Origin of the sequence: Streptomyces sp. NPDC005574 (assembly GCF_040605435.1) — a bacterium.
Taxonomy (GTDB): domain Bacteria; phylum Actinomycetota; class Actinomycetes; order Streptomycetales; family Streptomycetaceae; genus Streptomyces.
This window is the reverse complement of sequence record NZ_JBEXCW010000020.1, coordinates 54,672-112,342: the sequence shown is the minus strand read 5'-3', so window position 1 is coordinate 112,342 and position 57,671 is coordinate 54,672. Positions and strand designations below refer to the sequence as shown.

General features: G+C 73.4%; 49 protein-coding genes (2 of these 49 cut by a window edge). 28 read left to right on the top strand and 21 right to left on the bottom strand.

All coding sequences use genetic code 11. The features are described from left to right. The 4 genes from ABZT03_RS16375 to ABZT03_RS16360 all read right to left on the bottom strand — a co-directional run. Nucleotides 1-950: the 5' portion of an acetylxylan esterase gene (locus tag ABZT03_RS16375; protein WP_356039404.1), read on the bottom strand. 19 nt of this gene lie to the left of the window's left edge; 950 of the gene's 969 nt are visible here — the first part of the coding sequence; the start codon lies at nt 948-950; its stop codon lies off the left edge, out of view. 169 nt (nt 951-1,119) lie between these two features. Beyond that, nucleotides 1,120-1,701, bottom strand: a complete 582-nt coding sequence (locus tag ABZT03_RS16370) for a hypothetical protein (protein WP_356039401.1) — start codon at nt 1,699-1,701, stop codon at nt 1,120-1,122. A gap of 324 nt (nt 1,702-2,025) precedes the next feature. Continuing rightward, entirely contained in the window at nt 2,026-2,796 is a 771-nt protein-coding gene (locus tag ABZT03_RS16365) for a ferredoxin reductase (RefSeq protein WP_356039398.1), read from the bottom strand. Further along, a complete protein-coding gene (locus tag ABZT03_RS16360; RefSeq protein WP_356039395.1) occupies nt 2,789-3,394 on the bottom strand; it encodes a sulfite oxidase-like oxidoreductase in 606 nt (201 codons plus the stop codon). The genes ABZT03_RS16365 and ABZT03_RS16360 overlap by 8 nt, the downstream gene beginning before the upstream one ends. Nucleotides 3,395-3,603: 209 nt before the next feature. Between ABZT03_RS16360 and ABZT03_RS16355 the strand changes: the two genes are divergently transcribed. After that, a complete protein-coding gene (locus tag ABZT03_RS16355; RefSeq protein ID WP_356039391.1) occupies nt 3,604-4,530 on the top strand; it encodes an NADP-dependent oxidoreductase in 927 nt (308 codons plus the stop codon). Beyond that, on the top strand, nt 4,527-5,258 hold the full coding sequence (locus ABZT03_RS16350; RefSeq protein WP_356039388.1) for a GNAT family N-acetyltransferase: 732 nt from the start codon (nt 4,527-4,529) through the stop codon (nt 5,256-5,258). The genes ABZT03_RS16355 and ABZT03_RS16350 overlap by 4 nt, the downstream gene beginning before the upstream one ends. A 15-nt stretch (nt 5,259-5,273) precedes the next feature. Here the strand turns inward: ABZT03_RS16350 and ABZT03_RS16345 are convergent, their stop codons facing one another. Then, nucleotides 5,274-5,678, bottom strand: coding sequence for a MarR family winged helix-turn-helix transcriptional regulator (locus ABZT03_RS16345; RefSeq protein WP_356039437.1), 405 nt, complete (start codon nt 5,676-5,678; stop codon nt 5,274-5,276). 388 nt (nt 5,679-6,066) lie between these two features. Between ABZT03_RS16345 and ABZT03_RS16340 the strand changes: the two genes are divergently transcribed. Continuing rightward, on the top strand, nt 6,067-6,897 hold the full coding sequence (locus ABZT03_RS16340) for a putative protein N(5)-glutamine methyltransferase (RefSeq protein ID WP_356039385.1): 831 nt from the start codon (nt 6,067-6,069) through the stop codon (nt 6,895-6,897). Nucleotides 6,898-6,934: 37 nt separating this feature from the next. Here the strand turns inward: ABZT03_RS16340 and ABZT03_RS16335 are convergent, their stop codons facing one another. Next, nucleotides 6,935-7,738, bottom strand: a complete 804-nt coding sequence (locus ABZT03_RS16335) for a hypothetical protein (RefSeq protein ID WP_356039382.1) — start codon at nt 7,736-7,738, stop codon at nt 6,935-6,937. 126 nt (nt 7,739-7,864) lie between these two features. Beyond that, nucleotides 7,865-9,946 (bottom strand): SpoIIE family protein phosphatase, encoded by a 2,082-nt coding sequence (locus ABZT03_RS16330; protein WP_356039379.1) that lies wholly within the window; start codon nt 9,944-9,946, stop codon nt 7,865-7,867. A gap of 406 nt (nt 9,947-10,352) precedes the next feature. Between ABZT03_RS16330 and ABZT03_RS16325 the strand changes: the two genes are divergently transcribed. The 4 genes from ABZT03_RS16325 (at nt 10,353) to ABZT03_RS16310 (ending at nt 14,843) form a co-directional block, all read left to right on the top strand. After that, nucleotides 10,353-11,231, top strand: a complete 879-nt coding sequence (locus tag ABZT03_RS16325; RefSeq protein ID WP_356039376.1) for a hypothetical protein — start codon at nt 10,353-10,355, stop codon at nt 11,229-11,231. 276 nt (nt 11,232-11,507) lie between these two features. Then, nucleotides 11,508-11,876, top strand: a complete 369-nt coding sequence (locus ABZT03_RS16320) for a hypothetical protein (RefSeq protein ID WP_356039373.1) — start codon at nt 11,508-11,510, stop codon at nt 11,874-11,876. Between the two features lie 98 nt (nt 11,877-11,974). After that, a complete protein-coding gene (locus ABZT03_RS16315; protein WP_356039371.1) occupies nt 11,975-13,990 on the top strand; it encodes an NADPH-dependent 2,4-dienoyl-CoA reductase in 2,016 nt (671 codons plus the stop codon). A gap of 301 nt (nt 13,991-14,291) precedes the next feature. Beyond that, nucleotides 14,292-14,843 carry a PadR family transcriptional regulator gene (locus ABZT03_RS16310; RefSeq protein WP_356039368.1) on the top strand — a complete coding sequence of 184 codons (552 nt, stop codon included), beginning with the start codon at nt 14,292-14,294 and terminating at the stop codon, nt 14,841-14,843. A gap of 12 nt (nt 14,844-14,855) precedes the next feature. Here ABZT03_RS16310 and ABZT03_RS16305 read toward each other — a convergent pair whose 3' ends face one another. Next, nucleotides 14,856-15,401 (bottom strand): hypothetical protein, encoded by a 546-nt coding sequence (locus ABZT03_RS16305; protein WP_356039365.1) that lies wholly within the window; start codon nt 15,399-15,401, stop codon nt 14,856-14,858. A gap of 320 nt (nt 15,402-15,721) precedes the next feature. After that, on the bottom strand, nt 15,722-16,654 hold the full coding sequence (locus tag ABZT03_RS16300) for a fibronectin type III domain-containing protein (protein ID WP_356039434.1): 933 nt from the start codon (nt 16,652-16,654) through the stop codon (nt 15,722-15,724). A gap of 469 nt (nt 16,655-17,123) precedes the next feature. Here ABZT03_RS16300 and ABZT03_RS16295 point away from each other — a divergent pair, with 469 nt between their 5' ends. Then, the gene (locus ABZT03_RS16295; RefSeq protein WP_356039363.1) at nt 17,124-17,819 is read left to right on the top strand and encodes a glycoside hydrolase family 75 protein; all 696 of its coding nucleotides are present in this window, start codon (nt 17,124-17,126) and stop codon (nt 17,817-17,819) included. Nucleotides 17,820-17,857: 38 nt separating this feature from the next. Here the strand turns inward: ABZT03_RS16295 and ABZT03_RS16290 are convergent, their stop codons facing one another. The 5 genes from ABZT03_RS16290 to ABZT03_RS16270 all read right to left on the bottom strand — a co-directional run bounded on the left by ABZT03_RS16290 (nt 17,858) and on the right by ABZT03_RS16270 (nt 21,946). Then, nucleotides 17,858-18,268 carry a PTS fructose transporter subunit IIA gene (locus ABZT03_RS16290; protein WP_356039360.1) on the bottom strand — a complete coding sequence of 137 codons (411 nt, stop codon included), beginning with the start codon at nt 18,266-18,268 and terminating at the stop codon, nt 17,858-17,860. After that, complete coding sequence (gene dhaL, locus ABZT03_RS16285) at nt 18,261-18,869, bottom strand: dihydroxyacetone kinase subunit DhaL (RefSeq protein WP_356039357.1); 609 nt, start codon at nt 18,867-18,869, stop codon at nt 18,261-18,263. The genes ABZT03_RS16290 and dhaL overlap by 8 nt, the downstream gene beginning before the upstream one ends. A gap of 43 nt (nt 18,870-18,912) precedes the next feature. Then, a complete protein-coding gene (gene dhaK, locus ABZT03_RS16280) occupies nt 18,913-19,905 on the bottom strand; it encodes a dihydroxyacetone kinase subunit DhaK (RefSeq protein ID WP_356039354.1) in 993 nt (330 codons plus the stop codon). A gap of 514 nt (nt 19,906-20,419) precedes the next feature. Next, nucleotides 20,420-21,319: an NAD(P)-dependent oxidoreductase gene (locus ABZT03_RS16275; protein ID WP_356039351.1), complete on the bottom strand. Its 900-nt coding sequence runs from the start codon at nt 21,317-21,319 to the stop codon at nt 20,420-20,422. 267 nt (nt 21,320-21,586) lie between these two features. Then, the gene (locus ABZT03_RS16270) at nt 21,587-21,946 is read right to left on the bottom strand and encodes a DUF6479 family protein (protein WP_356039348.1); all 360 of its coding nucleotides are present in this window, start codon (nt 21,944-21,946) and stop codon (nt 21,587-21,589) included. Nucleotides 21,947-22,054: 108 nt separating this feature from the next. Here ABZT03_RS16270 and ABZT03_RS16265 point away from each other — a divergent pair, with 108 nt between their 5' ends. The 10 genes from ABZT03_RS16265 (at nt 22,055) to ABZT03_RS16220 (ending at nt 34,680) form a co-directional block, all read left to right on the top strand. Then, entirely contained in the window at nt 22,055-22,429 is a 375-nt protein-coding gene (locus tag ABZT03_RS16265; RefSeq protein WP_356039345.1) for a four-helix bundle copper-binding protein, read from the top strand. 170 nt (nt 22,430-22,599) lie between these two features. Continuing rightward, the gene (locus ABZT03_RS16260) at nt 22,600-23,790 is read left to right on the top strand and encodes an acyl-CoA dehydrogenase family protein (RefSeq protein ID WP_356039343.1); all 1,191 of its coding nucleotides are present in this window, start codon (nt 22,600-22,602) and stop codon (nt 23,788-23,790) included. Nucleotides 23,791-23,799: 9 nt separating this feature from the next. Continuing rightward, nucleotides 23,800-24,660, top strand: a complete 861-nt coding sequence (locus tag ABZT03_RS16255; RefSeq protein ID WP_356039340.1) for an oxygenase MpaB family protein — start codon at nt 23,800-23,802, stop codon at nt 24,658-24,660. 58 nt (nt 24,661-24,718) lie between these two features. Continuing rightward, entirely contained in the window at nt 24,719-26,986 is a 2,268-nt protein-coding gene (locus ABZT03_RS16250) for a tetratricopeptide repeat protein (RefSeq protein ID WP_356039337.1), read from the top strand. Nucleotides 26,987-27,073: 87 nt separating this feature from the next. Continuing rightward, nucleotides 27,074-28,645, top strand: coding sequence for an NAD(P)/FAD-dependent oxidoreductase (locus ABZT03_RS16245; protein WP_356039334.1), 1,572 nt, complete (start codon nt 27,074-27,076; stop codon nt 28,643-28,645). Between the two features lie 54 nt (nt 28,646-28,699). Next, nucleotides 28,700-29,812: a nitronate monooxygenase family protein gene (locus ABZT03_RS16240; protein ID WP_356039332.1), complete on the top strand. Its 1,113-nt coding sequence runs from the start codon at nt 28,700-28,702 to the stop codon at nt 29,810-29,812. After that, on the top strand, nt 29,809-31,383 hold the full coding sequence (locus ABZT03_RS16235) for an acyl-CoA synthetase (protein WP_356039329.1): 1,575 nt from the start codon (nt 29,809-29,811) through the stop codon (nt 31,381-31,383). The genes ABZT03_RS16240 and ABZT03_RS16235 overlap by 4 nt, the downstream gene beginning before the upstream one ends. A gap of 190 nt (nt 31,384-31,573) precedes the next feature. Next, nucleotides 31,574-32,419, top strand: coding sequence for a sigma factor (locus tag ABZT03_RS16230; protein WP_356039326.1), 846 nt, complete (start codon nt 31,574-31,576; stop codon nt 32,417-32,419). Between the two features lie 398 nt (nt 32,420-32,817). Beyond that, nucleotides 32,818-34,320: an acyl-CoA synthetase gene (locus ABZT03_RS16225; RefSeq protein ID WP_356039323.1), complete on the top strand. Its 1,503-nt coding sequence runs from the start codon at nt 32,818-32,820 to the stop codon at nt 34,318-34,320. 48 nt (nt 34,321-34,368) lie between these two features. After that, complete coding sequence (locus ABZT03_RS16220; RefSeq protein WP_356039320.1) at nt 34,369-34,680, top strand: trypco2 family protein; 312 nt, start codon at nt 34,369-34,371, stop codon at nt 34,678-34,680. 88 nt (nt 34,681-34,768) lie between these two features. On the opposite strand, the gene paaK is transcribed toward ABZT03_RS16220, so the two are convergent. Next, a complete protein-coding gene (gene paaK, locus ABZT03_RS16215) occupies nt 34,769-36,070 on the bottom strand; it encodes a phenylacetate--CoA ligase PaaK (RefSeq protein WP_356039317.1) in 1,302 nt (433 codons plus the stop codon). A 205-nt stretch (nt 36,071-36,275) separates the two neighbouring features. Between paaK and ABZT03_RS16210 the strand changes: the two genes are divergently transcribed. Beyond that, nucleotides 36,276-37,124, top strand: a complete 849-nt coding sequence (locus tag ABZT03_RS16210) for an alpha/beta hydrolase (RefSeq protein WP_356039314.1) — start codon at nt 36,276-36,278, stop codon at nt 37,122-37,124. Nucleotides 37,125-37,172: 48 nt separating this feature from the next. Here the strand turns inward: ABZT03_RS16210 and ABZT03_RS16205 are convergent, their stop codons facing one another. Both ABZT03_RS16205 and ABZT03_RS16200 read right to left on the bottom strand, forming a co-directional pair. Beyond that, nucleotides 37,173-39,275: a sulfatase gene (locus ABZT03_RS16205; RefSeq protein WP_356039311.1), complete on the bottom strand. Its 2,103-nt coding sequence runs from the start codon at nt 39,273-39,275 to the stop codon at nt 37,173-37,175. Between the two features lie 176 nt (nt 39,276-39,451). Next, nucleotides 39,452-41,071, bottom strand: a complete 1,620-nt coding sequence (locus ABZT03_RS16200; protein ID WP_356039308.1) for an acyl-CoA synthetase — start codon at nt 41,069-41,071, stop codon at nt 39,452-39,454. A gap of 165 nt (nt 41,072-41,236) precedes the next feature. Between ABZT03_RS16200 and ABZT03_RS16195 the strand changes: the two genes are divergently transcribed. The 7 genes from ABZT03_RS16195 (at nt 41,237) to ABZT03_RS16165 (ending at nt 49,519) form a co-directional block, all read left to right on the top strand. Continuing rightward, the gene (locus ABZT03_RS16195; protein WP_356039305.1) at nt 41,237-42,037 is read left to right on the top strand and encodes a crotonase/enoyl-CoA hydratase family protein; all 801 of its coding nucleotides are present in this window, start codon (nt 41,237-41,239) and stop codon (nt 42,035-42,037) included. A gap of 52 nt (nt 42,038-42,089) precedes the next feature. Further along, a complete protein-coding gene (locus tag ABZT03_RS16190; protein ID WP_356039302.1) occupies nt 42,090-43,061 on the top strand; it encodes an OB-fold domain-containing protein in 972 nt (323 codons plus the stop codon). Beyond that, the gene (locus tag ABZT03_RS16185) at nt 43,058-44,107 is read left to right on the top strand and encodes a thiolase domain-containing protein (protein ID WP_356039300.1); all 1,050 of its coding nucleotides are present in this window, start codon (nt 43,058-43,060) and stop codon (nt 44,105-44,107) included. Before ABZT03_RS16190 ends, ABZT03_RS16185 begins: the two co-directional genes overlap by 4 nt. Continuing rightward, the gene (locus tag ABZT03_RS16180; RefSeq protein ID WP_356039297.1) at nt 44,104-45,270 is read left to right on the top strand and encodes a thiolase domain-containing protein; all 1,167 of its coding nucleotides are present in this window, start codon (nt 44,104-44,106) and stop codon (nt 45,268-45,270) included. The genes ABZT03_RS16185 and ABZT03_RS16180 overlap by 4 nt, the downstream gene beginning before the upstream one ends. Before the next feature lie 82 nt (nt 45,271-45,352). Then, complete coding sequence (locus ABZT03_RS16175) at nt 45,353-45,595, top strand: DUF397 domain-containing protein (protein WP_356039294.1); 243 nt, start codon at nt 45,353-45,355, stop codon at nt 45,593-45,595. Nucleotides 45,596-46,015: 420 nt separating this feature from the next. Continuing rightward, complete coding sequence (locus ABZT03_RS16170) at nt 46,016-48,934, top strand: AAA family ATPase (protein ID WP_356039291.1); 2,919 nt, start codon at nt 46,016-46,018, stop codon at nt 48,932-48,934. A gap of 87 nt (nt 48,935-49,021) precedes the next feature. Further along, on the top strand, nt 49,022-49,519 hold the full coding sequence (locus tag ABZT03_RS16165) for a hypothetical protein (protein ID WP_356039288.1): 498 nt from the start codon (nt 49,022-49,024) through the stop codon (nt 49,517-49,519). Between the two features lie 5 nt (nt 49,520-49,524). Here ABZT03_RS16165 and ABZT03_RS16160 read toward each other — a convergent pair whose 3' ends face one another. After that, on the bottom strand, nt 49,525-51,504 hold the full coding sequence (locus ABZT03_RS16160; RefSeq protein WP_356039286.1) for an N-acetylmuramoyl-L-alanine amidase: 1,980 nt from the start codon (nt 51,502-51,504) through the stop codon (nt 49,525-49,527). A 267-nt stretch (nt 51,505-51,771) separates the two neighbouring features. Beyond that, a complete protein-coding gene (locus ABZT03_RS16155; RefSeq protein WP_356039283.1) occupies nt 51,772-52,914 on the bottom strand; it encodes an aminoglycoside phosphotransferase family protein in 1,143 nt (380 codons plus the stop codon). A 232-nt stretch (nt 52,915-53,146) separates the two neighbouring features. Between ABZT03_RS16155 and ABZT03_RS16150 the strand changes: the two genes are divergently transcribed. Continuing rightward, complete coding sequence (locus ABZT03_RS16150; protein ID WP_356039281.1) at nt 53,147-54,634, top strand: hypothetical protein; 1,488 nt, start codon at nt 53,147-53,149, stop codon at nt 54,632-54,634. Between the two features lie 66 nt (nt 54,635-54,700). On the opposite strand, the gene ABZT03_RS16145 is transcribed toward ABZT03_RS16150, so the two are convergent. After that, nucleotides 54,701-56,167 (bottom strand): SpoIIE family protein phosphatase, encoded by a 1,467-nt coding sequence (locus ABZT03_RS16145; protein ID WP_356039278.1) that lies wholly within the window; start codon nt 56,165-56,167, stop codon nt 54,701-54,703. Nucleotides 56,168-56,700: 533 nt separating this feature from the next. Between ABZT03_RS16145 and ABZT03_RS16140 the strand changes: the two genes are divergently transcribed. Beyond that, a complete protein-coding gene (locus tag ABZT03_RS16140; RefSeq protein WP_356039275.1) occupies nt 56,701-57,114 on the top strand; it encodes an SsgA family sporulation/cell division regulator in 414 nt (137 codons plus the stop codon). Between the two features lie 93 nt (nt 57,115-57,207). Here the strand turns inward: ABZT03_RS16140 and ABZT03_RS16135 are convergent, their stop codons facing one another. Further along, a protein-coding gene (locus tag ABZT03_RS16135) for a Gfo/Idh/MocA family oxidoreductase (protein ID WP_356039272.1) crosses the window boundary here: on the bottom strand, nt 57,208-57,671 show its end. It continues 565 nt past the right edge of the window; the window shows 464 of its 1,029 coding nt (coding positions 566-1,029); the start codon falls outside the window, past its right edge — the gene reads right to left on this strand; it ends in the stop codon at nt 57,208-57,210.

The window sequence follows — 57,671 nt, the reverse complement described above, 5'->3', positions numbered from 1 at the left end:
CAGCGCACCTTGGCGGCCTCCTGGTAGGGGCCGCCGCCCTCGTGGTCGTTGAAGTCGTACACCTCGATCGCCTTGTCCTCGTGCGCCCAGGCGTTGAAGGCCGCGAAGACGGTGGACGGCGGGCAGGTCTGGTCCTCCAGGGCCGTGGAGAACAGTGCCGGAGCCCGGCCGCGGGCCGCGAAGTGCACGCCGTCGAAGTAGGAGAGGGTGCGCAGGGCGTCCTCGGCGCGGCCCCGGTGCGTCTTGAGGAAGAGGCCGATCTCCCGGTACGGATGGCGGTCGGTGAGCGTCGCCGCGCGCGGGTAGTCGCACAGGAACGGCACGTCCGGCGCGACCGCCACCAGGTCAGGGACCAAGCCGCCCACCGCCAGCGTGATGCCGCCGCCCTGGCTGGCGCCGACGGCCACCGTGCGCCCCGGATCGGCCAGCGGATGCGAACGGGCCGCCTCCACCGCCCGCACACCGTCGGTGAACACCCGGCGGTAGTAGTAGTTCTCGGGAGCGTCGATGCCCCGGGTCATGAAGCCGGGGTAGGCGGGCGCGCCGCCCACCGGGTCCCCGGTCCCGCCACCGCCGCCCCAGGCGCTGCCCTGGCCACGGGTGTCCATGACGAAGTGCGCACGGCCCGTCGACGCCCACAGCAGATGCTCGTGTGGCAGCCCGCGGCCACCGCCGTAGCCGACGAACTCGACGACCACCGGGAGCGGTGAGGACACCTCGGCGGGCAGCGTGAACCAGCCCTTCACCGGGTGACCGCCGAACCCGGCGAACGTCACGTCGTACACCTTCACCGTGCTCAGACCGGTGTCGACGAGCTCGAAACGGGGGTCCAGGTCGTGTTCGCGGGCCTCCTCCAGGGTCTTGGCCCAGAACGTGTCGAAGTCCGCGGGCTCGGCGGAGTCGCTGCGGTACTCGCGGAGCTCGTCGATCGGAAGGTCGAACAGGGCCATGTAGGACCGCCTTTGAGAAGAGTGAGTGCGGATGATCACACCGTACGTGCGAGGCCGGACCACCCGCCAGGGGCGATCGGGGCCGGGCGTCGCGCCTGTTCGGATCGGGCCGGTGGCGTGTCCGCTCGGGGCCGGCGGACACGCCGGGGCGGAGCGCGGGCGCTCGCGGTCAGGCGCGGCGGCGGGTCCACTGGGGCTCGGTCAGGGCCCAGTCACGCTCCCATTCGGCGAGCCGGCGCCGGATGGCCGTACGACGGACCAGGGACTGCCCGAGCAGGACGACGGCGACCGCGCCGCCGGTGGCGCACGCGCCCATCGTGAGGGTGTGCTGCCAGACCGCGCTCTCACCGGGCGGCGGGCTCACGCTGCGGCCACGGGAGTCGAACCACACGTCGACCACGTCGCCGTGGCGGCTGCCCGCCGGGACGAGAGCCGTCGCCGTCCGCACGCCCGGACCGGCCTCGGTCCAGCGCACCTTCACCCGGTACGACTGCTCGCGGCCGCCCACCGAGGGGAGGGTCTCGGGGGTCTTGCCGGCCACTTCCGCCCGCACCCGGTGACGTTCGGCCCGCTGGGCCGCCACGACCGCGCGCGCCTCGTCGTGCGCCCACCATCCCGCGGCCGCTCCGGCCAGGGGTGCGGCCACCAACAGGAGCAGGGCGACGACCAGCATCGTCCACGCCTCCACGGCGTCCGACCGGCGCCGCAACGGATTGCGCCGCCAGCGCCAACCGCGTATCCGGGTTCGCATGTCGACCTCCGCACCACGCACAGTCGCGAGTGCTGATACGGATCCAGTATCCGTCCGCCGCCGAACTTCACCAACCGCTCCCGTGGGGGAGTGCCGGACGACCGGTCACGGCCGCGGCACACCAATGCCCTGTCGGACACCCGCGAAACGCCGGGGGAGGTGGCATGGCCGGATATGTGTGTGGGGGGACGGGGGAGCGGGAGGGGCGGGTCGGGCGGGATCCAGCGGACCGGGGGTGGCGCGGTACGGTCGCGGCCCGCGGCCCGCGGCCCACTGCCCGCCGCCCGCCGCGCGGCGTCAGCCGTCAGCCGAAGCGTGCCACCGTCAGCCGAAGCGTTCGATGCGAATGCGGTCCACTGGCTGTCCTGCCTGCGTCAGCAGCCGTGAGGCATGTTCAGCGAAGGCGTTGGAGCCGCACACATAGGCTTCCCACCCACCGGCAGGCTGTTCGGCCAGGAGTGCCGCCACATGTGCGGCGGCCACACGTCCCACGGGCACACCCTCGGGCGCGCTCCGGGTGAACACCGGGGTCGTCTCCTCGCCCAACTCCCTTGCGTAGATGAGGTCCTGGGGACCACGCGCCGACACCAGCATGCGCAGCGGCACCCGCAGGCCGCGCGCCCGGTGGTGGCGGACCATCGACATCAGCGGTACGACGCCGGAGCCCGCGCCGACCAGCAGCGCGGGCCGGTCGCCGGGCCAGGCGAAGAAGCCGCTCAGCGGGCCGCGCACCTCGACCTCGTCACCGGGCTTGGCCACGTCGTGGAACCAGCCGGAGACCTCGCCGCCCTCGACACGGTCCAGGGTCAGCTCGATGTGGCCCGGCTCGTCCGGCGCGGACGCGATCGAGTAGTGGCGCTGGGCCACATAGCCGTCGTCCGCGGTGAGCCGCAGCATCAGGTGCTGGCCGGGCAGGTGTCCCGCCCAGTCGGGCACCGCGAACCGGAACGTGGACACGGTCGGCGTCTCACGGCGGACCTCGGTGAGTGTGGCGGTCTGCCACAGTGCGGCGGCCCGTTCGTTCACGGCGATGCGTCCGGGCACGGCGAACCGCGTCGCGGGGGTGAAGACGGGGGAGGGGGAGGCCTCAGTCACCGGAGTACCGCTGTTCCTGCCAGGGGTTGCCCCGCGCGTGGTAGCCGTTCTGCTCCCAGAAGCCCGGCTCGTCGTGGTCCAGCAGGCGCAGTCCCGCGATCCACTTGGCGCTCTTCCAGAAGTACAGGTGCGGCACCAGCAGCCGCGCCGGCCCGCCGTGCTCGGGTGCCAGCGGCTTCCCGTCGTACTCCCAGGCGATCCAGGCGCGTCCGCCGGTGACGTCGGCCAGCGGCAGGTTCGCGGTGTAGCCGGTGTGCGAGTAGGCGACGACATGGGTGGCGGACCCATGGGGCCGCACCACATCGAGGAACGCGTCCAGTGACACGCCCCCGAACCGCACCCCGAACTTCGACCAGCTCGTCACGCAGTGGATGTCACCCTCGTACGCCGAGGCCGGCAGCTCGTGCGCCTGCGCCCAGTCCCAGGTCCGGGGCGCCCGCACCAGACCGTCGACCCGGAAGCTCCAGTCGGCGGGCGTCAGGTCAGGGGTGACCTCCGCCGACAGGACGGGCCAGTCCTCGCCCGCGTCGTACTGGCCGGGTGGCAGGCCGGGGTTGTGGACGCGCGGGCGTCCGGTGAAACCTCGGGTGACGTGCATGCGGGCGGTGCCTCCAGATCGCGTACCCGCTCAACGGTACGTGCCGCGCGGCGGGCCCCGGCCCTCGGGGCGGCGGCCGATCATTGCGGCGGCATGAACTCTCCCGCGTTGCGGGAATAGCGGCCGCGCCGTCCGCCTTGCCGACAGGTGCCGCATCCGGTGGCACCTGCGACGGGTGCCCCGGCGACCGCGAAGGAGAGTGGACACACATGCCCAAGGCGTACGTCTTCACGCGCTACGGGGGCCCGGAGACCGAGGCGCTCGTCGACGTGGACCGGCCCGTCCCCGGACCGGGTCAGGTGCTGGTCGCGGTCCGGGCCGCCGGAGTCAACCCCGTCGACTGGAAGCAGCGCACCGGCTACCGCCGCCCGGGCGAGAGCGGCTCGCGCGACTTCCCCGCCGTCTTCGGCAACGAGGTCTCCGGCGTGGTGGAGGAACTCGGCGCCGACGTCCACGGCCTCGCCGTGGGCGACGAGGTGTTCGGCCGGCCGGTCGAGGGCGGCTACTCCGAGTACGCCCTGCTCTCGGTCGACCTGATCGCCCGCAAGCCGGCGGCCGTGTCCTTCGCCGACGCGGCCACACTGCCCGTCGCCGCGGCGACCGCGCGCGACGGCGTCGTCCAGCTCGGCCTGCCCCCCGGCGCGACCCTGCTGGTCACCGGCGCGGGCGGCGGAGTCGGTGCGGCGGCCGTGCAGGTCGCCCGCGCCTGGGGCCTGCGGGTCGTGGGACTCGCGAGCGCGGCCAAGAAGGACTTCGTGGAGTCGCTCGGCGCCGTGCACGTGCCCTCCGGCCCGGGCTGGACGGAGCGCGTGCGGGCGGTCGCCCCGCAGGGGGTCGACGGCGTGTACGACCTCGTGGGCGCCGATGTCCTCACCGAGGCGGCCACGCTGCCCGCCGACCCGGCCAACCTGATCACCGCGGGTGCCCCGCCCGAGGTCGTGGAGAGACTGGGCGGCGCGCGCGTGACCCGGTTCCGCACCTCCGACCGTCTGGAGGCGGTGGCGGACCTCGTCGCGAAGGGCGAACTGGACCCGCACGTCACACGGACCTTCCCGCTCGACCGCGCCGGAGAGGCGCTGCGCGCCGTGGAGGCGGGCCACTCCCTCGGCAAGACCGTGATCGAGGTCTCCCGATGACCTCGACGAACGCCGCCGCGCACGTCCTCGACAACCCCGCCCTCGCCTCCCTGACCGGCCCGCACGCCCACTTCGCCGAGCGGCGCGGCCGTGTCCTGCGCTACCCCCTCGACGTCTCGCCCTGGCTGGCGCTGCCGGACGATCCCGGGCCCGACGACTGGGCCGACCTCGCGGCCCTCACGGGCCCCGGCGGCGAGGTGCCGCTGGCCGGGTTCCGGGGACAGGTCCCGGACGGCTGGGAGATCACCTTCCGGCTCGAAGGCGTGCAGCTGGTGGACGACGGACTGACCGCCGCGCCGGACGCCGAGGCGGTCGTGCTGGGCCCCGCCGACGTGCCCGAGATGCTGGACCTCGTCGCCCTGACCCGGCCGGGCCCCTTCCTGCCCCGCACCGTCGAGCTCGGCACCTACCTGGGCATACGGCGCGCGGGCCGGCTCGTCGCCATGGCGGGGGAGCGGCTGCACCCGCCGGGCTGGACCGAGATCAGCGCCGTCTGCACCGACCCCGCCTTCCGCGGCGAGGGCCTGGCGAGCAGGCTGGTGCTGGCCGTGGCCCACGGCATCCGCGAGCGCGGCGAGACCCCGTTCCTGCACACCGGGGCCGGCAACACCAACGCCGTCCGGCTGTACGAGTCACTCGGTTTCCGTCTGCGCCGCAACACCGTCTTCCTCGCGGCGCGGGTACCGGAGAACCTGCCGGACCCGCGGGAGGCGGTGCCGGTGGCGTAGGCGGGGCGGGCGCGTTCAGCCGGTGCCGGTGCCGGACGCGGGCCAGGTGTTGTACCGCTCCAGATAGCCGGCGAACCGCCGCAGATCCTCCTCGGGCCAGTCCGCGAGCCGCTCCCTGAAGGCCGCCCGGCGGCTCTCGGTGACCTGGGCGAGGATGTGGCGACCGGCGCCGGTCAGGTGCAGCACCTGGACACGGTGGTCGTCGGGGTCCAGCCGCCGTTCGACGAGCCCGGCGCGCTCCAGGGCCGTCACCTGGCGGCTGACCGTCGACTTGTCCAGGGCGTAGTGCGCGGCCAGGTCGGTGGCCCGCCGGCCGCCGCCGCTCTCCTCCAGGTGCCCGAGCAGGGTGTACGACACCAGCGACAGCTCGGGATGCATGCGCCCCGCCGAGGCGCGGGCGCGGCGGGCGAACGCCGTCATCTCGCGCTGGATGGTCTCCACGGCCGCGTCCGCGGCGGGCCGGCCCGCACCGCCGCCCGCGTCGTGGGACGGGGACGTCTGAGGCGCTTCGCCCGCGTCCTGGGACCGGGACGTGTGAGCCGCTTCGGCGGCTTCGGATGCTCGCACGGGACCCTCCTCACATCTGGTTGCAGAATACAACCGCGGCGGAGCGGGGAACGGGGGCCACCGTCCGGTGATCACCGTGTAGGGTTGCCGTCCGGCTGCGGAGAAACCCAGCCCCGGACCGAGGAGGTGAGACCCATTACCGCTGTGTCAGCTCGGGTGCTCGTCCCTCGGATCGGCGCGGAACACCGGCAGTAGGTGACCGCGAGAGCGCCCTTCGGCTCCCGAAAGGCTCTCGGCTCCCATGCCTCCACGCTCCCCCCTGTCCCCCTCCTCGCCACCGTCGCCCTCGTCCCGTGACGTCGTCGTGGCCGCGCTGCGCGCGGCCGGCTGCGTGTTCGCGGAGGACGAGGCCCGGCTGCTTCTGGGGGCCGCCCGCACCCCGGACGAACTGGCCGCCCTCGTCGACCGCCGTGTCACCGGCGAACCACTCGAACTCGTCCTCGGGTGGGCCGAGTTCGCCGGCCGGCGGATCACCGTGTCGCCCGGCGTGTTCGTACCCCGCCGCCGCACCGAGTTCCTCGTCGAACAGGCCCTGGCCCAGGCCCCGGACGCGTCCGTCGTCGTGGACCTGTGCTGCGGTTCGGGGGCCGTCGGTGTCGCCCTGGCCGCCGCCCTCGGCGGGATCGAACTGCACGCCGCCGACGTCGACCCGGCCGCCGTGCGCTGCGCCCGGCGCAACATCGCGGGCGCCGGCGGTCACGTCCACCGCGGTGACCTCTTCGAGGCGCTCCCCGGCCACCTGCGCGGCCGCGTCGACATCCTCGCCGCCAACGTGCCGTACGTCCCCACCGCCGAGGTCGGCCTCCTGCCCGCCGAGGCACGCGAACACGAACCCCTGGTCGCGCTCGACGGCGGCACGGACGGCCTGGACGTGCTGCGCCGGGTGGCCGCGGGCGCGACCGACTGGCTCGCACCGGGGGGCTGCCTGCTGGTGGAGACGAGTGAACACCAGGCGGAGGCGGCCCTGGAGGCGTTCACGGCCGGCGGCCTGACGGCCCGCCCGGCAGTCTCCGAGGAGCTCTACGCGGTCGTCGTCATCGGCACGCGGGGCACGCGGAGGGGCCGCGTCTGAGAGGCACCGGAGAGTGACGGTCGGACCGCCCGCGCCGTCAGGTTGTCGCGCCGCTCTCCGGTGACGTGGACGGCTCGGAGGGGTTCACCGGGGGCGACGGGCTGGACGAGGGGGCGGGGGCGTGGCGGTCACGGGGGCCGTGGCCCGGGCCGGGGTGTTCGTCCCGGGGCGCGCTCCCGCCGTCGTACCTGCCGTGGTAGCCGTCCCGCCAGGTGCCCGACAGGACCCGCGCGGCGGTCCTGGTGCCGTTCTGGGCGCGGGAGCCGGCCAGGTAGTACGTCTCGCCCTTCTTGACGGCGCCGGAGCCCGAGTCGGGCGCGCCGTCACGGAACACCGAGGTGTCCGAGTCGATCGTCCAGGTCCACGAGGCCCCGTCCTCGCTCCGGACGGTGACCTGGTCGCCGTTCACCTTCTCGGCGGTGCCCCACTGCCAGACCCGCACGACCCACTTGCCGGTGTCGCGGTCCTTGACGGTCACCTCGCCGTGCACGGGATCGCCGCCGAGGCCGAACCACATGCCGCGACCCGGCCGTTCACCCGGCGCGCCGGGCGATCCCGACGGCGAGGCGGACGCGGCGGCCACCGGGGCCGCCCCGCCACCGTCGCTGCCCGAACTCGCCGCGTAGGCCACTCCACCCACGGCCAGCACGGCGACCGTGGCCGCCGCGGCCACCGTCCGCGCCCGGACGGACCGCCGCCGCCAGGCGTCCCGCAGGCGTGCGCCGGGCGGGCCGGAGGGTTCCGCGCCGCCGTGGCTGATCAGTTCCCAGCCGCCGTCCCCCTCGTCGGGGTTGGGCCGGCCGGGGTCCGCGGGGTTCTCCTGGTGCGGATCGTGTGTCACGGCTCGCTCCCATCGGCCGGGCATCCGGCATCGCGATGACACGCCTTCCTGTGATTGTCGGATGCGGCCGGTAAGGAGCAGGTAATCAAACGCTGTGAATCCGGGCGGCCCGCGGCTGCTCGGGAGCTACTCGTCCGGCGTCAGCACGCGGGCGATGAGCAGGGCCACGTCGTCGGAGTTGTCCGGCTGGTGCAGGGTGCGCAGCAGGAGGTCGCACACCTCCTCCAGCGGGCGGTCGGGACCGTCGAGGAGGTCAAGGAGCGCGTCGAGGCGTTCGTCGAGCGGGTGCTGCCGGGTCTCCACCAGGCCGTCGGTGTAGAACACGAGCCGGTCACCGGGTTCGAGGTCGACGGTCGTGGTGGAGAAGGCCACACCGCCCACGCCCAGGGGCGCCCCGGTGGGCAGTTCGAGGAGTTCGGGGTGCCCGCCGGCGCGGACGCGGACCGGCGGCAGGTGCCCGGCGTTGGCGATCCGGCACTGCCGCAGCCGGGGGTCGTGGACGGCGTACACGCAGGTGGCGATGGGCTGGTCCAGGCCGTCGGTGATCCGGTCGAGGTGTTCGAGGAGCCGGGCCGGGTCGAGGTCGAGCGAGGCCAGCGTGTTCGTCGCGGTGCGCAGCCGGCCCATGGTCGCGGCGGCGTTGATGCCGCTGCCCATCACGTCGCCCACCACGAGCGCGGTCTTCCCGCCCTCCAGGGGGATCACGTCGAACCAGTCGCCGCCGACCTCCGCGGTGCCGCCCGCGGGCTGGTAGCGGGAGGCCACTTCGAGGCCGCCGGTCACCGGCGGATGGCTGGGCAGCAGGCTGCGCTGCAGGGTGAGGGCGGTGTCGCGGGCGTTCTGGTACCAGCGGGCGTTGTCGATCTGGACCGCGGCCCGGGCCGCCAGCTCCCTGGCGAGGAGCAGGTCGTCCTCGCTGAACGGCAGCGGGTTGCGGGTGCGCTTGAGGTCGAGGGCGCCGAGGACCTCGCCCCGCGCGATCAGCGGGACCGCGAGGTAGGCGTGGACGCCGGCCTGGGCCAGCAGTCCGGCCGCCTCCGCGGAGCGCGCGATGCGGGGCAGGTCCGCCGCCTCGACCCGGTTGACCAGGACCGGGCTGCCGGTGCGCACGCACTGGGTGACGAGGCGGTCGGGGGCGTACCGGGCGACGTGCCCGGGCGGGTCCGCCGCCCGCAGCGCGTCGGGGGCGCGGTCCGCCTCCACCGCCAGGGCCCGGATCATGGCCGGTTCGGCGGGGCCGAGGCTGCTGCGCCGGCCCTCCACCACCGCCTCCAGCAGGTCCACGGCCGCGATGTCGGCGAGTTCGGGGACGGCGACGCCGGCCAGCTCCCGGGCGGTGCGTTCGAGGTCCAGCGTGGTGCCGATCCGGGTGGAGGCGTCCGCGATGACGGCCAGGCGCCGCCGCGCGGCCTCGGCCTCGACGCCCGCCCGGTACTGCTCCGTGACGTCCTCGACCGAGCCGGCCACGCCGAGCACGGTGCCGGTGGAGTCCTCCAGCCGGTACAGGGAGATCGACCAGGCGTGGTCCTCCTCCGGGTCGGCGGGGGTGCGCCCGATGCTGTGCCGGTCGATGACGGGCCGGCCGGTGGCCAGCACCTCCCGGGCGGCGGCCTCGACGTTCTCGACGTCGAAGTGCGGCAGGACGTCGCGCAGGGCCCGGCCGATGTGCTCCCCGGCCGGTGTGCCGTTGAGCCGCTCCAGCGCCGGGTTGACCGACACGTACCGCAGGTCGGTGTCCAGGACGCCCAGTCCGATCGGGGACTGGTTGATCATCCGTGAGGACAGCGCCACGTCCCGCTCCAGCCGGCGCACGGTCGACTGGTCGGCGGCGAGTCCCAGGGCGTACACGTCCCCCCGGTCGTCGAGCAGCCTCATGTTGCGGAACTCCACCAGCCGGGTGCTGCCGTCCTTGTGCCGGACCGGAAACGCCCCGGACCAGCTCGCGCCGGTGGCCATGACGTCGGCGAACAGCTTGACGACCAGGTCGACGTGCTGCTCGTTGATCATGAGCCCGGCCGCGTACTCGCCCAGCGCCTCCCGGGCGGAGTAGCCGAACAGTTCCTCCGCCTGGGGGCTCCACAGGACGATGCGTCCCTCGGTGTCGAGGACGACCGAGGCCACGCCGAGCACGTCGAGCAGTCCGGTCGGCCGCTCGGTGCCGTGCACCGGCTCGTCGCCCTCGGGCAGGGGTGTCTGCGCCGCAGTCATCGGGGGCACCGCCTCCGCCCATCGTCGGGGCACGCTGTTCCCCCGTGCCGGTCCTCGCCGTTGTCTCACGCTCGACGCCGTCGCGCGCTCAACCGTTTCTGCGACGACACCGTCGCACTCTTCCACCATCTCTCACTCTGCGGCGCCCCGTCCGGCGAAGTCGTGGCGGACGGGCGTGGTGGCGCGACCCGGCCGGGACCCGCGGGCGTCCGGTCGGGGCAGGTCGTGGCGGCCCCCCGGGCGGAAGGCGGCCCGCCGGCGTGCCGGATGTCACCTCCGGACGGGTGGTGGCGCCCACTGTCACCGGAGCGACGGCCCAGGTTTCCGTATTGGTCTGTACATGACCACGTGGGGCGGCCAGACTGTCCGCCGAAGCCGCCCCGACCCCCCACCGAGGAGCCCTTACATGCCCCTGCGCGCCCGGCGACGCCGTCGCCCGGTCCTGGCCGGACTCGTCACTCTCACCGCCGTCGCCGCCGTCCTGTCCGCCGCCCCGTCCGCCTCCGCCGCCGACACCTGGAACGAGGTGGGCTCCGACCGCGCCGACCCGCTGACCGAGAGCCAGGGGCTGGCCTCCGTCGAGGTCCCCGCAGGCAGCGCCAACCGGTACACCGGCATCGGCACGATCCCCCTCGGGCTCAGCACCCGCGGCTGGAACCATGTGGGTGACCCCGACGCCTCCTACGACGGCCACTACGTCGAGCCGTACCAGCGCGACTCCGGCACCACCAAGATGTTCCGCGTGCAGGCGCCGAACGGCGCCTGGTCGGAGTACGTCCACACGCTCAGCCCCGGGGAGGCGCTGAACAACTCCTGGGCCGCCGTCTCACCGAGCGGTCAGTGGATGCTGTCGGGGGAGTACGGCACCATGAGCCGCTTCCTGGTCTTCCCCAACCCCGGCGTCAACCCGGCCACCTCGCCCTCGGCGAACCTTCCGCAGGCGTCCACCGTCAACCTCGACCACCCCGTTCGCGACGTGCAGGGCTGCGACTTCGTCACCGCGACCCGGCTGCTGTGCTCCTCCGACGACCCGGAGGGCACGCTGTTCGGCGTCACCAAGCCGCTTCTGCAGGTCGACCTCTCGGCCGAGCCGAACGGCTCCGCCGACGTCACCGGCCACGTCACGGCGCTCCGGCAGCTCCCGCTGCGCAGTTCCTGCTCGGGCACCTTCGAGGCGGAGGGCATCGACTACGACCGCCGCACGGGCACCCTGCGCGTCATCGTGGTCTCACCGGGCTTCTGCGTCCTGACCGACAGCAAGACGTACAGGTTCACGCGCGGCTGACGGCGCAGGGACCGCGAAGGCGCCCGGCGGCGTACGGCGCGGGGCGCCGCCGGACGCCCACCGTGCGAGCCGCCGCTGACATCGGGGCGCCGCCGGACGCCCACCTCGCGAGCGCCGTGGCATCGGGGCCGCCGTACGCCCACGTCCCGGGCCGCCGGTGACCTCGGGGGCCGCCACGGGTGGTGCCCGCCCGGAGAGGGGTGCTTTTCTGGTGGTGTGACGCGGTTCGCGGGGAGCCCGCGGTGCCGTGCCACCGCCACGAGAGGAGCGAGCGCGATGGGCCGCGAGCGACTGCACGAGGAATCCGTCTCCGTCGAGATCAGCGGGTGCAGCAAGGAGGACGCCCGGATCGTGTTCGACACGCTGTGCGCGTGCTTCGAGTCGGACCGGCGTACCGACGAGGTACCGCAACAGCTGCACGAGAGCCGTCCCATGGTGTGGCTCGGCACCTTCGAGGTGACCGACGCGAACGAGTGCGCCCACCCGGCCCGGCTGTCGTCCACGGTCGAGGCCGACGCGCAGGGCGGTTACTGGGCGATCGAACAGCTCCGCACGACCCTGGACTCCCTGTTCTCCGTGCGGGATCTCTCCTCGGCCTCGGGCGACCAGGAACGGGAGCTGCACGTTCTGCTGGAAAGCCGGTGACCTGCGGCACATCACCCCGGCCCCCGTTGTGCAACTAGTTGCATAAACCGTGCGCGGTCCTCTAGAACTGAGGGACCACACCGCGCACGGAGGCCCCGATGAGCCGTTACCCGCACCTGCTGAGCCCGCTCGACCTGGGCTTCACCACGCTGCCCAACCGCGTCCTGATGGGCTCGATGCACGTGGGCCTGGAGGAGGCCGAGCACGGCTTCGCGCGCATGGCGGAGTTCTACGCCGCCCGCGCGCGCGGCGGCGTGGGCCTCATCGTCACCGGCGGCATCGCGCCCAACGACGCCGGCCGGCCGGGTGAGGGCGGGGCGAAGCTCACCACCGACGCGGAGGCCGAGGAGCACCGGGTCGTCACCGAGGCCGTGCACCGCGAGGGCGGCCGGATCGCCCTGCAGATCCTGCACTTCGGCCGGTACGCCTACCACCCGGACCTGGTCGCCCCGAGCCCCCTCCAGGCGCCGATCAGCCCCTACCCGCCCCGGGAACTCACCGACGCCGAGGTCGAGCAGACCGTCGAGGACTACGTCCGCGCCGCCCGCCTCGCCCGGCAGGCCGGCTACGACGGCGTCGAGATCATGGGCTCCGAGGGCTACCTGATCAACGAGTTCATCGCCGCGCGGACCAACCACCGCACCGACCGCTGGGGCGGCTCGTACGAGAACCGCACCCGCTTCCCCCTGGAGATCGTCCGGCGGGTGCGCGAGGCCGTCGGCGAGGACTTCGTCATCATCTACCGCCTGTCGATGCTGGACCTCGTCCCGGGCGGTTCCTCACTGGCCGAGGTCGTCACCCTCGCCAAGGCGGTCGAGGCCGCCGGAGCGACGATCATCAACACCGGTATCGGCTGGCACGAGGCCCGCATCCCCACCATCGCCACCTCCGTGCCGCGCGGCGCGTACACCTGGGTCACCAAGAAGCTCATGGGCGAGGTCTCCATCCCCCTGGTGACCACCAACCGCATCAACACCCCGGAGCTCGCCGAGGAGTTGCTCGCCGGCGGCTTCGCGGACATGGTGTCGATGGCCCGCCCGATGCTCGCCGACCCCGACTTCGTCGCCAAGGCCGCGGCCGGCCGCCCGGAGGCCATCAACACCTGCATCGGCTGCAACCAGGCCTGCCTCGACCACACCTTCAGCGGCAGGATCACCTCCTGCCTGGTCAACCCGCGCGCCTGCCACGAGACCGAACTGGTGCTCTCGCCGACCCGGCTGCGCAAGCGCGTCGCGGTCGTGGGCGCGGGCCCCGCCGGTCTGGCCTGCGCGGTGTCGACCGCCGAACGCGGCCACGACGTCACCCTGTTCGACGCCGCGGGCGAGATCGGCGGCCAGCTCAACGTGGCCCGCAAGGTCCCCGGCAAGCAGGAGTTCGACGAGACGCTGCGCTACTTCCGCCACCAGCTCGACGCGCACGGCGTGGACGTACGGCTGAACACCTGGGTGAGCGCCGAGGACCTCGCCGGCTACGACGAGGTCGTCGTCGCCACCGGCGTCACCCCGCGCACCCCCGACATCCCCGGCATCGACCACCCCAGCGTCGTCGGATACCTCGACGTCCTGCGCGACGACGCCCCCGTGGGCGAACGCGTCGCGATCCTCGGCGCGGGCGGCATCGGCTTCGACGTCGCCGAGTTCCTCACCGACGGCGGCGACAAGGCGAGCGAGGACCCGGCGGCCTACTTCCGCCTGTGGGGCGTCGACATGGACTACGCCACGCCCGGCGGGCTCGCAACCCCCGAACGGCCGGCCGCGCCGCGCGCCGTCCACCTGCTCCAGCGCAAGACCGCCAAGGTCGGCGCGGGCCTCGGCAAGACCACCGGCTGGATCCACCGCACCGAACTCAGGCACCGCGGCGTCACCATGGTCGCGGGCGTGCGCTACGACCGGATCGACGACGCCGGCCTGCACGTCACCGTCGGCGAGGACAGCACGGTCCTGGAGGTCGACACCATCGTGCTGTGCACCGGCCAGGAGCCCCGACGCGCCCTGTACGAGGAACTCCTCGCCGCCGGCCGCAGCGTGCACCTCATCGGCGGCGCCGACGTGGCCGCCGAACTGGACGCCAAGCGCGCGGTCAAGCAGGGCACCGAGCTGGCGGCGGCCCTCTGAGGGCTGTCCCGCAATTCCCGGTGGATCAGCGCACGGCGTCAGATGCGGTGCATCGCAAGGCGGAGGGTCATCCGCATACCGGGCGTATTCGGGCGATCCGACAACGCGGAGAGGGGCCGTAGCTGTCGTCGTGCGCGCGCCGGGAATTGCGGGACAGCCCTCGGGGGCGGTCCGGCCGATCACGGCGGAGACGCGGGGTGCGACCCCGCTCTCCGGCGCCGGGCCAGGCCCCGTCGCCTACCTCCACCACGACCGGCCGGACAGCTCCTGGGCGGCCCCCGCCGCTCCCTAGGATGAGCTCATGTCACTCCCGCACGCGATCCTCACCGCTCTGCTCGAAAGGCCGTCCTCGGGGCTGGAGCTGACCCGCCGGTTCGACCGGTCGATCGGCTACTTCTGGTCGGCGACGCATCAGCAGATCTATCGCGAGCTGGGAAAGCTGGAGGCCGAGGGGCACATCCGCGCGCTGCCCGCCGAGCAGCCGGCCCGTGGGCAGAAGAAGAGCTACGAGGTCATGCCGGCGGGCCGGGCCGAACTGGCCCGCTGGACCGCCGCGTCGCAGGACCCGAAGCCTCTGCGCGACGTCATGCTGCTGCGGCTGCGCGCCGCGGCCGTCGTGGGGACGGCCGGCATCGAGTCCGACCTGCGCCGCCATCTCGACCTGCACCGGCGGCAGTTGGACGAGTACCGCGAGATCGAGCGGCGCGACTTCCCACCCGGCCGGGACGGACCGCAGGAGCGCCTGCAGCACCTGGTGCTGCAGGCGGGCATCGATCTGGAGACCTTCTGGACGCGGTGGCTGGAGCGCGCGGTGGCGGAGTTCGCCGACCGCCCGGACGCGGCCGGTTCGTGAACCGGCGCGCGTTCAGAGCCGGTTCGGCTTCGAGCGGCGGCGCAGGAACCACGCGGCGGCGATGACCCCCGCGCCGACCAGTGCCCCGCCGGCCCCCAGGGTGAGCGGACCGTAGTCCCTGGTGGCGCCGCCGAGGCCGCCCATCACGCCCCGCGAGGGCGAGGGTGAGGCCGTGGCGGAGATGGTGGGGGTGGAGGCGGACGAGACGATGACGGACTGGGTGCCCGCGGTGCTGCCGTTCGAGCAGACCACGACCACGGTGTACGTCCCGGACCTCACCCCCGACCAGGCCGCGGACTGAAGGGCGCTCGCCCCCGTCAGCGCCGCCTGGCGGCCCTGGGCGAAGCTCGCCTGCCCGCTGCTCAGCAGTGCGGCGTTGCCCCAGCTGCCGTTCGTCTGCGTGCACGCGCTGGTGGTGACCGAGACCGTGGACCCGGTGGTGCTCACGGAGACGCCCGAGGCCGCCGAGGCGGGCCCGGCGAGCAGGGTGAGCGGCAGGGCGACGGCGGCTGCCGCGGTCGTCAGGCCGGTGCGGTGGAGTGGCTGAAGAGTGCGCATAGGAACTGCCCTCCGGCTGCACGGTCGGCGGTACATCCCTTGCGCCGCCAGAGGTCGGGGAGCGCCCGTGCCGCCTCCTTGGCAGCCAACGTGCCCCCGGCCGGTAGCGCATGCGGACGGCCACCGGGCAGGTGACGGATTCCTTCGTCCGGAGGAGCGCGGCCCCTGTGGGGTGGCGGAATCAGCCGCCCGCCCCCCGGCCTCCGGAGCCGATCCCGGCCTGCGGCCCGGCCGCCGCGCCGCTCGGACCGGACCGGACCGGACCGGACCGGACCGGACCGGACCGGTCCCGGTGGCAGACGGCGCGGCCGCCTCCGCGGTCACCGTCCCGTGGTCACCGTCAGTTCCGGGGAGAAGCCTCCCCAGGTGCCGTCGGGCAGCCGGGCGCGGACGCGTACCCGGTGGGTGGCCCTGTCCTCGCGTCCCACGTAGAAGCTGTACGCCGCCCGGTCGCGTGGGGCGTCCGCGCCGTACACCAGCGAGGTGGCGGGCCGTCCGTCGAGGTGGACCTGGTACTCCGTGACCGCACCGTCCGTGCGCGGCGGCACCCAGGTGAGGTCGATGTAGTAGGCCCCGGCGGCGCGGTGGGTGGCGGCGCGGAAGCGGGCAGGGGCGGTGTCCCGTCCGTCGTCGGAGCCAGGCGGGGTGGTGAGGCGGACGGGAGCGCCGGCGGGGGAGAGGTTGTCCGCCGCGTCCCGGGCCCGCACGGTGAAGGAGTAGCGAGTACCCGGCCGCAGCCCCGTGACCACGGTCGCGCTCTGTGCGCCGCCCACACTGTGGATCTTCGTGCCGCCCTGGTAGATGTCGTACGACACCACACCACGGTCGTCCGAGGACGCCGACCAGGACAGCTGGACGGCCCGGCTGCCGGCCGCGCGGCCCCGCGACCGGCCCGGAGCGGTCGGCGCCGAGTGGTCCGCCGCCGCGGCCGCGGGTGTGGTGGCCCGCACATCCCGGCTGAGCGGCCCCCGGCGCCCTTCGGTGTCCCGCGCCCGCACGCGGAAGACGTACCGTGTGGACGGCCTGAGCCTGATGACGTCCACCATGTGCTGCGAACCAGGGACTTCCCTGACCTTTGTGGTGCCGCGGTACACCTCGTAGACACGGACGCCGGCGTCCGAGGACACCGCGTCCCACATCACGTGCACGCTGGTCGCACTGCCCGCCGCCGCGGTGACGCCCGCCGGTGCCCCGGGCACTGCGCCCTCGTCCGCCCCGTCGTCCGTCCCGCCCCCACCGCAGGACGCGACCAGCGCGAGGGCCGCACCGAGGGTGAGGAACCGGTACGGAAGGTGGCGGGAAGTGACGGGGCGGCGCCCGGGGGCGGGTGCGCGGGGAACGGCAACGCGTCGCACGGCTCTGCCTCCCGGGGGCGGCACGACTGCAATGGTCCGGACCAATATGGCGCCCCGGGCACGGGCACGGCAAGAGGGCGGACGTCGCCGGGGCCGCCGCGAGGAGTACGTATGCTGGGCTCTCTCACGGCCGAACTCTCCCTGGGGCAGGGGGAGTTCCCGCCGTCGGCGCGGACCGCTGTCGTCGCTGGTCCCGCGCCGGACGCGGGCGGCCGGGGGCCCGGAGCCGACACGGACCCGGACCCCCGGCTCCTGCCCGGCCCGCGACACGTGCACCGTCCGGCCCCTCAACGCTGGCCCCGCCCCCGAAAGGGCATCAGATTGGCTGCGTGTTCGCCACCTGTCCCCAAAGGAGAGGGCTTTCATCGTGCGTGTCCAGTCGCTGACGCCGGCCGTGGCAGGCATCGCCCTGCTCGCCCCGACGACATTGCCCGCCACGCCGCCTCCCCTCCGCGTGGAGCCGGTGGTGCGGCACGAGGGTGCCGTCCTGGCCGCCGACCTGCTGGCCAAGGTGCGTGACTGCGTTCCGGTGTCCGCGGGCCGCTACCGCAGCGACGCCGGCCGGCCCGCGACGATCCCGGTCTGCGGCGCCCGGGGGGCCGTCTTCTGGAAGGCCGACATGGACATCGACTGCGACGGGCGGCCCGGACCCCGCTGCAACGGCCGCACCGACCCCCTCTTCTCCGAGGCCACCGCCTTCCAGCAGTCCGACGGCCGCCATCTCAGTGCCGAACGCCTTCCGTACATCGTCGTGCCCGCCGCCAGCGCGCTCTGGAACCACCGCGAGCACGGCGTCCACGGCGGTTCGGTGGCGGCCGTCGTCCACCGGGGCCGCGTGCGGTACGCGGTCGTCGGGGACGTCGGGCCGTACGACATCATCGGCGAGGCGTCGTACGCGACCGCCGAGGCCCTCGGGGTCCGCGCAGACCCGCGCCGCGGCGGCGCGGCCTCCGGCGTCACCTACATCGTCTTCAAGGACACCCGGGTGACGCCCATCGAGAACCACCAGGCCGCCGAGCGACTCGGCGAGCGCCTGGCGAAGGAGTTCGTGCGCACCGGCTGACCCCCCGGCCCCCGGCCGAGGCCGGGGGCCGGGCGGTCTCACACCTTCCGGTACGTGTACGCCTCAGCCGCCGCCGCCTCCACCGCGCCCAGGTCGGCCCCCGTGGCCGCCGTGACGACCGCGGCCACCGCGCCCTCGACGAACGGGGCGTCCACCAGACGGGTCGACTCCGGCAGTTCGTCGCCCTCGGCGAGCAGCGCCTTCACGGTGAGGACCGCGCTGCCCAGGTCGGTGAGGACCGCGACCCCGGCACCCCGGTCGACGGACGCGGCCGCCGCGGCGATCAACTCCGCGCTGGTGCCGAGTCCGCCGCCCTCGGTGCCGCCCGCCGGAGCCACGGGCGGCACCGTGCCGCCACCCGCCAGCCCCTTCGCCAGTTCGGCGACCGAGGCGGCCACCGCCGCGCTGTGCGACACCAGCACGATCCCGACCAGCTTGTCGTCACTCATCGCCCGCCTCCGCCGCTTCCCCGAGCGCGGCGACGAGCAGCGCCGACGAGGTGGCCCCCGGATCCTGGTGCCCGATACTGCGTTCGCCGAGATAGCTGGCCCGGCCCTTGCGGGCCTGGAGCGGAATCGTCGCCACGGCCCCCTCCTCGGCGGCGGTCCGGGCCGCGGCGAAACCCTCACCGAGCGCGTCGACCGCCGGCACCAGCGCGTCGATCATCGTCTTGTCGCCGGGCGCGGCACCGCCGAGCGCCCGGACCGCGTCCACCCCCGCCCGCAGCGCCTCGGTGAGCTGCTCCGCGCTGACCTCCTCGGCGTCCCCGAGCGCCTTGCCGGTGCGCCGCAGCAGCGTCCCGTACAGCGGACCCGAGGCGCCTCCGACCGTCGAAATGAGCTGCCGGCCGGCCAGTGTCAGCACCGCGCCCGGGGTGCGGGGCGACTCCTTCTCCAGCACGGCCACCACGGCGGTGAACCCGCGCCGGAGATTGCTGCCGTGGTCGGCGTCCCCGATGGGGGAGTCGAGGGCGGTGAGCCGCTCCGCCTCACGGTCGACGGACGCGGCGGTCGCCGTCATCCAGCGGTGGAAGAAATCGGCGTCGAGCACTGGATCTCCTTGCGTGGTAGGGGCGTTCGCCTTCCCGAGCCGTTCACAGACCCCAGCGCAGCCCCGGCGTCCGCACCGGCGCGTCCCACAGCCGCAGCGTCTCCTCGTCGACCTGGCACAGGGTGACCGAGGCACCGGCCATGTCGAGCGAGGTGACGTAGTTGCCCACGAGCGTGCGGGCGACGGGGACACCGCGTTCGGCGAGCACGCGCTGCACCTCGGCGTTGAAGCCGTACAGCTCGAGGAGCGGTGTCGCGCCCATGCCGTTGACCAGGACGAGGACGGGATTGCGCGGGGTCATGTCCTCCAGGATCGCGTTGACCGAGAAGTCGGCGATCTCGCGCGAGGTCATCATGGAGCGCCGCTCCCGCCCGGGCTCCCCGTGGATGCCGACACCCAGCTCCAGCTCGCCCGCCGGCAGGTCGAAGGTGGGACTGCCCTTGGCGGGCGTGGTGCAGGCGCTGAGCGCGACACCGAAACTGCGGGAGTTCTCGTTGACCTGCCGGCCGATCGCCTGCACCCGCTCCAGCGGCTGCCCCTCGTCGGCGGCCGCGCCCGCGATCTTCTCCACGAACAGCGTCGCGCCCGTACCGCGCCGCCCGGCCGTGTAGAGGCTGTCGGTGACCGCCACGTCGTCGTCGACCAGGACCTTGGCGACCTGGATGCCCTCGTCCTCGGCGAGCTCGGCCGCCATGTCGAAGTTGAGCACGTCACCCGTGTAGTTCTTCACGATGAACAGCACGCCGGCCCCGCTGTCCACGGCGGCCGCCGCCCGCAGCATCTGGTCGGGCACCGGCGAGGTGAACACCTCGCCCGGGCAGGCCGCCGAGAGCATTCCCTGTCCGACGAAACCGCCGTGCAGCGGCTCGTGCCCCGAGCCGCCGCCGGAGATGAGGGCGACCTTCCCGGCGACGGGGGCGTCCCGCCGTACGATCACCCGGTTCTCCACGTCGACGGTCAGCTCGGGATGAGCGGCCGCCAGGCCACGCAACGCGTCCAAGACCACGGTCTCCGGGACGTTGATGAGCATCTTCATGAGTGCCTCCTGGTTCGCCTGGCAGTTGAGCACCGCACTGTCGCCGGCCGTCCCGGGAAACCGTCGGACACGGCCGCCGGGCCGGGCGACGGTTCCGGGACCCCACACTCGGAAGTATCGGCGCTCGGGAGGCGATGGTCACGTGGACGGACGATCTCCGGCGCCCTGGGCCTCCCACCTCGGTAAACGTGGCGCCGGCCGTGCGGACGGACAGTAGCGGCACGCCACGCACAGTCGCCCCGGACGCGGGAGGGCCGCCGAGCGTGTCCGTGACGACGGACAGGCGCGACGGCCGTACGGCGCCGGCGGCACCCACACCGACCGGCTGACCCCTGCGTGGACGCCTGGTCGCCGTCCTTGAACTCGCGCCGGCCGTGCCGGCGCTCGACCTCGATCCCGACGCCGGCCCGGGGGCGCTCGTGGTCCGGACAGGGCTGCCCGGTGTGGTGCCGGGAGATGCGGTCGACGGCGGCCGGGCCCTCGTCGTCGTTCGGGTGGTCTTCGCGCTCGCCGGTCAGGCGGGGGATGCGCCGGGCTTCTCGTCGAAGCTGGCGAAGTAGGCGGCGGCCATGTCCTCGTCGGCGTGGCCCTGGGCGGCGGCGCGTTCCAGCCGCTCCGCGCCCGCGGCCGCCACGTCCAGGCGGACCCCGTGCCGCTGTCCCGCCTCCACGATGAGGCGGGCGTCCTTGGCGGCGGTGGCCACCGCGAACTGGGCCGGGGTGAGCCGGTCCTCCAGCACCAGGGCGGCCTTGGCGTGCAGGTAGCCCATGTCGAGCGGGCCGTCCGCGATCAGGGCGAAGAAGTCCTCCGGCCGCACGCCGAGAGCCTTCGAGAGGGCGAGGACCTCGCCGGTGGCGTTGGTGGCGGCGAGCACCCAGCTGTTGGCCACCAGCTTCAGCCGGGTGGCGCTGCCCGCCGCGCCGTCCTCACCGGTCCACACGGTGCGGGCCCCGACGGCGTCGAACACCGGCGTCACCCTCTCCCGGCCGGCGGTCGGGCCGGCGGCGAGCACGGTGAGCTGTCCGGCCTCGGCCGGCTGGCGGGTGCCGAGCACGGGGGCGTCGTAGAACACCAGCTCGTGCGCGCGGGCGAACCCGGCGAGTTCGGCGGTGGCGTCGAGGCCCGCGGTCGTGGACTGGACCCAGACCGTGCCGGGGCGGAGCGCGGACCCGGCCTCGCGCAGCACGTCGAGCGCGGCGGGGCCGTCGTGGAGCATCGTCAGGACGACGTCGGCGTCCCGGACCGCCTCGGCGGGGGTGTCCGCGACCTGGGCGCCGTCGGCGGTCAGGGGCTCGGCCTTGGCGCGGGTGCGGTTCCAGACGCGGACGGCGTGCCCGGCGCGGGCGAGGTTGCGGGCCATCGCGGCCCCCATGATTCCGGTACCCAGGACGCTCACGGTGAGCTTGTCGGTCATGACGTCAACTTCCTCGTGTGGCGGCGGTGCGTGGACTGCGGCGTGGCCGCGACCGACGATGCCACCACGGGGGCGCTCCGGGCGAGGCGGCAAGCCCTCGGGCCGGTCACGTGTCACGCCCCCGCCTTGATCCCGGACACGGAAACACGAACCTGCCCCACGGGTTCCCGGGGGCAGGTCGTCGGGCGTCTTCGGGGGCCGCCCGGGGGCAGGTGGTGTCCGGCCGGCCGGAACCCGAGGGCACGGCGGGCCGAGGTCGCGACCGGCTCAGGTCGCGCCCGGGCCGCCGCTGCCGAACGAGCCACCGCTCCTGTCGTCCCAGCGCGGCCGCGCCTTCGCCCCGCTGGTGCGGGAACCGCCGTTTCCGTGCAGCTCGTGCGGGCTCAGGCGCTGGTCGCTGCGGGGCACCTCGTCGGCATCCCGGTGCTCGCTCACCTCGCGGACCGGGCCGCCGTCCGGCATCCGGGGCTGCTCCTCGGGGCGCGGCGGGCGCGACTCGCGCCGCATCACGCGCACTCCCAGCCAGAAGGCGCCGATGAGCAGCGCCGCGATCACCACGCCTACCACCACGATCACGGCACCGCCGGCGCCCGTACCCGCGGCCGTCTCCATCCATGCAGTAGTCATGGCACGCGGGTACCCCCGGCGACCGGCCTGAACCTGCCCGCCCGCCGCCGCCCGCGACCCTTGCGGACACCGGGTTTGGCGGCATCGGCACCGGCTACCCGGGGTTACGTGACTACGACGACATCCCAGCAGGAGCTGTTCCGCTTCCTGGAGGACCGCTTCGCTTGCGCCCAGGCGTGCACCGAGTGCGCCAGGGCGTGCGCGTCGCGCGCCAGCCTCGTGGACCCGGACGCGACCGAGCGACAGGAACTCGTACGGCGCAAGGGCATCATGTGCGCGGAGGTCTGCGACGCGACCTGCCGTGTGCTGTCCGAGGAGAACCGCCAGGACGAGGCCGGCATCCGCGTCCAGCTGGAGTGGTGCCGCACGGTGTGCCTGGAGTGCGCCCAGGTGTTCGACGGACAGCCGGGGGCCGAGCACAGCGCGAAGGCGTGCCGCGAGTGCGCCCAGGCGTGCTCGGACTTCATGGCGACCCTGAGCTAGGGCCCAGAGCCGAGCGCCGGGCGCCGGGCGCCGGGCGCCGAGGAGAGTTCAGCGCCGAGCGCCCACGGGTGAGCGCGGACAGGTGGGCGCCCCGCCGCCATTCCCAATTTCTGGAACACGTTCTACGGTGTGCGCCGTCAGGACCGCCCTTTGCGAAGCCTGGAGGCGCCGTGCACCTCGAATACACGCCCGACCAGCTGCGGCTGCGCACCGAACTGCGCGCCTACTTCGCCGACCTGGTGCCCGACCACTCCTCCACCCGCTACTCGGCCCGGCACTTCGACCCCGCCGCCCAGAAGCGCTTCTACCGCGACACCGTCCGCCGCCTCGGCACCGACGGCTGGCTGGGCGTGGGCTGGCCGAAGGAGTACGGCGGGCGCGGCCTGACGGCCATGGAGCAGTTCATCTTCTTCGACGAGGCGTCCCAGGCGGGCGTACCGCTGCCGCTGATGGCGCTGAACACCGTCGGCCCGACGATCATGCGGTTCGGCACGGACGAGCAGAAGGCCCACTTCCTGCCGAAGATCCTCTCCGGGGAGATCGACTTCGCCATCGGCTACAGCGAGCCCGAGGCCGGCACCGACCTCGCGGCCCTGAGGACCCGCGCGGTGCGCGACGGCGACGACTACGTGGTCAACGGCCAGAAGATCTGGACGACCAACGGCGACACCGCCGACTGGGTGTGGCTGGCCGTCCGCACCGACCCCGCGGCCCCGCCGCACAAGGGCATCACCATGCTGCTGGTGCCGACCAGCGACCCCGGCTACTCCTGCACCCTGATCAACACCCTCGCCTCGCACGACACCACCGCCAGCCACTACGAGAACGTCCGCGTCCCCGTCTCCCACCGGGTCGGCGAGGAGAACCAGGGCTGGCGCCTGATCACCAACCAGCTCAACCACGAGCGCGTCACCCTGGCCGCGCACGGCACCATGGCCATCCGCGCCCTGCACGACGTCCGGCGCTGGGCGGCGGAGACGAAACTCGCCGACGGCCGCCGGGTCGTCGACCTGCCCTGGGTGCGCCGCCTGCTCGCCCGCACCCACACCAGGCTCGACGCCCTGAAGCTCCTCAACTGGCAGATGGTGACCGCCGTCCAGGACGGCACCCTCACCCCGCAGGACGCCTCCGCGGTCAAGGTGTACGGCTCCGAGGCCCGCCGGGACGCCTACGCCTGGCTCATGGAGGTCGTCGCGGCGGCCGGCGCCCTCAAGGAGGGGTCGGCGGGCGCGGTGCTCCACGGCGAACTCGAACGCGGCTACCGCTCCGCGGTGATCTTCACCTTCGGCGGCGGCAACAACGAGATCCAGCGGGAGATCATCTCGTGGATCGGGCTGGGGATGCCGCGGGTACGGCGTTAGCCTGCCGATATGACGTCCTCCACCCCGGCGGGCGACCCGGGACTCTTCGGACCGCGCTCGGTGGCCTGGCAGATGCACGGCGACCCGATGATGTGGGTGGCCGGCATCCGCGCGCTCTACCTCCAGGCGCTGCACCCGCGCGCGGTGCGCGGAGTGATGCAGAACTCGGACTTCCGGCGCGACGCCTGGGGCCGTCTGCTGGGCATCGCCCGCTTCGTCGGCACCACCACCTACGGCACCGCCGAGGCCGCCGAGCAGGCGGGCGCGCGGGTGCGGCGGATCCACCGGCTGCTGCGGGCCACCGACCCGGACACCGGGGAGGACTACGGCGTGGACGAACCCGGTCTGCTGCTGTGGGTGCACTGCGCGGAGATCGACTCCTACCTGCACGTCCTGCGCCGCTCCGGGTTCCGGCTCACCGACGCGCAGGCCGACCGCTACGTCGCCGAACACCGCGTCAGCGCCCGCCTGGTGGGCCTGGACCCCGACGCCGTACCCGCCGACCGGGCACAGCTGGCCGCCTACTTCGAGAGGGTGCGGCCCGAGCTGAGGGCCGGAGCCGACGCGCGGGCCGTGGACGCGTTCCTGCTCCGCCCGCCGGCGCACCCCCTGCTGGTTCCGGCGCGTGAGGTCCTGTGGCGGCGCGCGGCGCACCTGGCGTACGCCGCCCTGCCGCCGTACGCTCACGAGATCTACGGCAGACCGGCCCCCGAACCCGCCGTTGTCACCCGCCGGTTGCGCACCACGGGCACCCTGCTGCGCCGCGTTCCCGCGCGGGTGCGGTGGCAGCTCCCGCCCAAGCACATCCTGCGCGCCGTGGACCGACTCGGACCGGGCTCCCGGCCGCGGCCGTACCAAGCCGGTCCATAGGTCGCCATACTGGTCGGGCCAGGGGAGGGCGAGTCTTCGACGGGGGCGATCACGGCAGATGGGGGACAGCGGGCTGATCCAGGGCCGGTACCGGCTGCTCGACCTGATCGGGCGGGGCGGCATGGGCGAGGTGTGGCGCGCGCGGGACGAGTCGCTGGGCCGGCACGTCGCCGTGAAGCGCCTCAAACCGCTCGGGCCGCACCACGACCCGTCGTTCACCGGCGTGCTGCAGGAGCGCTTCCGCCGCGAGGGCCGGGTCGCCGCCGCGCTCCAGCACCGCGGGGTGACCGTCGTGCACGACTTCGGCGAGTCCGACGGCGTCCTTTACCTGGTCATGGAACTGCTGGACGGCCGCAACCTCAGCCAGCTCCTGGACGACAACGAGCACCGCCCGCTGCCGGTCGCCGACGTGGTGGAGATCGCCGGCCAGGTGTCCTCGGCGCTCGCCTACACCCACCAGCAGGGCGTCGTGCACCGCGACCTGAAGCCCGCGAACATCGTGCGGCTCACCGACGGCACGGTGAAGATCTGCGACTTCGGCATCGCCCGGCTCGGCCACGACATCGGCTTCACCTCCCGGCTGACCGGCACCGGCATCGCCATGGGCAGCCCGCACTACATGTCGCCGGAGCAGATCAGCGGGACCGAGGTGGACCAGCGCAGCGACCTGTACTCGCTGGGCTGCGTGCTGTACGAGATCGCCACCGGCGCCCCGCCGTTCGACCTCGACGACACCTGGGCGGTGCTCGTCGGCCACCGCGACACGCCTCCCGAGCCGCCGCGCGACCGCCGCGCCGAACTGCCCGCCTACCTGGAGGGGATCATCCTCGACCTGCTGGCCAAACTCCCCGAGGAACGGCCCACGGACGCCCGCGAGGTGGCCCGCAGGATAGACGCCGGCCGGACCACCCCGGCGTACGTGCCGACCGTGGTGACCCCGCAGCCGGTGTTCGCGCCGCCCGCGGCCCCGGCGTCCGGCGAGCTGCGCCACGGGCCCGGCCCTGCGGCGGGCGAGGAACGCCTTCCCTCGTGGACCCGCGGGATGACCACCGGCCACAAGGCCATCGGCGCGGGCCTGCGGACGGCGCCGCCGGACGCCGGGGCCGGCCTGACCGGCGAGTGGATCCCGCGCCCCCCGGCAGGCGGCCCGTCCGCGCCGCCGGGCCTGCCCGCTCCGTCCCCGCAGGCGGTCGCCGCGCTCGCCGGACGGCACGACGTGGCGCTCAGCCTCGGGCGGCTGGGCCGCTGGGCGGAGGCAGGCGAGGTGCACCGCGCGGTCGCCGGGGAACGCGAGCGGCTGCTCGGCCCGGACCACCCCGACACCCTCTCCAGCCGCTACGAGCTCGCCTTCACCCTCAGCCGCACCGGCCACGCGGACGACGCGCTGCGCGAGTACACCCACGTGGCCGCCGCCAGGGAGCGACTGCTCGGCACCGAGCACGCCGACACGCTGGCCGCCCGCCAGGAAATCGCCTACGTACTGGGCCAGTCGGACCGCCACTTCGAAGCCCACCAGGTGTACACCTCGGTGCTCGCCGCACGGGAGCGCGCGATGGGCCCCGACCACCCGGACACGCTGCGCTGCCGCCACAACCTCGCCTTCAACCTCAGCAGACTCGGCCGCCCGGACGACTCGTACCGCATGGCGTGCGAGGTGGCGGCCGCCCGGGCCCGGGTGCTCGGCCCCGAGCACCCCGACACCCTGGTCACCCGCTACGAGGTCGCCTACGCGCTGGGACAGCTGGGCCGCTGGGCGCAGGCCCTGGAGACCTACCGGGAGGTCGCCGAGGCCCGCGCCCGGGCCCTGGGTCCCGACCACGCCGACACCCTCGCCGCCCGCTACGAGGTGGGCATCAGCCTGGGCCGCCTCGGCCACAGCGCCCAGGCACTGATGCTGTACCGCGGCCTGATCGACGACCGCACCCGCGTCCACGGCCCCGCCCACCCCGAGACCCTGCGCGCCCGGCACGGGCTCGGCGTCAACCTCGGGCGCCTCGGCCGCTGGGAGGAGGCGCTCGCGGAGTCCCGCGACGTGTGCGCCATCCGCGAGCGTGTCCTGGGCCCGGACCATCCCGACACCCTGATCAGCCGCCGGGAGGTGGCCGTCGGCCTGGGCTGGCTGAGCCGGTGGAGCGACGCCCTGGCCGAGTACCGGCGCGTGGCCGCCGCCCGCGAACGGGTCCTCGGCCCGGAGCATCCCGACACCCTCGCTAGCCGCAACGACGAGGCCCACTGCCTGGAACAGCTCGGACGCGGCGCGGAGGCCGTCGAGCTGTACCGGAGGGTCGCGGTCCTGCGCCAGCAGCCGACGCCGGACGCTCCCTGACCCCCGCCCGCCGCGCCCCGGCCGCGGGGGCGGTCCGTGTGCCGCCCATCTCTGGCCGACCTGGATCACCCCGTGTTACCAAGAGGGATGCCTGCACTCGAGGGATCCCGGACCTACGACGTCGTCATCGTCGGCGGAGGCCACAACGGCCTGGTCGCCGCCGCCTACCTGGCCCGGGCCGGCCGGTCGGTGCTGGTCATGGAGCGGCTGGAGCAGACCGGGGGCGCCGCCGTCTCCACCCGCCCCTTCACCGGGGTCGACGCCCGTCTGTCGCGCTACTCCTACCTGGTCAGCCTGCTGCCGAAGAAGATCGTGCGGGACCTGGGCCTCGACTTCCGCGTCCGCGCCCGCACCGTCTCGTCGTACACCCCCGTGGAACGGGACGGCCGCGCCACCGGACTGCTGGTCGGCGGCGGCGAACGCCGGACCCGTGAGGCCTTCGCCCGCCTGACGGGCGGCGAGCGGGAGTACGAGGCGTGGCGGCGCTTCTACGACCTGACCGGCCATGTCGCCCGACAGGTCTTCCCCACGCTCACCGAACCGCTGCCCACCCGCGAGGAACTGCGCCGGCGCGTCGACGACGAGGAAGCCTGGCAGACCCTCTTCGAGCAGCCGATCGGCGTCGCGATCGAGAACCGCTTCGAGGACGACCTGGTTCGGGGTGTCGTCCTCACCGACGCCCTCATCGGCACCTTCGCCGACGCCCACGACCCGGCGCTGCCGCAGAACCGCTGCTTCCTCTACCACGTGATCGGCGGCGGCACCGGTGACTGGAACGTGCCCGTGGGCGGCATGGGCGCCCTGACCGGAGCACTGGCCGGGGCGGCGCGGGCGGCGGGCGCCGTCCTCGCCACCGGCCACGAGGTGGTGCGCGTCGACACCGACGGACGCACCGCCGAGGTCGTGCACCGCACCGCGGACGGGGAGGGCGTGGTCGCCGCCCGGCACGTCCTGGTCAACGCCTCCCCGCAGGAGCTGGCCGCGCTCACGGGTGACCCCGCCCCCGAGCCCGCGGAGGGCGCCCAGCTGAAGATCAACATGCTGCTGAACCGGCTGCCGCGCCTGCGGGACGGCTCCGTCGACCCGCGTGAGGCGTTCGCCGGCACCTTCCACATCGCCGAGGGCTACCGGCAACTCGCCGTCGCCCACGGCCAGGCCGCCTCCGGTGAACTGCCCACCGCCCCGCCCTCGGAGATCTACTGCCACTCCCTCACCGACCCGACGATCCTTGGCCCGGACCTCGTCGACCAGGGCTACCAGACGCTCACCCTCTTCGGCCTGCACACCCCCGCGCGGCTCTTCGACCGGGACAACGACGCCGTACGGGACGAACTGGTGAAGTCCACCCTGGCGCAACTCGACGCGCACCTCGCCGAACCGCTCGCCGACTGCCTGGCCACCGACGCGGACGGCCGCCCCTGCATCGAGGCGAAGACACCGCTGGACCTGGAGCGCGACCTGCGGCTGCCGGGCGGCAACATCTTCCACCGCGAACTCGCCTGGCCGCACACGCGCGAGGACACCGGCCGCTGGGGCGTGGAGACCCGACACCCGAACGTGCTGCTGTGCGGCGCGGGCGCGGTGCGCGGCGGCGGGGTGAGCGGGGTGCCGGGACACAACGCGGCGATGGCGGTGCTGGAGGCGCGGCCGGAAATCTGACGGAGCATCAGAAAAGGTCTTCCGTCGTCCGGAGGACTGCGGCATTCTGCGCCCATGCAGACGGAGTTGAGCAAGAGACTGGGAGTCGAGCACGCCATTTTCGGCTTCACGCCGTTCCCCGCCGTCGCCGCGGCCATCAGCCGGGCCGGCGGCTTCGGGGTGCTCGGCGCGGTCCGCTACACCGCGCCCGACGACCTCAAGCGCGACCTCGACTGGCTGGAGGCGCACGTCGGCGGCAGACCGTACGGCCTCGACGTCGTGATGCCCGCGAAGAAGGTCGAAGGCGTCAGCGAGGCCGAGGTCGAGGCGATGATCCCCGAGGGGCACCGCCGGTTCGTCGCGGACACCCTCGCCAAGTACGGCGTCCCCGGACTCGACGCGGGAGAGGCGTCCGGCTGGCGCATCACCGGATGGATGGAGCAGGTCGCCCGCAGCCAGCTCGACGTCGCCTTCGACTACCCGATCCGGTTGCTCGCCAACGCCCTCGGCTCCCCGCCCGCCGACGTCGTCGCCCGCGCCCACGACCAGGGCGTCCTGGTCGCCGCCCTCGCCGGCAGCGCACGGCACGCCCGCAAACACGCGGAGGCGGGCATCGACATCGTCGTCGCCCAGGGCTACGAGGCGGGTGGCCACACCGGCGAGATCGCCACCATGGTGCTCACCCCGGAGGTCGTCGACGCCGTCGACCCGCTGCCCGTGCTGGCCGCCGGCGGCATCGGCAGCGGACAGCAGGTGGCCGCCGCGCTCAGCCTCGGTGCCCAGGGTGTGTGGCTGGGCTCCATGTGGCTGACCACCACAGAGGCGGACCTCCACTCGGCCGCCCTGACCCGCAAACTCCTGGCCGCCGGCTCCGGCGACACCGTCCGCTCCCGGGCCCTGACCGGAAAACCCGCGCGTCAGCTGCGCACCGAGTGGACCGACGCCTGGGACGACCCCGACGGACCCGGCACCCTGCCCATGCCGCTGCAGGGCCTGCTCGTCGCCGAAGCCGTCTCCCGCATCCAGAAGCACGAGGTCGAGCCCCTGCTCGGCACGCCCGTCGGGCAGATCGTCGGCCGGATGAACGGCGAACGCAGCGTCCAGGCCGTCTTCGACGACCTCACGGCCGGCTTCGAGCGGGCCGTCGACCGCATCAACCGCATCGCCGGAAGGAGCGCACAGTCGTGAGCACACCCCCCGCCGGTGCCACCGGCACGCCCCCCGTCGGATTCTGGGCCCAGGCCGCCCAGGACCCCGACCGCACGGTCCTCGTCGCCCCCGACGGCCAGGAGTGGAGCGCAGGCCGCCTGAACACCGCCGCCAACCGGCTCGTCCACGGCCTGCGCGCCGCCGGACTCGAACGCGGCGACGCCTTCGCGGTCGTCCTGCCCAACGGAGCCGAGTTCCTCACCGCCTACCTGGCCGCCACCCAGGCCGGCTTCTACCTCGTGCCCGTCAACCACCACTTCGTGGGCCCCGAGATCGGCTGGATCGTCGCCGACTCCGGTGCCAAGGTGCTCATCACGCACGAGCGGTTCGCCGGCCCCGCCCGGCACGCCGCCGACGAGGCCGGCCTGCCCGCCACCCACCGCTACGCCGTCGGCACGGTCGAGGGCTTCCGGCCGTACGCCGAACTCCTCGACGGACAGCCCGACTCGGCGCCCCGCGACCGCACCCTCGGCTGGGTCATGAACTACACCTCGGGCACCACCGGCCGCCCCCGCGGCATCCGCCGCCCGCTGTCCGGCAGGGTGCCCGAGGAGGCGTATCTCGGCGGCTTCCTCGGCATCTTCGGGATCAAGCCGTTCGACGGCAACGTGCACCTGGTCTGCTCGCCGCTCTACCACACCGCCGTGCTCCAGTTCGCGGGCGCGTCCCTGCACATCGGCCACCGGCTGGTGCTGATGGACAAGTGGACGCCCGAGGAGATGCTCCGCCTCATCGACGCCCACGGGTGCACGCACACCCATATGGTTCCGACCCAGTTCCACCGCCTGCTCGCCCTCCCCGAGGACGTGCGCGCCCGCTACGACGTCTCCTCCATGCGGCACGCCATCCACGGCGCCGCCCCCTGCCCGGACCACGTCAAACGGGCCATGATCGACTGGTGGGGGCACTGCGTCGAGGAGTACTACGCGGCCAGCGAGGGCGGCGGCGCCTTCGCCACCGCCGAGGACTGGCTGAAGAAACCCGGAACCGTCGGCAGGGCCTGGCCGATCAGTGAACTCGCCGTCTTCGACGACGACGGCAAGCGGCTGCCACCCGGTGAACTCGGCACCGTGTACCTCAAGATGAACACCGGCGGCTTCGCCTACCACAAGGACGAGACCAAGACCCGCAAGAACCGCATCGGTGACTTCTTCACCGTCGGCGACCTCGGATACCTCGACGAGGACGGCTACCTCTTTCTCCGCGACCGCAAGATCGACATGATCATCTCGGGTGGGGTCAACATCTACCCGGCCGAGATCGAGTCCGTCCTGCTCGCCCACCCCGCCGTAGCGGACGCCGCCGTCTTCGGCATCCCGCACGACGACTGGGGCGAGGAGGTCAGGGCCGTCGTCGAACCGGCACCGGGCCACGAACCCGGCCCCGGCCTCGCCGCCTCGATCCTGGGCCACTGCGCCGAACAGCTCGCCGGCTACAAACGGCCCAGGAACGTCGACTTCATCGCCGAGATGCCCCGGGATCCCAACGGAAAGCTCTACAAGCGGCGGCTGCGCGACCCTTACTGGGAAGGCCGCACCCGGCGCGTGTAGACCGGCTCCGGGACCTTCGTGAGCGGCGTTTCGCCCGGCGGAAGGCGGAGGGCGCGCGAGGACAGTGCGCGCGCCACCCGCACCATGGGCCGACGGCCTCGTTATGCCGTCTGGCGCGCCGGGCCGGCCACCGCGCCGGCCGGCGCGCGTGCCGCTCGACGAACCCGCCGGAAGGACACGGAAGTTGGACATGGAGCCGTTCGAGACGTACCGCCCCTGGCTCCTCGGACTCGCCTACCGGCTGCTCGGCAGCATGGGGGACGCCGAGGACGTCGTCCACGAGGCGTACGCCCGATGGTGGGTCGGCGGCCGCGACGAGGTGCGCGAACCCCGGACCTTCCTCGTCACGGCAGTGTCCCGGCTCGCCCTCGACCAGCTGCGGGCGGCGCGGGCGGCCCGTGAGGCGTACGTCGGGCCCTGGCTCCCGGAACCGGTGGCCACCGTGGCACTCGGCCCGCTCACCACGGCCGGGCTGCGCCACACCGTCGCCTACGCCACCGTCCACCTGATGGAGGGTCTGTCACCCCCGGAGCGCGCCGTGTTCGTGCTCACGGAGGGATTCGAGGTGGGGTACGGGGAGACCGCCCGCATCCTCGACACGACCGTGACCAGCTGCACCCGGCTGCACCACCGGGCCGCCCGTCTGCTCGCCGCCGGGCGCGACCGCTTCGCTCTCGCCGAGGACGCGCACGCCGCCCTGCTGACCCTGTTCCTGGAGACCGCGCGCAGCGGCGACGCGGCGGGACTGGCCGGACTGCTGACCGAGGACGCCGTCGTCCACAGTGACGGCGGCGGCAAGGTGCGGGCCGCGTTGCGCCCGATCGGGGGACGGGAGCAGGTCGCCGCCCACTTCGCGGACCTGTTCACCGGTCGGCCGTTCGGTGCGCCCCGCCTCGTGGACGTCAACGGCCGCCCCTCCCTGGCCGGCACGGTCGACGGCAGCCCCCGGCTCCTCACCGTCGACGTCACCGACGGCGGCGTGGACAACCTCTACGTCGTCCTCAACCCGGACAAGCTGGCCCACATCCCGGGATGAGGCGGGGCGGGCCGGCGCGCTGCGGGTGGGGCGCGGGGCGCACACAGGGCGGGGCGCACACGTGGTGGGGCGAGCACGTGGTGGAGCGCGCACAGGGTGGGGGGCCGAGCCACGTCCTGGTGAGGCGACATGTGCTCCGGGTCCATGGGCCGTGCCCACACCGAGACGGGCCGAGGGCCCGGGTCCACACCCCGGCGCAGGCGAGGTGTGCTCCCGCCCCATGTGCGGTGCGCACACGGAGCCGGACCACACACGGCCGGCACCGGCGTCGCGGCGTCGCTCAGTCACGGCCCCTCGCACCCGCGCCCCCGCACCGGATCCCGCCCGGTGGTGCCGTACGCGCGGGCCGTCGTGCCGCGGCTTGACCTGGCCTCGCGGCGGGCCGAGGATCATGTGTCATGACGCCCGGACACGGCAGCACGGTCGACGGAGTACTGCGACGCTCCGCCCGACGTACCCCCGCGCGGGTCGCGGTCGAGTACGGCGACCGCTCATGGACCTACGAGGAACTGGACGAGGCGGTCTCCCGCGCGGCGAGCGCCCTGCTCGCCCGGGGGTCCGTCCCCGGCGACCGGGTCGCCGCCTACGGCCGCAACTCGGACGCGTACCTCATCGGCTTCCTCGCGTGCGCCCGCGCCGGACTGGTGCACGTACCGGTGAACAACCACCTCACCGGCGAGGACCTCGCGTACCTGGTCCGGCAGTCCGGCAGCACCCTGGTCCTCACCGATCCCGACCTGGCCGGCCGGCTCCCCGACGGGGTGGCGACGCTGCCTCTGCGGGACGCCGAGGACTCGCTGCTGGCGCTGCTGGCGACGGCGCCGCCGCACGAGGGCCCGGAGCCGCGCAGCGAGGACCTGGTGCAGCTGCTGTACACGTCCGGGACCACCGCCCTGCCCAAGGGCGCGATGATGACCCACCGGGGCCTGGTGCACGAGTACCTCAGCGCGATCACCGCCCTCGACCTGAGCGCGGGGGACCGGCCGGCGCACGCGCTGCCGCTGTACCACTCGGCGCAACTGCACGTGTTCCTGCTGCCCTACCTCGCCGTCGGGGCCACCAGCATCATCCTCGACGCGCCGGACGGCGACACGCTGTTCGACCTGATCGAGGCGGACCGCGTCGACAGCGTCTTCGCCCCGCCCACCGTCTGGATCGGCCTGGCCAACCGCCCCGACTTCACCACCCGCGACCTCAGCGGTCTGCGGAAGGCGTACTACGGCGCCTCGATCATGCCGGTGCCCGTCCTGGAACGTCTGCGCGAGCGGCTGCCGAAGCTGGCCTTCTACAACTGCTTCGGGCAGAGCGAGATCGGTCCCCTCGCCATGGTGCTGGCGCCCGACGAGCACAAGGGCCGGATGGACTCCTGTGGCCGGACCGTGCTCTTCGTCGACGCCCGGGTGGTGGACGAGCACGGCAAGGAGGTGCCCGACGGCACGGCCGGTGAGATCGTCTACCGCTCACCGCAGTTGTGCGAGGGATACTGGGACAAGCCGGAGGAGACCGTCGAGGCGTTCCGCGACGGCTGGTTCCACTCGGGCGACCTCGCCGTCCGTGACGCGCACGGCTACTTCACCGTCGTCGACCGGGTGAAGGACGTCATCAACTCCGGCGGGGTGCTGGTCGCTTCACGGCAGGTGGAGGACGCGCTCTACACGCACGAGGCCGTCGCGGAGGTGGCCGTGATCGGCCTGCCCGACGAACGGTGGATCGAGGCCGTCACCGCGGTCGTCGTCGCCCGCGGCGAGGTCACGGAGGAGGAACTGGTCGCGCACGCCCGGGGGAGCCTCGCCGGGTTCAAGGCGCCGAAACGGGTCGTCTTCGTGGACGAGTTGCCGCGCAACGCCAGCGGCAAGATCCTCAAGCGGGAACTCAGGGACCGGTTCGGGGGCGGGGCGTGAGGGCGCCGGGGTCGGTAGCATCCGGGTAGTGCGGCGCGAGGGGGAAGCGTGATCGAACTGTCCGACATGATCCGTGAGTTGCGGCAGCAGCTGACCGACTCGCTCACCGACGGCGCCGGTGAGGCCGTCCGGTTCGAGCTCGGTCCGGTGGAGATCGAGGCCACCGTGGCCGTCACCCGTGAGGCCGGCGCGAACGCCAAGGTCCGGCTCTGGGTGGTCGACGCGGGGGCGGACGGGAAGTACGCCCACGCGCGGACCCAGCGCATCACGGTCACCCTGACGCCGAAGCTCGTCCCGGCGTCCGGCGGCCCACCGCGGACCGCGCTGATCGGCGGCACGGAGGGCGACGGCGAGCGCTGACCCCGGGAGCTGTCCGGCCGGTCACGGCGGAGACGCGGGGCCGGACCGGCACCGTCGCCTTCCTCCACCATGACCGCCCGGACAGCTCCTACTTCTCGTCCCGGCGCAGGTCCACGATCCGGCGGATCTTGCCCACCGAGCGTTCCAGGGACTCCGGGTCGACGATCTCCACCGCGACCGAGACACCGATGCCGTCCTTGACGGCCGCCGTGATCGCCCGGGCGGCCGCGTCCCGGGTCTCCGGCGTCGCGTCGGACCGGGCCTCCGCCCGTACGGTCAGGGCGTCGAGGCGTCCCTCGCGGGTCAGCCGGAGCTGGAAGTGGGGGGCGACACCCGGCGTCCGCAGCACGATCTCCTCGATCTGCGTGGGGAAGAGGTTCACCCCGCGCAGGATCACCATGTCGTCGCTGCGGCCGGTGACCTTCTCCATCCGCCGGAACACCCGGGCCGTACCCGGCAGCAGCCGCGTCAGGTCCCGGGTGCGGTAACGGACCACGGGCATGGCCTCCTTGGTGAGCGAGGTGAAGACCAGCTCGCCCCGCTCGCCGTCCGGCAGCACCTCGCCCGTGATCGGGTCGACGACCTCCGGCAGGAAGTGGTCCTCCCAGATGTGCAGCCCGTCCTTCGTCTCCACGCACTCCTGCGCGACACCCGGGCCCATCACCTCCGACAATCCGTATATGTCGACGGCGTCGATCGCGAACCGCTCCTCGATCTCCTCACGCATCCGCTCGGTCCAGGGCTCGGCGCCGAAGACGCCCACGCGCAGGGAGGTGCCGCGCGGGTCGACGCGCTGGCGCTCGAACTCGTCGAGGAGGGTGAGCATGTAGGACGGGGTCACCATGATGACGTCCGGCTCCAGGTCCCGGATCAGCTGGACCTGACGGGCCGTCATGCCGCCGGACGCGGGGATGACCGTGCAGCCGAGCCGCTCGGCTCCGTAGTGGGCGCCCAGGCCGCCGGTGAACAGGCCGTAGCCGTATGCCACATGCACCTTGTCGCCGGGGCGTCCGCCCGCCGCGCGGAGGGAGCGGGCGACCAGGTCGGCCCACCGGGACAGGTCGCCGTCCGTGTACCCGACCACCGTGGGGCGGCCGGTGGTGCCGCTGGAGGCGTGCAGCCGGCGGATCTTCTCCTGGGGTACGGCGAACATCCCGTACGGGTAGTTGGCCCGCAGGTCGGCCTTGGTGGTGAAGGGGAACCGGGGCAGATCGTCGAGGCTTCGGCAGTCCTCGGGGCGGACACCGGCCTTGTCGAACGACTCCCGGTAGAAGGGCACGTGATCGTAGGCGTGCCGCAGGGAGGCACGCAGCCGCTCCAGCTGGAGGGCCCGCAGCGCCTCCGGGTCGAGCCGTTCCCCCGCGTCCAGCGGCTCCGTCGCATCCACCATGGGGGTGTCTCCCTCACCAAGCGTGTCAATTCGGGCGACCGATCATTCGGTCGAGCTGTTCGGATCAGTAATCCAAACAGCGCCGGCTCAGACAAGGGGTCGGCGACCCTTTTCTCGGCGCGCCGCCCGGCCGCCCCCGGTGCGTACCGGGGGCGGCCGGGCAACTCCGTTGCGCTCACCCCGCGCGGGCACGAAGATCGACGCCATGCCGACCTTCACCGCGCCCGACGGAACCGAGCTGGCCTACCACGTGCGAGGCGACGGGGAGCCGCTCGTCGTGCTGCCCGGGGGCCCCATGCGGGCCCCGCGCTACCTCGGCGACCTGGGCGGACTCGCCGCGCACCGGCGCCTGATCCTGCTCGACCTGCGGGGCACCGGCGACTCCGGAGTGCCCGAGGACCCGGCGACGTACCGCTGCGACCGGCTGGTCGGGGACGTGGAGGCGCTGCGCGTCCACCTGGGGCTGGAGCGGATGGACGTGCTGGCGCACTCGGCGGGTGGCAACCTCGCGACCCTCCACGCCGCCCGTCACCCCCACCGGGTGGCCCGGCTGGCGCTGATCACGGCCACCCCGTGGGCGCTCGGGATCCCCGTCACGGCCGAGGACCGGCTGGCGGCGGCCCGGCTGCGGCACGACGAGCCGTGGTTCGCCGAGGCCATCGGGCCGTTCCGGAAGTGGCTCGCGGGCGAAGCGGACTTCGACCCCGTGTTCGTCCCGTTCTTCTACGGCCGCTGGGACGAGACGGCCCGACAGCACGACGCGCGCGGCGACGACGAGGGCAACGACGAGGCGGCCGACCTGTACGGCTCCGAGGGCGCCTACGACCCGCCCGCGACCCGGGCGGCCCTCAAGGAACTGACCGCGCCCGTGCTGGTACTCGCCGGAGAACTCGACGGCGGCCCGCGCCCCGAGCTCGCCCGGCGGGCCGCTCAGGCGTTCCCGAACGCCGAGTTCGTCGTCCAGCCCGGCGCCGGCCACTTCCCCTGGCTGGACGATCCGGAGTGGTTCACCCGTCGCATCGCCGCGTTCTTCGCGGGGAACGCGACACCGTAGCGCACGGCGGTGCGGAGCCCCCGGCCGCACGAGGGGCCGGGGGCTGCCTCACTTCTGGTACGCCGTCATGAAGCGGTCGCGGAAGGTGTCCATGCCCCACTCCGGCGCGTCGTCGGCCGGCTTGAGACCGTCCGTCCAGCCCCAGTCGGAGATGCGGTCCAGGACCTTCGGGTCGTGCGCGACGATCGTGACGGGGACGTCGCGGCTCGTGCTGCCGGCCGTGACGGTGGGCACCGGCTGGTGGTCGCCGAGGAAGACGAGGACGGTGTTCTTGTCGCCGTACCTCTGCATCCACTGGGTCAGGCTCTGCAGGGAGTACTCGATGGCGTTGCGGTACTCGGTGCGCACGCTCGCCGGGTGCTTCCAGACCTCCGCCGGGTCCTTGCCCTCCTTCTTGATCTGCTCGAACACCGATCCGTCGCCGAGGTCGTCCCAGTCGATCGTGTGGGCGATGGGAGCCCAGGGGTTGTGGCTGGAGGCCAGGATGATCTCCGCCATGATCGGGTCGCGGTTCTTCTTGCCGTGCTCCAGGCGCTGGAACGCCTCCAGGCTGAACTGGTCGGGTACGGGCGTCCAGCTGAAGTAGGGCCCCTGGTAGCCGAGGTGCGTGGAGTCGTAGATGTGGTCGAGTCCGAAGTACTTGCCCTCGGGCCAGGCCTTGCGCACGCCCGGGACGATGCCGACGGTGCGCCAGGCGCCCGTCTTCTGGAAGTAGCTGGTGAGGGTGGCGTGGTCGCCGGTCGTCAGCGTCCGGTAGCGCTGCTGGTTCTTGATCCACAGGCCGGACAGGAACGTCGAGTGGGCGAGCCAGCTGCCGGCGCCCGTCACGGGCGACCTGAGCCAGCCGCTGCGCGCCGCGAAGCCGGCCGACCTGAGTCTGGCGTCGCCCTCCTTGAGGGTCGCGTCGATCTCCGGGGCCATCGCCGGATCGTCGATCGCCACCCGGCCGTAACTCTCGATGAAGGTGAACAGCACGTCCTTGCCGCGCAGACCGGTCAGCAACTGGTCCTTCGGGGTGGAGGCGAAGGCGTCGACGGCGAGCTGCTTCTTGAAGACGTCGGCGTCGCCGAGGCCGTCGCGGACGTACTGCACGCGGTTGGCGAGGTACTGGCTGTAGCCCTTGGTGGCGACGGTGACACCGCCGGACTGCACGCCCAGGGTGAAGCAGATGATCCAGGCCGTGCCGAGGACCAGCGTGCCGCGCACGGCCACGGAGCGGTGCCGGGCCATCACGTTCGCCAGTCGCGCCGTCGCGAGCGCGCTCAGCACGAGTACGAGGACGAGCAGGACGATCAGTCCGATGATCGCGAGCACCTCACCCGAGCGGCCGAACGAGTCCTTCGTCCAGTCCGCCGCGTCGCCCAGCAGGACCCAGTCGAAGACCAGGTCGAAGGGCCGGGCCAGAGTCTGGCGGAAGCCCATGTCGAGGCACTTCAGGACGGCGGACAGACCGAGGAACGCCCCCAGGACGACGGCCGTGATCCGCCGCGCCTTTGACGGCAGCACGAGCAGGACGGCCGCGAGGAGGATCCCCTCGACGGGGAGGCGGAGGAACGACTGGAGATCCATCCGGTCGAGCCGGTTGGGTATGACGAGCACGACGAACACCAGCACACCGGCCAGGACACTCGTGCCCGTCCGCACGGCACGGGCGGCGCGGGGGTGACGGCGGCGCCGGCCGAACCAGCCGGGACGGGGGGAAGAGGAGTCGGTGGCTGCGCCGGTGGCGGCCGCCGTCCCACCGCCGGCCTCGCCGTCCGCCTCGTCGCCGTCGCCGTCGCCGTCGCCGGCAGGGGCCGGGTGCGGGACGACGGCGTCGGCGGCACCCTTCCGGCCCTCCGCGCCGTCGGCGGCACCCTTGCCGTCCTCCGAGTCGTCGGCGGCCGTCTTCACGTTCTCCGCGCCGTCGGCCGTCTCCTCGGTCGCGGGACGTGCGGCGCCCCCGTCGTCCTCCGCCTCGACGCCCGCCGTCGGCTCGGTCGCCCCGGCCGTCGGGCCGGTCGCCTGCTCGTCGGCCGACTCCACGGCCCCCGCGCCGCCGGGCTCCGTGTCGGTCACCGCGGGAGCGGACGGGGCGTCCTCGGCGGTTGTTCTGTCCGGTGCGTCCGCGTCCGTCTCCGGCAGTTGACGAGGGGGCGTGAGGTGCGACACCCGGGGGTCCTTCCGTGCGAAGACGCTGATGGCACGGCGGACCCGGCCCACCGGACCGGGCCGCCGACCTCGCGTACGGCGCTGCCCGGCCCACCGTTCAAGCGCCCGGGTCAACCGCGCGCAAAGAGTACGCCCACGGCTCCCGACAGTCCCACCGGTGGCCCGCTGTCCCGCGTCTACCGATCCGCCGTGACCGCCACCTCGCGAGCCCACCGGTAGTCCGCCTTGCCGCTGGGCGAGCGGCGTATCGCTTCGGTGATCACCAGCTGCCGCGGGAGCTTGTAGCCCGCGAGATGGACGCGGCAGTACGACTGGAGGTCCTCCAGCGAGGGCCGTGGCGCCCCCTTCCGCAGTTGCACCACCGCCGCCACGTGGTTGCCCCACTTCACGTCCGGCACCCCGGCCACCAGAGCGTCGTACACGTCAGGATGCGACTTCAGCGCCTGCTCGACCTCCTCCGGGTAGACCTTCTCGCCGCCCGTGTTGATGCACTGCGAACCGCGTCCGAGGACCGTGACCACGCCCTCCTCGTCGACGGTGGCCATGTCGCCCAGCAGCACCCAGCGCTCACCGTCCTTCTCGTAGAAGGTCTCCGCGGTCTTCGCGGGGTCGTTGTAGTAGCCCAGCGGGACGTGGCCGCACTGCGCGACGCGGCCCACCTCGCCCACGGCGACCGGCTCGCGCGTCGCCGGGTCGACCACCTGGGTGCGGGAGTTGACCCGGACGCGGAAGCCACGCTCGGGCCCGGAGTCCTCCGTCGCCGTACCGTTGAAGCCCGACTCGGAGGAACCGAAGTTGTTCAGCAGCATCGCGTTCGGCAGGTGGGCCCGGAACTGGCGGCGCACGGTGTCGGACATGACCGCGCCGGAGGACGACACGCTGAACACCGACGAGCAGTCGGTGCCCTTCATGGGGCCGTCGAGGGCGTCGATGAGGGGCCGCAGCATCGCGTCGCCCACCAGGGAGATGCTGGTGACCTTCTCCCTCTCGATGGTCCGCAGCACCTCCTCGGCCACGAACTTGCGGTGCAGGACGACCCGTTGCCCGAAGTTGAAGCCGATGAACGCCGTCAGCGTCGACGTGCCGTGCATCAGCGGGGGAGTGGGGAAGAAGGTGATGCCCGCGCCGCCGGCCGCGACCCGCTCGGCGATCTCCTGCGGCTTCCCCACCGGTCGCCCGGTCGGCGCGCCGCCGCCGAGGCCCGAGAAGAACAGGTCCTCCTGGCGCCACATCACGCCCTTGGGCATCCCGGTGGTACCGCCGGTGTAGATGATGAACTGGTCGTCGCCCGAGCGCCGCGGGAAGCCGCGCTCCGGTGAGCCGGTGATCTCGGCGTCGGTGAAGGCGGTGGCGGGCACCTCGGCGGCCCCGGTCGGGGCGGCGCCCACCCGCACCAGGTGCCGCAGCTTCTCCGTCCGCGGCAGCGCCGCCGCGACCCGGTCGGTGAACTCCGCGTCGAAGACCAGGGCGACCAGGTCGGCGTCCCGGTAGAGGTAGACCAACTCCTCTTCGACGTAGCGGTAGTTGACGTTGACCGGCACGATCCGCGCCTTGAGGCAGCCGAGTACGGTCTGGAGGTACTCGACGCCGTTGTAGAGGTGCAGTCCGAGGTGCTCGCCGGGCCGTATCCCGCTGTCGATCAGGTGGTGAGCGACGCGATTGGCCGCCGCGTCCAGTTCGGCGTACGTCAGGCGGTGTTCCGCGCCCGTGCCGGGGTGGTCCAGGTACACCAGCGCCTCGCGATCCGGCACCACGTCGACGACCGACTCGAACAGGTCGGCAATGTTGTACTCCACCGCTCCTCCTGGCGCTCGACTGTCGGCTCGCCGGTCATCAGAGCAAAGGGCGGGGCAACTGGGAAGGGCTCGCGCCGAATAAATCTGACTGTGTGTCAGAAAACCCTTGAAGTGCTTCCCCGCCTCCTGCAACCTGTTCTCGTTCTTTCAGAGGGGAGATGGGCGATGGGTGGGACGGAACACCTCACCGTGCGGCGCGAAGGCGCCACACTGGTGCTCACGCTCAACCGGCCGGAGGCCAGGAACGCGCTCTCGTTGTCGATGCTCGTGGGCCTGTACGACGGCTGGGTCCAAGCCGACGAGGACCCCGAGATCCGCTCGGTCGTGCTGACCGGTGCGGGCGGCGCGTTCTGCGCCGGCATGGACCTCAAGGCCCTCGCGGGCAGGGGCATGGAGGGCGAGCACCACCGGGACCGCCTCAAGGCCGACCCGGACCTGCACTGGAAGGCGATGCTGCGCCACCACCGGCCGCGCAAACCGGTGATCGCCGCCGTCGAGGGGTACTGCGTCGCGGGCGGCACGGAGATCCTGCAGGGCACCGACATCCGGGTGGCCGGCGAGTCCGCGACCTTCGGGCTGTTCGAGGTGAAGCGCGGCCTGTTCCCGATCGGCGGCTCCACCGTCCGGCTGCAGCGCCAGATCCCCCGCACGCACGCCCTGGAGATGCTGCTCACCGGCCGCTCCTACACCGCCCGGGAGGCCGCCGGCATCGGACTGGTCGGCCGGGTCGTCCCGGACGGCACCGCGCTCGCCGAGGCCCTCGCGATCGCCGAACAGGTCAACGCCTGCGGCCCGCTGGCCGTCGAGGCCGTCAAGGCGTCCGTGTACGAGACCGCCGAGATGACCGAGTCGGACGGGCTGGCCGCCGAACTGAAGCGCGGCTGGCCCGTGTTCGACACCGCCGACGCCAAGGAAGGCGCCCGCGCCTTCACCGAGAAACGGCCGCCCGTCTACCGGCGTGCCTGAGCGCGGCCACCCGTCCACCAGCGTGCCCGAGCCGCGAAGGAGTCCGTCCGCGATGCCCGAAGTCCTCAAGGCGCCCCTCGTCCTCGAATTCCCCTTCACCCGTTCCCTCGGCCCCGTCCAGAGCGCCTTCCTCACCGGTCTGCGGGAGCGGGTCGTCCTCGGGGTCAGGACCCGCGACGGCAGGACGCTCGTCCCGCCCGTCGAGTACGACCCGGTCACCGCCGAGGAGATCCGCGATCTCGTCGAGGTCGCCACCACCGGCACGGTCACCACCTGGGCCTGGAACCACGAACCCCGCCGCGGTCAGCCCCTCGACACCCCGTTCGCCTGGGTCCTGGTCCGCCTCGACGGCGCCGACACCGCCCTCCTGCACGTCCTCGACGTGCCCGGCCCCGACGCCGTGCGCAGCGGGATGCGGGTGCGGGTCCGCTGGGCCGGGGAACGCACCGGCGCCATCACGGACATCGCCTGCTTCGAGCCGTACGACGGCGCCGCCGAGGACGACGTCACGGTCTCCGGCGCAGAAAGCGAGGCAGCGGCCCACAGCGGCGAGTTCGAGGACATGGTCACGGGCATCGTCGCGCCCGCCCGCCTCGACTACACCTACTCGCCCGGCCGGGCCCAGTCCGCCTACATCGACGCCCTCTCCGCGCAGCGGACGGTGGGGGAGCGCTGCCCCAACTGCCGCAAGGTGTACGTCCCGCCGAGGGGTGCCTGCCCCACATGTGGGCTGGCCACATCGGAACAGGTCGAGGTGGGTCCGCGCGGCACGGTCACCACGTACTGCATCGTCAACATCAAGGCGAAGAACCTCGACATCGAGGTCCCCTATGTCTACGCCCACATCGCCCTCGACGGCGCCGATCTCGCCCTGCACGGGCGGATCGCGGGCATCCCCTACGACCAGGTGCGCATGGGCCTGCGCGTCGAGCCGGTGTGGAAGGAGGGCGCCCGCCATCCCGACCACTACCGGCCCACGGGCGAACCCGACGCGGAGTACGACACCTACAAGGAGCTGTTGTGACGCGTGACATTGCCGTGGTCGCCTTCGCGCAGACCGACCACCGGCGCACGAGCGAGGAACTCTCCGAGGTCGAGATGCTCATGCCGGTCCTGCACGAGGTGCTCGACGCGACCGGACTGAAGACCGCCGACATCGACTTCACCTGCTCCGGCTCCAGCGACTACCTGGCCGGCCGGGCCTTCTCCTTCACCCTCGCCCTCGACGGCGTGGGCGCCTGGCCGCCGATCTCCGAGTCGCACGTCGAGATGGACGGCGCGTGGGCGCTGTACGAGGCCTGGACGAAACTGCTCACCGGGGACGCGGACACCGCCCTCGTCTACTCCTACGGCAAGTCCTCACCCGGGTCGGTGCGAGACGTCCTGACCCGGCAGCTCGACCCGTACTACGTGGCCCCCCTGTGGCCCGACGCCGTCTCCCTGGCCGCCCTCCAGGCGCGGGCGCTCATCGACGCGGGCGCCACCGACGAACCCGCGCTGGCCGCCGTCGGCGCCCGCAGCCGCACGGACGCCACCGCCAACTCCCACGCCCAACTGCGCGGTTCGGTGCCGCAGGGCGAGTACGCCGTACGACCCCTGCGCACCGGAGACTGCCCGCCGGTCGGCGACGGAGCCGCGGCAGTGATCCTCGCGGCCGGGGAACGCGCCCGGGACCTGTGCACGCGGCCCGCCTGGATCCGCGGCATCGACCACCGCATCGAGGCGCACGGCCTGGGCGTCCGCGACCTCACCGACTCCCCCTCGGCCCGCCTGGCCGCCGAACGCGCGGGCGCCTTCGAACGCCCCGTGGACACCGCGGAGTTGCACGCACCCTTCTCCTCGCAGGAGGTCGTCCTGCGCCGGGCGCTGCGGCTCGGCGACTCGGTGCGCGTCAACCCGTCCGGGGGCGCGCTCGCCGCCAACCCGGTCATGGCCGCCGGGCTGATCCGCGTCGGAGAGGCCGCCGCCGGCATCCATCGGGGCGTCTCCGACCGCGCCCTCGCCCACGCCACGTCCGGTCCCTGTCTGCAACAGAACCTGGTCGCCGTACTCGAAGGGGATCCGCGATGAGCAAGGAGCCCGTGGCCGTCGTAGGGATCGGCCAGACCAAGCACGTCGCCGCGCGCCGGGACGTGTCCATCGCGGGACTCGTCCGCGAGGCGGCCCGACGTGCCCTGGACGACGCCGAGTTGACCTGGGCCGACATCGACGCCGTCGTCATCGGCAAGGCGCCCGACTTCTTCGAGGGCGTCATGATGCCGGAGCTGTACCTCGCCGACGCGCTGGGCGCCGTCGGCAAACCGATGCTGCGGGTGCACACCGCGGGCTCCGTCGGAGGGTCCACCGCGCTGGTCGCCGCCAACCTGGTGGCGGCGCGCGTCCACGGGACCGTGCTGACCCTCGCCTTCGAAAAGCAGTCCGAGTCGAACGCCATGTGGGGCCTGTCCCTGCCGATCCCCTTCCAACAGCCGCTGCTGGCCGGCGCGGGCGGCTTCTTCGCGCCGCACGTACGCGCGTACATGCGGCGCACCGGCGCACCCGAGACGGTCGGCTCGCTGGTCGCGTACAAGGACCGGCGCAACGCGCTGAAGAACCCCTACGCCCACCTGCACGAACACGACCTCACCCTGGAGAAGGTCCAGTCCTCGCCGATGCTCTGGGACCCGATCCGCTACTCGGAGACCTGTCCCTCCTCCGACGGCGCCTGCGCGATGGTCCTCACCGACCGCGCCGGAGCCGCCCGCGCGCCCCGGCCGCCCGCCTGGATGCTCGGCGGCGCCATGCGCAGCGAACCCACCCTGTTCGCCGGCAAGGACTTCGTGTCGCCGCAGGCCGGCAAGGACTGCGCGGCCGACGTGTACCGGCAGGCCGGCGTCGCCGACCCGCGCCGGGACATCGACGCCGTGGAGATGTACGTGCCGTTCTCCTGGTACGAGCCCATGTGGCTGGAGAACCTGGGCTTCGCCGACGAGGGGGAGGGCTGGAAGCTCACCGAGGCCGGCGTCACCGAACTGGACGGCGACCTGCCCGTCAACATGTCCGGGGGAGTCCTGTCGGCCAATCCGATCGGCGCCTCCGGCATGATCCGCTTCGCGGAGGCGGCCCTCCAGGTACGCGGCCAGGCCGGAGAACACCAGGTGGAGGGGGCGCGCCGGGTGCTGGGGCACGCCTATGGCGGAGGATCGCAGTTCTTCTCCATGTGGCTCGTGGGCTCCGAGCGCCCCGACTCCTGAAAGGTCCCCCTCACGTGGCCTGTCGGCGCCACGGACCGGTCGCTAGGCTGGCCGCGGACGACGCAATCGGGAGGAGCAGGACGTGGCCGAGACCATCATCCAGCAGCAGCCGCTCATGGGCTGGGACAAGCCCGAGCTGGACCTCAGCGGCGCAGAATGGCACTCGAGCAGCCGTGGCCTGGGGGATGTCCAGATCGCCTTTGTCGAGGGATTCATCGCGATGCGCAACAGTGGCCGCCCGGAGAGCCCTTCCCTGATCTTCTCGCCCGCGGAGTGGGGCGCGTTCGTCTCGGGCGCGCGGGAAGGCGAGTTCGACCTGACGTGACCCGCCGCCGGGAGCGACCCGGCGAACCCTCCGGAAGGTCCGCGGCCGGCCGTCCTCGGACATGACCGGCGTGCGCCCCACCGGGACCGACTTGACGGGCGCCGGTCCCGGCGGACAGCACGCCGACACGGTACGTGCGCCGCCGGCACGGTCTGCGCCGGGTCCGCCCGCGCCGTACGCGCTGCCGGGTCGAGCACTGCCGCCTCGTACGCGCTGCCTCGTCGAGCCTCGCCATCCCGTACGCCCCGCCGCACCGGAGCCCCCTCCGCGCGGCCCGGCTGCCGTCCGCGCCCACGGACGCGGTCAGTAATGCGCGAACCGGGTCGCATGACCCGTCGACGGCGTACTCTGAGGTCCCTGTAGGTCACGGTGCGTGCTCGCTCCCCGTGCGGGTGTCCCGCCGGGACAGGGGGGTGCACCATGAGCCGGCGCAGCGCACGGAGCAGCAGGCTCCTCGAGCGCGAGAGCGAACTCGCCGCCGTGGACGAGGCGTTGGCGGAACTCGCCGGTCCGCGCGCGGACGGCGCCGCGCCCCGCGGCCGCCCCAGGGACGCGCTCCTCGCCTTCGCCGGTCGCGCCGGCATCGGCAAGACCACCCTGCTCACCGAGGTCCGCCGCCGCGCCACCGCGGGCGGCTGCTCCGTGATGTCCGCCCGCGGCGGCGAACAGGAGCAGCGCGTCGCCTTCCACGTCGCCCGGCAGCTCCTGCACCCCGCGCTCGCCGGCTCCGAGGAGAGCGAACTGCGCGCCTCGCTGGGGAGTTGGTACGACATCGTCGGACCCGCCCTCGGCCTGTGCGCCCCCACCGACGGCGCTCCGCCCGACCCCCAGGGACTGCGCGACGGCCTCGACTGGGTGCTCACCCACCTCGCCGTGCGGCACGCCCCCATGGTCGTCGTCCTGGACGACGCGCACTGGGCCGATCCCGAATCACTGGGCTGGCTCGCCGCGTTCGCACCCCGCGCCGAACAACTCCCGCTGCTCGTCGTCGTGGCCTACCGGCCCGACGAACTCCCCGAACACGCCGAGTCCTTGAGAGGACTGCCCGGCCGCGCCGGCGGACGACCCCTGGATCTGGAACCGCTCAGCGCGGGCGCCGTCACCCGCCTGGTCCGCGAGGCGCTCGGCGCGCACGCCGACGACGCGTTCTGCCGCGAGTGCTGGGCCGTCACCGCCGGCAACCCCTTCGAGGCGGTCGAACTGACCGCCAAGGTGCGCGACCGCGGACTCAGCCCCACCGAACCCGGGGCCCACCTGCTGCGCGACCTCGCCGCCGCCGTCAAGGGCAGTGGCCTCATCGCCCGCCTCGAACGCCTCGGCGCCTCCACCGTGCGCTTCGCCTGGGCCTGCGCCGTGCTCGGCACCGAGATCCAGCCGCCGCTCGCCGCCGCCGTCGCCGGACTCGGCCACGAGGAGGCCGCCGACGCCGCCGACGCCCTGCGCGGCGCCCGCATCCTCACCGGCGCCGAGACCCTGGAGTTCGTCCACCCGCTCATCGCCACCGCCGTCTACCGGGCGATCCCGGCCGGCGTCCGCGTCGCCCTGCACGGCCAGGCCGCCTGGTGCGTCGTCGACGGGGGCCAGGGTCCCGCCGTCGCGGCCCGGCATCTCCTGGAGACCCACCCCGAGGGCGACACCTGGGTCGTACGGCAACTGCGCGCCGCCGCCGTCGAGACGTTGCGCGCCGGCGCTCCCGACGCGGCGCGCAGCTACCTGGCGCGCGCCCTGCGCGAACCGCCGCCCTTCGAGGACCGGGCCGCCGTCCTGTACGAACTCGGCTCGGCCTCCCTGCTGACGGAACCGGCCACCACGGTCAACCACCTGCGCGCCGCCCTCGAGGAACCCGTCGCCGACCCGGACCTGCGCCACCGCATCGTCTACCGGCTCTCCCAGGTCCTCGCCCACAGCGACCGCCTCGCCGAGGCCACCGACAGCCTCGCCCGCGAGATCCGGGTGACCGACGACGCCCGGGTCCGGCTGCGCATGGTCGCCGAACAGTTCATGTGGGACGCCTTCCGCGCCGACGAACCCGACCACCCCTCGCGCTCCCGCCGCCTCACCCGGCTGGCCGACCGGCTGACCGGCCGCGACCTCACCGAGCGGTACATCATCGGGCTGCGCGCCTGGGACGCCGTCCTGCGCGGCGAACCCGCCCAGGTCGCCCTGCGGCACGCCGAACGCGCCCTGGTCGGCGGCCTCGGCTGGGCCGAGCCCGACCGCGGTTTCGAGGTACCCGTGCTGGTCGCCCTCGCCTACCTCTACTGCGACCGGCCGGGCCGCACCGAGGAACTCTTCGCCGCCGGCATCGCCGACTTCGAACGGCAGGGCTGGCGCGGCGCCCACCTCTCCTTCGCGTACACCCTGCTCGCCTACGTCCGCTTCCGCCGCGGCCGGCTCGCCGAGGCCGAGGACTTCGTGCGCGCGGGCCTGCGGCTGGCCGCACGCGTGGGACCCGGCACCCCCGCCCACTGGTACGCGGTGGGCATCCTCATCGAGGTCCTGCTCGCCCGCGGCCGGGTCGAGGAGGCCGCCCGGGTGGGCGACGACTACTTCTTCTGCGCGCCCTTCCCGGCCGCCGTCGTCTTCCCCGACGCGCAGACCGTGCACGGCGAACTCCTCCTCGCCCGCGGGCTCACCGAGGAGGCCGCCGCGGAGCTGTCCGCCGCGGGCCGCCGCCTGGGCCCGCGCGGGGTGCGCAACCCCTCCTGGTGCCCCTGGCAGCTCCACCTCGCCCGCGCCGAGAGCCACGAGGCCCCCGAACGCGCCGTCGCCACCGCGCTGGAAGCGGTCGACCGCGCCCGCCAGTTCGGCGCGCCCTCCGCCGTCGGCCAGGCCCTGCGCATCGCCGCCGAGGTCTCCCCGCCATCGGCCCGGGTACCGCTGCTGCAGGAGTCCGTCGCCCACCTCGAACGCTCCCCGGCCGCCTACGAGCTCGCCTGCGCCCTGGTCGCCCTGGGTGCCGAACTGCGCCGTACCGCCCGACCCGCGGAGGCCGCCGAGCACCTCTACCGGGGACTCGACGCGGCCGTGCAGTGCGGCGCCGACGGCCTGGCCGAGCAGGCCCGGGACGAACTCGCCGCCGCCGGCCTGCGCCCGCGCCTCCTGCACGGCACCGAGACCGACACCCTCACCGCCCGCGAACGCACCGCCGCCGCCCTCACCGCCCGCGGCCGCACCGACACCGAGATCGCCGGGGAACTGCGCACCGACGAGCACACCGTCGTACGGCTGCTGTCGGCGGTCTGCCGGAAGGTCGGCACCGACCGTACGGGCCTGGCGTGGGCGCTCGGCGAGCAACCGCGCGGGCAGGACGCCGCCGAGGGAGCCCCGCGGCGCTGATCCGGCCGTGCGCTGTCGGGCGGAGATCGCCACCGACGGGGACCGCCCGCACGTCACGGAACACGCCAGGCCACGTACCATGGCCGCATGTCGTTCCTCCGCCGCCGCAGTGCCACGCCCGCCGGGCCTGAATTCGACGTCCTGGCCATGGATCCGGGCGACTGGCCCGGCAACCTCGGCGCCGGACTGCTGCCCGCCCCCGACGGCACCTGCCAGGGCGTCTTCCTGCGCTACGACCTGTTCGGCGGCCGTGGCCCCGCGATGATCATCGGCAATCTGCCGGAGGGCTCCCCGGCCCGCGACGTCGCCGAGACCGAGGTGCCCTTCGAGGTGGCGCAGCTGCTGCTCGCCCTGGAGAACGACGAGGAGGTCACCGTCGTCGGCACCGAGGACATGCCCGTGATGCAGGGCGACAACCTGCTGATCGTGCGGCGCCTCAAGCTCTCCGAGAGCCGGATCTCCTGCGTGCAGTTCGACCGCAGCGACAACGTCCTGGTGACCATCGCCGCCTGGGACCGCCCCATCACCGACGACCTGTACGCCCTGCTGAAACCGCTCCCCGCGGAGCTGTTCCAGCAGGGCTGAGGCGGTCAGCCTGCCGACGGCGCCACGCGCACGTCCGCCGCGCGGACGAACGCCACCCGGTGACCGAACTGGATCTCGTAGTACAGGTCCTGGCCGGTCACGACCCGGTGCGAGTCGGTGCTGAAGGTGACCGCGTAGTAGTACTCGCCCGGCACCTTGTCACCGACCACGTACTCCTGCCCCGCCGGCAGCCTGTACGGCAGCGGGGACACCGCCTGCGCGGGCACTTCCGCCGGATAGGCGGACGCCTCCGGATAGGCCCGTCCGTACACCGGGACATCTGCCGCACCGTCCTTCGGCGTGACGACCAGGCCGGTCGCGTTCACCGCGGCGGGCGCGGCCGCCGGGTTGCGGAACCAGGCCTTCTGCCCGAGGTACCAGATCGCCGTCCAGTCGCCGTCCTGTCCGGCCACCGCGTACTGCTGGCCGGTGGAGACCCGCGACGACAGGTCGTTCACCCCGGTCGTGGGAGTCGTGCCCAGACCGATGTCCTTGATCAGCGGGTAGGTCTCGCCGGGTCCGGAGTACAGTCGCACCTCGCTCGACCCGTGCGCCGCGCACGGCTGGCCCGAGGTGACGCAACCCGTGTACTCCGGCTGGTTGCCGGCGTAGTCCGGGCGGATGGTGACCAGGCCGCCCTTCTTGCCGCCGGTCGCCTTCAGCGGCCGGTCCAGCAGCTCGAAGTAGTGGCGCCAGTCCCAGTACGGGCCCGGGTCGGTGTGCATGCCCGGAACCGTCGAGGTGGTCGGGCCCGGCACGGTGTCGTGGCCGAGGATGTGCTGCCGGTCCAGCGGGATGCCGTACCGCTTGGCGAGGTACTTCACCAGTCGCGCCGACGACCGGTACATCGCCTCCGTGTACCAGGCGTCCGGGTTCGCCAGGAAACCCTCGTGCTCCAGGCCGATCGACTTGGCGTTGACGTACCAGTTGCCCGCGTGCCAGGCGACGTCCTTCGCCTTCACGTGCTGGGCGATGTGACCGTCCGTGGAGCGCAGCGTGTAGTTCCACGACACATAGGTGGGGTCCTGGACCAGGTTGAGGACGCCGTCCCAGGCGCCCTCCGTGTCGTGGACGACGATGTACCTGATGCTCTGGGACGCCGGACGGTCACCCAGGTCGTGGTTGCCGTAGTCGTTGTCGCCGAACTCCTCGTACGGCGCCGGGATCCACTCGCAGGACACCGACGAGGGGCACTCGGTGCCCGCCTTCCTCGGGGTCCGCAGCCCTGTCCGCCTCAGCTGCGAGGTGTCGGGCGCCAGGTCCGGCTGCGCGGCCAGGGCGACCCGCTGGCCCGCGTCCGTGGTGCGTGCCTCACCGGAGCGCAGCACGGCGTACACGTCGTCGGCGTAGGCCGCCGCCGTCGCACTGTCGTCGGCGCCCGAGAACCGGGCAACCGCGCCGTACCACTCCGCCGGATCCTTGCTGGGCGGTTCGCCCAGGTCCTTCTGGGCGGCCGCCAGCAGCGCGGCACCGCCGGCCAGGTTGGCGGCGGGGTCGGTCCGCAGGCGCTCGGGGCTCAGGCCGGTCAGCTCGGCCGCCTTCGGCAAGGTCTTCAGGCGGGCGGGCAGTTCGGAGTCCGCCGGGATCCTCGCGACCGGGTGCAGGGGCGCGCGGGCACTGTCGCCACGGGCGTCCTCCGTGCCCTCGCTGTGGTGCGGGGCCCGGGCGAGCGCGGTGCGGGCGTCGGTCAGGTGCATCGGCCCGTAGCCGCCGGTGACGCTCGGCGCGCCGCCATGGGTGTCCCAGCGGGACTGGAGATAGGAGACCGCGAGCAGGACGCTCCGCGGGACGTGGTACTCGGCGGCCGCGGCCGCGAACGCCGGCTGGAGCGCGCCGGCGGAGGTCCCGGCGGCCAGGGTACCGGCGTCCGAGGGGGCGGCGCCGAGCAGCGGCAGCAGGAGGGCCGCCGTCGCGAGCGCGCCGGCGGCGGTGCGGGCGCGTCTGTGACCGGGGGTGCGCCGGGGGTGGGGGGCGGATCCTCGCAATGCGGCCTCCTGGGACAGTGGGGCGGGGCGTGCGGTGCCGGGCACGGGTCAGTGCTACCGGCTTGCCGACGATCCGTCAATCATGCCCAGAGGCAGACGATTTCCCATGTCAAGACGGCCACGGAGGAGTTTCGTGGCGGCGGCTTCCGGGCCTGCGGGGCGTCAGTGGCGTACACCAGTGGCTGTCCGGTGAGGTGGCGCGGCCCGGCACGCGCGAAGGCCCGCGGTGCGCCGTTCTCACGGGCGCACCACGGGCCTCGGTCCCCTTCAGCGAGTGCCGACCGCCGCGCGGACGGCCCGGCGGGCCAGCTGGCAGTCGTCGTGCAGCCGCCGCAGCAGCAGCCGCTGCTCCTCGCCGGACGGCGCGGCACCCGGGTGGGCCGGTCCCGGTGCGGCCGGGGTCATGTCGTGCAGGGAGCGCTGCACGGCCGTCTCGTAGGTGCGGATCTCGCGCGTCAGGACCAGCATCAGGTTCACCAGGAACGCGTCGCGCGAGGCGGGACCCGCCGTCTGGGCGATCTGGCTGATCTGGCGGCGGGCCACCGGGGCGTCCCCGAGGACCGCCCACAGCGTCGCCAGGTCGTAGCCCGGCAGGTACCAGCCCGCGTGCTCCCAGTCCACCAGCACTGGACCGGCCGGTGAGAGCAGGATGTTCGAGAGCAGGGCGTCGCCGTGGCAGAACTGGCCCATGCCCTGCCGGCCCGCCGAGTGCGCGATGCCGTGCAGGAGTTTCTGCAGGTCACCCATGTCCCGGTCGGTGAGCAGACCCAGTTCGTGGTAGCGGGAGATACGAGCCGCGTAGTCCAGGGGGGCGTCGAAGGTGCCGGCCGGCGGCCGCCAGGCGTTCAGCCGGCAGATCGAGCCGAGCGCCGCTCTGATGTCCGCGCGCGGCGGCGACTCGGCCGGGTGCCGCTGCAGTGCCGCCACCCGCCCCGGCATCCGCTCGATGACGAGGGTGCAGTTCTCCGGGTCCGCCGCGATCAGCCGGGGGGCCCGCACGGGCGGGCGGTGCCGGACGAACGAGCGGTATGCAGCTATCTCGTGCCGGATCCGCTCCGCCCAGGCGGGGGAGTGGTCGAGTAAACACTTCGCGACAGCCGTGCTGCGTCCCGTCGTTCCTACCAGAAGCACCGAGCGTCCGCTGCGGCGCAGCACCTGTACCGGAGCGAACTCCGGGCAGATCCGGTGCACCGACGCGATGGCCGTGCGCAGCTGGGCGCCCTGTGGGCCGGACAAGTCGAGTCTCCCGCTCAGTGGTTGAGCGTTGACTCCCGGCGCGCGCCGCGTCCGGCCGGCACCGCCGAGCACGGGGGCGGCCGGACGTGCGGGGTCGAGATAGGGGCCGCCGCCACCCGGGCGGGGGTGCAGCGGCCGGGGCGGGGCGGACACGGAGGACGATGCTGTGTACATGGTCGGTACAGATCCCTTCGTGTGCCTGCGACGTCATGCGCCGCCCGGCCCGGTCGCCCGGGTGCACCCTGGGGAGTGTCCCTCGGCGACCGGGTCGGGGTGGCGCTTTCCTACCTGACACCCGTCGCCCAGTGGCACACCATCTGGCGCACCCTGGCGAACCCTGGCGAATAGTCGCCCGGCAACTTGCACGGGGCTACTGTCAACTCAGCCGAGATCCTGGGGGCTTGACGTGAGTGGACAACCCAACACCCGTCTTTCGGACCTGTTCGGCCTGGCCGGCTGGTCCAAGGGCGAACTCGCGAGGATGGTCAACAAGCAGGCGGCGGCCATGGGCCACCCCCAGCTGGCGACCGACACCTCACGGGTGCGGCGCTGGATCGACACGGGAGAGATCCCGCGCGATCCGGTCCCGCGGGTGCTGGCGGCTCTGTTCACCGAGCGTCTCGGCCGTGTCGTGACCATCGAGGACCTCGGTCTGGTCCGGCACGGGCGTACGGGGAAACGGCAAGACGCCGGGAGTGTGGAACATCCCGACGGTGTGCCGTGGGCGCCCGAACGGACTGCCGCGGTCCTCACCGAATTCACGGGAATGGACCTCATGCTCAACCGACGCGGCTTGGTGGGCGCGGGCGTCGCGCTCACCGCAGGATCCGCACTCAGCAGCGCCATGTACGACTGGTTGCACACCGACCCCACCCTCCGGTCCGACGCTCCCTCCTTCGACGATCCCCTGCACGCCGACCCCGCCGGGTACGACCGTTACGACGCCGCCCCCATCGGGTCGCAGGAGATCGAGGAACTGGAGCGCTCGGTCGAGGTGTTCCGTGCCTGGGACGCGGCCCGCGGCGGCGGGTTGCAGCGCAAGGCCGTGGTGGGCCAGCTCAACGAGGTGGGCGGCATGCTCGCCTACCGTCACCCCGACCATCTCCAGCGGCGCCTGTGGGGCGTCGCCGCCAACCTGGCCGTCCTCGCGGGCTGGATGTCGCACGACGTCGGCCTGGAGCCCACGGCCCAGAAGTACTTCGTCATCGCCGCCCACGCGGCCCGTGAGGGCGGCGACCGGCCCCGCGCGGGGGAGGCCCTGTCCCGGGCGGCCCGCCAGATGGTGCACCTGGGCCGGCCCGACGACGCGCTGGACCTGATGAAACTCGCCCGCTCCGGCTCCGGTGAGGCGGTGCTGCCGCGCACCAGGGCGATGCTCTACACCATCGAGGCCTGGGCGCAGGCGTCCATGGGCAAGGGCCAGGCGATGCGCCGCACCCTCGGGCAGGCGGAGGACCTCTTCGTCTCCGACCGGGGGGATGTGCCGCCGCCGAGCTGGATGCAGACCTTCAAGGAAGAGGATCTGTACGGCATGCAGGCCCTGGCCTACCGCACGCTGGCGGAGCACGAGCCGGGTGCCGCCGTGCACGCCCAGCACTACGCGGAGAAGGCGCTGGCCCTGCGGGTCGACGGGCGGCAGCGGTCGAAGATCTTCGACTTCCTGTCCATGGCCTCCGCCTGCTTCATCGCCGACGATCCCGAACAGGCGGACCGGTACGCCCGGTTGGCGCTGATGTCGATGGGCTCGAACTCCTCGCACCGGACCTGGGACCGGCTGCGCCAGATGTACCGGCTCACCGCCGAGTACTCCGGCTACCCCAAGATCCACGAACTGCGCGAGGAGATCAGGGTGGCCCTGCCCAAGCCGAAAGGGGGCCGCAGCGCACGGGCCTGACCGGCCGGTGCGTCCGTGTTCTCGACGGCCCCGCACGGCGGCCGGGCCGGTGGGCGTGTGTGTCCTCTACGCGGTGACCCTGGCGACGAGTACACAGGCGTCGTCCTCGCGGTCGCTCTCGCCGAACTCCTCGACGACCAGGCGTACACAGTCCTGCGCCGTGCGGGCCCCGCCGAACCGGGGGGCCAGGCCGAGGAGGCGGTGCACGGCGTCGGTGCCTCCCCTGTTCCCGGCTTCGCTCGGGCGGGGGGACCCCGTTCGTCCGGACACCAGTCCGTGGGTGTGCAGCAGGAGGGTGTCGCCCACTTCGAGGGTCTCCTCGGCCTGCTCGTACACGGCGCCCGAGGTCGCGCCGAGCAGCACGCCGGCCGGCGCCGCCAGCCTGCGCCCCGTCCCGTCGCGGAAGAGCAGCGGGGCGGGGTGTCCGGCCTGCGCCCACACCAGGGTGCGGGTGTCGGGCCGGTAGCGGCCGCACACCGCGCTGCCGAGGGCCGGCTGCACGGTGGCGTCGAGTAACTGGTTGAGCAGGGACATCAGTTGACCGGGCTGGGTGCCCGCCATCGCCATACCGCGTACGGCGCCCAGCAGGGTCGCCATGCCGGAGGTCACGGAGACACCGTGGCCGGTGAGGTCGCCGACGCTGAGGAGGGTCTGGCCGTCGGACAGTTCGAGTGCGTCGTACCAGTCCCCGCCGATCAGCGCGCCGGCCGAGGACGGGAGGTAGTGCGCGGCGAGGTCGAGGGTCTCGGGGCCCTGGTGCGGAAGACGCAGGGAGCCGCGCCACGGAGGCAGTACGGCTTCCTGGAGTTCGACCGCGATCCGGCGTTCCGTCTGCGCGCGGTGCCGGTGGTGCCGGAGGGACTCGTGGGTCTCGCTCACCGCCTGCTGGCTGCGCCGCAGTTCGCTGACGTCGCGCAGGACGGCCCACATCGAGGCCGTTCCGCCGTCGGCGCCGAGCACGGGCTCGCCCATCATGTGCACGGTGCGTACCGCGCCGTCCGGGCGCACGACGCGGAACTCGCCGTCGATGGGCCGGGCGTCGATGAGGCAGTCGGTCACCATCGCGGTGAGTTTCGGCCGGTCCTCGTCCAGCACCACGGACGGCAGTTCGTCGAGGGTGAGCGGGGGTGCGGCGGGGTCGCGGCCCAGGATCTGGTAGAGCTCGCCGGACCAGCCTGCCTCGTCCGTCAGCAGGTTCCACTCCGCGCTGCCGACCCGGCTGAGCAGCGAGCCGTGCGTCGGCGCCGGTGGCGCGGTGATGCCGTCCGGCTCGGTAGGGGGTACCGGGGGACCGGCCGGCGGGCCGTCCCGGAGCTGCCCCAAGTGCGCGTCCAGGTCGTTGAGTTGATGCAGTGCCAGGTCGCACAGCGCGCGCTGCCAGCGCTCGTGCGGGTCCGCACCGTCGCTCTGGGCCTCCCGTCGTACGGCGTCCACGTCGCCCTTGAGCCGTCGCGCCTGCGATATGAGGGCGTCGAGGGAGCCGCGGCCGGGCGGCTGGGCGGCGGGGCGGTCCGCGGAGAGGTGGGACGGCATACGCACTCCGATGAGGGGACGGAACGGCCTGGGCTGACGGAGGGGCCGTTACGACTGTTGCACAGCCCGCGACGGCTCGTAAGGGATTCGGCAACACACGGCTCGGTGGTGCTTCTGGCATATGCCAGCGTCTTCACGGAGCGATTCGGACCATGTACCTGGCGTAGTCGTCGGGAGGGTCAAGTCGTAGGCGTTGTAAGTGACTTGAGGGGGGTGCGGGGTGGTCGCCCCGGCGTTCATCCGCGTGTTCGACGGCTCTGTGTTCTAGCGAGCATGGCATGCCCGGCGCCGACCGTGCCAGGGGGCCGCGTCCGGGGTGTGCCAGGGCCGATGGACGCCTGCGGGGAACGTGGTGAGGGGGCCCCGTGCGTCACCGGAGGCGGGTCGGCTCGGTTGATGAAGGTATGAACTCAGGACAGTGACACAGATCACATCAATTCACCGCTGGTTCGGCGTAATGCGAGGGGCCCCTTCGGGCTCGTAAAGGCACACGGCGCAACCGGCCCACCTCTCACCCGTAGCGGAGACCGACCATGGACATCACCCTGACGCAGCCCGCCCGTGCCCGACTGATCACCGCGGAGGACCACGAGCTGCCCACCCCCGCCACCCTCCGCTACGAGTCCGGCGACCCGCTGGCCGTGCACATCGACTTCCCGCCCGACATCTCGCTGGACGGCGAGGGAGTCACCTGGACCTTCGCCCGCGCCCTGCTCGGCGAGGGGCTGGAGGGGCCTGCCGGCCGCGGGGACGTGCACATCTGGCCGTGCGGCCGCTCCCGCACCGTCCTGGAGTTCCACTCACCGCTCGGCCTGGCCCTCCTCCAGTTCGACTCGCCCGCCCTGCGCCGGTTCCTGCTGCGGACGTACGCGGTCGTGGCCAACGGCGAGGAGGAGCTCGACGAGGCCGTCGACCGCGGCCTCAGCTCCCTCTTCGGCAGCGTCTGAAGCCCGCCGGGCCGGTGTGCGGCAGCGTCCGAAGCCCGCCGGGCCGGTGTGCGGCAGCGTCCGAAGCCTGCCGGGCCGACGTACCGGCGCGTGTCAGTGGCCGGACTCGGCGTGCGGCTTTGGCCGTGGGGCGAGGGAGACGGCGGTGCGGGCGCCGCCGCTCTCCAGCGACCGGACGCCGGCCTCGGCGACCACGGAGGCCGCGTAGCCGTCCCAGGCGCCGGGGCCGGTGACCCGGCCCTGCCGGGTCGCGTCGACCCACGCCTGCACCTCGCGGTCGTAGGCGTCCGCGAACCGCACGAGGTAGTCCTGCGGCACCTCCTGGTGGGCGGCGCCCCGTGTGGTCACGATCATCGCGTGGTCGTCGCCGACGCGGGCGCTGCCCGTCTCGCAGACGGCCTCGCAACGGACCTGGTAGCCGAAGCCGCAGTTGACGAACACCTCCACGTCGACCAGGGCGCCCCGCTCGGTCTCGAACAGCACGAACTGCGGGTCGAGCAGCCCCTCGGGGGCGCCGGACGAGGACCGCGGGCGCAGCGCGGTCACGGAGGTCAGCT

Bases quoted from the DNA above. Each gene is read 5' to 3' on its own strand.
- ABZT03_RS16195 (WP_356039305.1), top strand. From the start codon at position 41,237: ATGGGTGGGACGGAACACCTCACCGTGCGGCGCGAAGGCGCCACACTG.
- dhaK (WP_356039354.1), bottom strand. From the start codon at position 19,905: ATGAAGATGCTCATCAACGTCCCGGAGACCGTGGTCTTGGACGCGTTG.
- ABZT03_RS16355 (WP_356039391.1), top strand. From the start codon at position 3,604: ATGCCCAAGGCGTACGTCTTCACGCGCTACGGGGGCCCGGAGACCGAG.
- ABZT03_RS16370 (WP_356039401.1), bottom strand. From the start codon at position 1,701: ATGCGAACCCGGATACGCGGTTGGCGCTGGCGGCGCAATCCGTTGCGG.
- ABZT03_RS16245 (WP_356039334.1), top strand. From the start codon at position 27,074: ATGCCTGCACTCGAGGGATCCCGGACCTACGACGTCGTCATCGTCGGC.
- ABZT03_RS16345 (WP_356039437.1), bottom strand. From the start codon at position 5,678: ATGACGGCGTTCGCCCGCCGCGCCCGCGCCTCGGCGGGGCGCATGCAT.
- ABZT03_RS16360 (WP_356039395.1), bottom strand. From the start codon at position 3,394: ATGCACGTCACCCGAGGTTTCACCGGACGCCCGCGCGTCCACAACCCC.
- ABZT03_RS16230 (WP_356039326.1), top strand. From the start codon at position 31,574: ATGGAGCCGTTCGAGACGTACCGCCCCTGGCTCCTCGGACTCGCCTAC.
- ABZT03_RS16140 (WP_356039275.1), top strand. From the start codon at position 56,701: ATGGACATCACCCTGACGCAGCCCGCCCGTGCCCGACTGATCACCGCG.
- ABZT03_RS16170 (WP_356039291.1), top strand. From the start codon at position 46,016: ATGAGCCGGCGCAGCGCACGGAGCAGCAGGCTCCTCGAGCGCGAGAGC.
- ABZT03_RS16330 (WP_356039379.1), bottom strand. From the start codon at position 9,946: ATGACTGCGGCGCAGACACCCCTGCCCGAGGGCGACGAGCCGGTGCAC.
- ABZT03_RS16270 (WP_356039348.1), bottom strand. From the start codon at position 21,946: ATGACTACTGCATGGATGGAGACGGCCGCGGGTACGGGCGCCGGCGGT.
- ABZT03_RS16305 (WP_356039365.1), bottom strand. From the start codon at position 15,401: ATGCGCACTCTTCAGCCACTCCACCGCACCGGCCTGACGACCGCGGCA.
- ABZT03_RS16255 (WP_356039340.1), top strand. From the start codon at position 23,800: ATGACGTCCTCCACCCCGGCGGGCGACCCGGGACTCTTCGGACCGCGC.
- ABZT03_RS16165 (WP_356039288.1), top strand. From the start codon at position 49,022: ATGTCGTTCCTCCGCCGCCGCAGTGCCACGCCCGCCGGGCCTGAATTC.
- ABZT03_RS16155 (WP_356039283.1), bottom strand. From the start codon at position 52,914: ATGTACACAGCATCGTCCTCCGTGTCCGCCCCGCCCCGGCCGCTGCAC.
- ABZT03_RS16325 (WP_356039376.1), top strand. From the start codon at position 10,353: ATGCCCCTGCGCGCCCGGCGACGCCGTCGCCCGGTCCTGGCCGGACTC.
- ABZT03_RS16225 (WP_356039323.1), top strand. From the start codon at position 32,818: ATGACGCCCGGACACGGCAGCACGGTCGACGGAGTACTGCGACGCTCC.
- ABZT03_RS16340 (WP_356039385.1), top strand. From the start codon at position 6,067: ATGCCTCCACGCTCCCCCCTGTCCCCCTCCTCGCCACCGTCGCCCTCG.
- ABZT03_RS16145 (WP_356039278.1), bottom strand. From the start codon at position 56,167: ATGCCGTCCCACCTCTCCGCGGACCGCCCCGCCGCCCAGCCGCCCGGC.
- ABZT03_RS16210 (WP_356039314.1), top strand. From the start codon at position 36,276: ATGCCGACCTTCACCGCGCCCGACGGAACCGAGCTGGCCTACCACGTG.
- paaK (WP_356039317.1), bottom strand. From the start codon at position 36,070: ATGGTGGATGCGACGGAGCCGCTGGACGCGGGGGAACGGCTCGACCCG.
- ABZT03_RS16315 (WP_356039371.1), top strand. From the start codon at position 11,975: ATGAGCCGTTACCCGCACCTGCTGAGCCCGCTCGACCTGGGCTTCACC.
- ABZT03_RS16310 (WP_356039368.1), top strand. From the start codon at position 14,292: ATGTCACTCCCGCACGCGATCCTCACCGCTCTGCTCGAAAGGCCGTCC.
- ABZT03_RS16350 (WP_356039388.1), top strand. From the start codon at position 4,527: ATGACCTCGACGAACGCCGCCGCGCACGTCCTCGACAACCCCGCCCTC.
- ABZT03_RS16180 (WP_356039297.1), top strand. From the start codon at position 44,104: ATGAGCAAGGAGCCCGTGGCCGTCGTAGGGATCGGCCAGACCAAGCAC.
- ABZT03_RS16240 (WP_356039332.1), top strand. From the start codon at position 28,700: ATGCAGACGGAGTTGAGCAAGAGACTGGGAGTCGAGCACGCCATTTTC.
- ABZT03_RS16250 (WP_356039337.1), top strand. From the start codon at position 24,719: ATGGGGGACAGCGGGCTGATCCAGGGCCGGTACCGGCTGCTCGACCTG.
- ABZT03_RS16190 (WP_356039302.1), top strand. From the start codon at position 42,090: ATGCCCGAAGTCCTCAAGGCGCCCCTCGTCCTCGAATTCCCCTTCACC.
- ABZT03_RS16320 (WP_356039373.1), top strand. From the start codon at position 11,508: ATGGGCCGCGAGCGACTGCACGAGGAATCCGTCTCCGTCGAGATCAGC.
- ABZT03_RS16275 (WP_356039351.1), bottom strand. From the start codon at position 21,319: ATGACCGACAAGCTCACCGTGAGCGTCCTGGGTACCGGAATCATGGGG.
- ABZT03_RS16290 (WP_356039360.1), bottom strand. From the start codon at position 18,268: ATGAGTGACGACAAGCTGGTCGGGATCGTGCTGGTGTCGCACAGCGCG.